Source organism: Achromobacter sp. 18P8.1.1, assembly GCF_057799415.1.
Genome location: NZ_JBYOKH010000037.1, coordinates 1 through 57,671, shown reverse-complemented (window position 1 = coordinate 57,671; position 57,671 = coordinate 1). Strand labels below are relative to the sequence as shown.

The window sequence follows — 57,671 nt, the reverse complement described above, 5'->3', positions numbered from 1 at the left end:
AGGCCCGCCACCAACAACAAACCTGCGACGATCTTGCTCAAACTGCTCATGGTGTCCCTTGCGATATCTGAACAACGGCTTGCGAACGCAATCGGGTAGGGATCCAGTTCGGACCCATGCCCGGCAAAGTAGTGATCAGGCGCTGCAGCGTGGCCAGCAATGGCCAGGACTGCGTGTCATAGGTCAGGGCGACGGTGGCGCAGTTGGCCGGCTGGCCGCCCGAGCCCACCCACGTGCACGGTCGCGTTGCCGTCGTGCAAACGACCGCCGAGCCGGTGGAAAAGGCGCTCATCGCCGCGGAACACGCTGCCGCGGAAACACTCGATTGACCGTTGAACTGGGCGAACACGGCGGCGCGGGCGCCATCGGTCGCCGCCGACGCCAATTGCTGCTGCATCCAGAAAAGCACGCCAAAGCTGAGCACGCCGAAGATGAACATCAGCAGCATGATCAAAGTCAGGGAGAACTCCAGCGCCGCGATGCCCCGCTGGCGCGATCGGATGGGATGGCAGTTGCGGTTCCGCATAGGGGCTCGCATATCAGCTCTCCCCATTCAGATGCACCGTGGCGCGGGCGCGAAGCACGCCGGAGGCCGGCATCAGCACGGTATTCAACAGCGGCAACGACGGAATGAGCGGATGGGCGCCATAGGCATAGGACACGGTGACCTCGACCTGCCCCTGCACGAGCGGCATGCCGCTGCACGTACCGCCCGCCGAACTACTGAGCGCGCCAGAATTTCCGCAGACCGCAACCTGGACGCCTGCGGCGGACATGGAACTGATCCATTGGGCCTGGTACAGCGCGGCGTCGCGTCCGGCATTGGCCCGCACCGTCAAGGATGGCGTGCCGCTTTGCCACTGCAATACCTTGCGCGCGCCATCCTGCGCGGCAAGGGTCACGGATTGCTGTGCAGCGGCCGCCAGTGAATACGTCAGAATTGCGTAGAACACCAGGAAGAACACCACGAATACCAGGCCGAATTCAAGGGCATACACGCCACGCTGAGCGCGGCGACTCCCATATACGCGGCGTACGGAATTTGGCGAAGGCGGTCGGTCACTGGCCAATAGCGCGACGCGATCAAATACAGCAGGCCATGCAGGCCGGCCAACAGGCTCGCCAGCACCAGTATCAGGATCAGCGGGGCGATCCCCAGCAGCAAGCCGAGTATCGCGATGGCCTTGACGTCGCCCGCGCCCATCAGGCGCCTGCCCCATAAGAGCAGGAACGGTATCGCCGTCAGAAAGCCGGCGACTGCCATGAACCAGCCTGACCATCGCGGCGGATATACCCAGCCAGGTACTGCCCAAGCCGCGGCCAGCCAAAGCAGCTGCGCCACGAACCCCACAACGATCAACGCGTTGGGAACACGGCGATAGCGCAGATCGTTGTAGATCAGCACCAGATTCCAGCAGGCGAATAGCAGCCACCACAACACTTCCCCTGGATACAAGGCGGGACCTTCCGATAATTCAGCAAACCAGACTTCAGAAGTGTTCAAACGGAATCGCAGAATGCTGCTGAAGCCATGAAAATGTCGTACAGCCCGCCTGTCGGATGGCCCAAAGGGCCATCACGACATGGACTAGGCTTGCTGGGCGTTAAATTGCCCCGCCCTGGGAGGTAAGCTTGGCGCCCAAGTCTGTGAACAGACTGGTCAGGCCTCCAGTAAAGAAGCCGATTGCGGCGATGATCGCTACCGCCATCAGCCCGGCTATCAGCCCATATTCCAGGGCGGTGATGCCTTCTTCGTCATTCCAGAACTGCGCAAGTTTCGCTTTCATGTCGAGCTCCTAAGACTCGATTGATAATTGAGCTGCGCCGTCGAGCGACACCAGCCCCCTATGCCCGGAACTGCTTGCTTTGCGGGAGCATTCCTCGCCCGCGTGCAATCCGGGGCCCTGCTAACCCGGCCCTAGCGTCGACCCCGGCAGCTTGCCAGGCTCCGACACCGGCGCCGATTCAATAAACGAGTCGATACGTTGCGCCATGCGCGCACGGAACCGCGTCGATGCCCGCTGCAACTGCCAACGCATGATCAGCAGCGTGACGACGGACAATACGAATGCGATATACGGCAGCATGAGCCCGCCGATTTGCAGGCTGGAATAGTCGCGAGGGGTCGTGCAGATAACCGTGCCGGCGGCCGCGCCGGTGTAATGCATGCCGCACACGGCGACTGCCATCAAAATGGCGGCTCCGCCGCGCTGAAACTCATTCTGCGTGTTGAAAGCCAGCCACAGCGCGGCTGACGCCGCAATTACGGCGATGAGCACCGATAAAACAACCATCGGCAGATTCCAAAGCAATACGGCCGGCATGCGCATGGCGCCCATACCCAGATAATGCATGGCAGCAACGCCAAGGCCTGCGGCTAGTCCGCCCACCAGGCAACGCCCGAAGGTGAAACGGTCGCGGCCCACATACCAGAACGCCCACCCGGAAAAACCCGCGGCAACCACGAAGCTGAGTATGGTGAGGCCAAGCTGATAACCCACGTCGAAGGGCAGGTTCTGCGCCTGCATGCCAATGAAATGCATGCTCCAGATACCGACTCCTCCCATGGCCACGGCGCCTATGAGGATGTAACCGATACGTATTTCACCGTCCTGAGTTTCAGTGCGGATACCCGCCGCGGCAAGCAGCGCCACATACGAGCCAAGCACCGCCGTCAGGAACGAGAGCGCGACCAACCCGCCATGAAACGAAAGGGGAACGATGTCGCCCGGGTTCATGAACGGCCCCAATGAAATGGCCTGCAATCGCCGCGTTCCGCGGTCAGGCATTTCCGAGAAGTACTGCAGTCACACGCGCCCATCTTGTGGACCCCCGATTGCCCGAAAACCGATGTGATTTGATACGTTTATATAGTCTTATCTATTAACATTTAATACACATCAGGGTTTACACCAATATTCGCGATACTTAGGCATAGACATGTAACGGATATCCCGAAATTTATATCAATCCTATTAAAAACCCCTAGTTAACCCTGACTTTTCGTATATGCATCAGTTCCTGAGCATTTCGCAATGTTGTTATCTTGTCGTTTCCGAGCGGTCACAATGAAATAAATTGTCATTATCCTGAGCCGCTGGCACCATAACCGCCTGTGGCGTTAGCAAACACTTCTTACCAATGTTGTGTCCCTATATATATTCAATATTTAATGAATATCGAATACATAGCCGGACAGCGCCTGAAGAAATGAGAGATACAAAAGGCATGAGACGTCCGTACCCGGCAAGTCCGCTTACCCTCGCCCTTATCTGCGCCCTTGCCTTCAGTGCGAATGCGCGCGCGGATGGCCCGCTGCGGGGCAACCCCGTTGACTCGCTGCCGCAGTTGGAAAGGCCGCCTGGCGCCCAGCAGCCCCCTCCTGTCGTGGAAACGGCTACGCCCGAACAATTGGCGTTGCAAGCCAGGTTGGCGCAACGCATCGTGCCACTCAACTTCGACGTCAGCGGCGTCCACGCCATTCCCTTCGACGAGGTATCGGCCATTCTTGCGCCGCTGTCCGGCAAGGAAATCAGCCTGGGCGAATTGGTGCAGCAGGTAGACAAGATCACCCAGCTATACCGCGACAAGGGGTATCCCCTATCGTTCGCGCTGGTGCAGAACCAGACGTTCGCCAACGGGCTGGTCGTGGTCACCGTGGTCGAGGGCTATATCGGAAACGTGCGGATCGAGGGCGATATCGGCAATGCGCTGGACCGCCTGGAAACTCTGGCGGGCCCGTTGAAAGAAGACCGTCCCTTGCAGCAGGCCACGCTGGAACGCCAGTTAAATCTGATGCGCACGGTGCCGGGCGTGAAATTCACGCCTAACCTGGATCTGCCGCGCCGTGCGGATGGCGCGACGGAACTGGTGCTGACGGCCTCCCGCCAGCCGGTCAGCGTGACGGGCGGCGTTGCCGATCTGGGCACCGGCATGCAGCCGATAGTGAACCTGGGCACCAACAGCCTGACGCCGCTGGGCGAGCAGGTGAAACTGACCGCGTCCGTCCCGTTCAATAGCGACGACGTCAAATACGTCATGGGCGAAGTGCGCGTGCCGATCGGTCCAGACGGATTGGCGATCAAGGTCGACGGCTATCACTATGACGCCAGGCCCCAGGACGATGCCATCGAATACCTGGGATTTGAGCGGCGGGTGAAAAACGACCGCATCGGCATCGGCGTCAGTTATCCCTTTCTGCTGAACAACACCCGCTCCCTCACAGGGACGCTGGGTGTTTACGCCGCAAACTCCAAAGACCGGTACGACTCGCGCACCTCGGACCTCTGGCTGCAGCAGGACGCAAGAGTGCGCGCCGCCAACGCTGAGCTTCGATATATTCAGGTCTCCGAAAGCAAGACAACCGACGTTACTGCAAGCGTCTCGAAAGGGTTTGACGCGGCGGGTGCGAAAAAGGACATCGCGACCAACTACGGATATTCAGCCACGCCGATTCTTGATCTGGATTTCACGCGCTACAACCTGAACGCGAAACAAACGTTTGCGTTGCCAGCACAGTTCGGACTGACATTCTCAGGGGCCGCGCAGTATTCCAGCAATATCCTGCCTTCGTCCGAGCAAGTCTCTTTCGGGAGCTGGCGGTATGCCATGGGGTATGCGCAAGGCGAGCAAAGCGGCGACAAGGGCGTAGGCGTATCGGCCGAAGTCAACCGCCGTTTCGGCACCGGCTGGGAATACCTGTCGAGTGTGCAGCCGTATGCCTTGGTGGACTATGCGCGCACTTGGTACAACAACAAGGGCTTGCAGGCGATTAACCAACGGCACCTGTCATCGGTCGCCCTGGGCTTGCGGTTCACGGACGACAAATACTATCTGTTCGATTTCAACGTCGCCAAGCCGATCGGGTCGGCCTCGGTCAACAATGACCGGGACGTGCGCTTCAATGCCAACTACTCCCTGTTCTACGACGCATTCTGACCCAGGGAAAATTCCTGCCCGGCCGACCAGCGCCTGTGTTCACAGGCGCTTTTTTTCGCGCATCCCACACACCACGTTACGTAACGTCGCCCGTAACGTAACGGGAAATAACCTGCCATTCGTAACATTCGCAGGGTTTTCGCCGTCGCAAAAATGAGGGTTTCTCAAGCTTGGTGCAAACCCTCAAAACGGCCCACAAGGCAATGATTTATAAGGAATTTATTTAGTAGCCAATATCAACTACAAACAAAAACGCGGGCGCGGGAAAAATGTTGGCACGGTTTATGCATGGAGAGACGTATCGGGCAGTTTCATCGCCTGACCTATCCAACCCGAGGAGCTCGCCATGTATACCAAAGTAGACGCAAAGCGCATTCAACGTATTTTGACCTCCACCGTCATGGCCGCTGCTCTGATGAGCGCGCTGGCTGCTTGCGGCGGCGGCGGCGGAAGCGGCAAGAAGTCGGCCGGCCTGCCTGGTACCGATATTCCGACGAATCCGGGCGGCAATAACCCCGGCGGCAACAATCCTGGCGGTACCGATCCTACCAATCCCGGCGGCACCGATCCGAATACGCCCGTCAATCCCGTGACGGCCGGGCTGCTGCAAACCACGTTGGGCAATACCGGCAAAGCCGTGGACAACACCCTGCCGCTGAATCTGGGTACGACGTTGGGCGGTGTAGGCAAGGCGCTGGATCCCACCTTGGCGCCTGTCGTCAATACGGTGGTCGGGCTGACCCAGGAAGTGGGCGCCACAACCGGTCTGGGCCAACCCGTGGACGGCGTCACCAAGCAAGTGGGTGGCCTGGTCAGCGATCTGGGCACCACGGTCAAGGGCACCGGCTTGCCCGGTGGACTGAGTTCCGGCTTGGGCGGCCTGGTCGATGGCCTGGGCAAGACGGTGGCTAGCACCGGCGGCCTGCTGAACGCGGACCCCGCCAACCCGCAACCCTTGACGACCATCCTGGGCAACGCGACGAACGCCGTGGGCGCTTTGACCGCCGGCCTCTCCGGCCAAGGCGGCCTGTTGAACCCGGTCACGCAAGCCGTTGGCGGCATCACCGGTGGCGTGCTGGGTGGCCCCTCCAAGCCGATTCTGGAACCGGCGTTGGGCAACGTCGGCAAGACCGTGGACAACGTGCTGCCGCTGGGCCTGCAGCCCACGCTGGCCGGCCTGGGCGCCGCGCTTGACCCCACCGCCAGCCCACTGGCCGGCACGGTCACTGGCCTGACGCAACAGCTGGGCGCGACCACCAAGCTGGGCGCCCCGGTCGCCGGGCTGCTGACGAACCTGGGCGGCACCCTGGCCTCGGCCGGTAGCTCCTTGCCTGGCAATACGGCAGGCCTGAATGGCGTGCTGCAAGGCCTGGGCGGCGCAGTCGCCAGCGCGGGCGGCTTGCTCAACGCCACCCCGGGCAACCCGAATCCGCTTGGCGCGACGTTGGCCAACGCCACGGGCGCAGTCGCTTCGCTGACCTCCGGCCTGGGCCTGGGCGGCGTGACGGGTGGACTGACCGGCGGCGCTGGCGGCACCGGTGGCTTGCTGAGCCCGATCACCGGCCTCCTCGGCGGCGTGGGGGGTGTGGGCGGTACGCCGGCGGCAGGCGGCGTGGGCGGCCTGCTGGCGCCGGTGACGGGCTTGTTGGGCGGTGTGACCGGCGCAGTGGGTGGCGCGACGGGCGGCACGGCCAACGGCGGTTTGCTGGGTGGCTTGCTGGGCGGAGTCACTGGCGGAACGACCGGCGGCACCTCGGGCGGCACGTCCGGTGGCACGGCCAACGGGGGCTTGCTTGGCGGCCTGCTGGGCGGCGTGGTCGGTGGTGTCTCGGTCAGCGCGACGACGGGTACGGGTGCCAGTGCTGGTGCCAGCGCCGGCGGCGCAGCCGGTGCCGGTACGACCAACGGCGGGTTGCTGGGCGGCTTGCTGGGTGGCGTCACCGGTGGCGTGACGGGTTCGTCGACGACGGGCGGCGCGGCCAACGGCGGCCTGTTGGGTGGCCTGCTGGGCGGCCTGTCGGCCAAGAAGTAAACCACCACATCCGCAAGGGAGCGACATCATGCTGCAACAAGAAACCATCGTTCACCATGAGCATGTGACCGTGATGCCTGAATCTCGCACGAGTGACCTGCGCCCGGGAATGCTTGACGATATCGCCCTGATGCTGGGTCGGCAGTTTTCGGTGTACAACGCCGCATGCCAGTCGGCCCTGGCGGAAAAGCTGGGGATCCCCCTGGCGGATCTGAAGGCGCTGGAACTGGTGATGGAGTTCGATGCCTTGCCCACCGGGCAGCTCGCCCAGTTGATGGGCATCAGCTCCGGCGGCGCGACCGCCTTGATCAACCGGCTGGAGGCGGCAGGCTACGTGCAGCGCGGCCGCCACCCGCTGGATCGCCGGATGATCGTGATCCGGCCGGTCGAGGAACAATGCCAGCACCTGTCGCAGGAGCGCCAGTGGATTGCCGAAGCGGTCATGCTGATGGCGCGCCGCTACGACACCACTGAACTGGAAACGGTGCATGCCTTCTTGGCGCAATGCGTCCGCACCTTGAGGCACGACACGCTGGTTTGGCTGGAAACGCGCAGCGCGCATCACGACGATCACTGACCCCGATCCGCGCGCACGACGCCGAGTGCCCCGCACGCCCTGATCCGACAGGATCAGGGCGTGTTTTTCATGGCGTCACATGGGCGGCGTACCGAACTGCAGCCGGGGAACAGCGGCCAGCAACCGGCGCGTCAGTTCCTGCTGCGGCGCGTGCAGCACGGCATCGGCCTGCCCCAGTTCGATGATGCGTCCGCCGTCCATGACGGCGATGCGGTCCGCCAGATACTCGACCACGCCGAAGTTATGCGTGATGAACAGGTAGGCGATACCCAGTTCGTCCTGAAGCTCGCGCAACAGGTCCAGGATCTGCGCCTGGACGGAAACATCAAGCGCTGACGTGGGTTCGTCGCAGATCAGGACCTTGGGTTCGACCGCCAGCGCCCGCGCAATCGCGATGCGCTGGCGCTGCCCGCCCGAGAATTCATGCGGATAGCGCGTCAGCGTGTTGACCGGCAGCCCCACCCGCTCGATCAATTGCGCCGCATGCGCGGCACGCGCCTCCTTGCTCATGCCACGGCGCAGGGATGCCAGGCCTTCGTCCAGAATGTCGCCCACGCGCATGCGCGGATCGAGCGAGGCGTAGGGATCCTGGAACACGATCTGGATGTCCTGGCGCAGGTCGCGCAGCGTGCGCCGGTCGGCCGACAGCGCATCCTTGCCTTGCAGCATTGCCCGGCCGGAAATCCGCGCCCCCTCGATCAGACGCAGCAGCGCCTTGCCCGTGGTGGTCTTGCCGCAACCGGATTCGCCCAACAAGGCCAGCGTTTCCCCGGCCCGCAACGAGAACGTCACGCCGTCGACCGCTTTTACCCACGATACGATGCGGCGCAGCGGACCTTTGCGCACGGGGTAATGCACCTTGAGGTCTTGCACGTCCAGCACTACGTCGCCGGGTTTGCGCGCCGCGCGCTGACCTGCCGCGCGGCCGTCTTCGCGCGCCATGGCCTGGCGGCGCTGTTCCGTCAGCGGAGCGCCACGCTTTTCAAAGGTCGGAATGGCCTCGAACAACTGCCGCGCATAGGGGTGCTTGGGCGCCCGGAAGAATTCCTCGGCACTGGCGCTTTCGACGATTTCTCCGCCACGCATGAGCGCCACGTGATGCGCTACGTTCTTCACCACCGCCAGATCGTGGGTGATGAGCAGCACGGCCATGCCCATTTCCCGCTGGATGTCGGCCAGCAGGTCCAGCACCTGCGCCTGCACCGTGACGTCCAGCGCGGTCGTCGGCTCGTCGGCGATCAGCAACAGGGGTTCCGCCGCCAGCGCGATCGCGATCATGACGCGCTGCTTCTGCCCGCCCGAGAACTGGAACGGGTAGTCGTCCACGCGCCGCTCGGGCTCGGGAATGCCCACCCGCCGCAGCCAGTCCACCGCACGGGCACGAGCGGCCGCGCCGCGCAGGGGCGTGTGCGCCGTCAGCGTTTCGATGATCTGGTCGCCCACGCGCATGACCGGGTTCAGGCTGGTGGACGGCTCCTGGAAAATGATGCCGATCCGCCCCCCGCGCACCCCGCGCATGGCGCTTTCAGGCAGGCGGTTCAGGTCTTCGCCGTCCAGGTCGATCTGCCCGCCGACGATGCGGCCGGCGTCCGGCAGCAGACGCAGCAACGCCAACGCCGTGATGCTCTTGCCGCATCCGGATTCACCCACCAGCGCAAAGGTCTGCCGTTGGGAGATGGCCAGTTGCAAGCGCTTGACCGCGTGCGTCATGCCGCTTTCGCCAGCGATGTCTACATCAAGGCCCTGCACATCGAGCAAAGGCGCGTCGTAGCTCATGGCGCTTCTCCCGACTTGGATGGACGTGGTTCTGCGGCCAGCGCCGGCGCCGGACGGCGCCCGAACAGGCCGCCCAGACGAGCCATGCGGCTGGGCTTGTAGCGGCGCGTGCGCGGATCGAACGCATCGCGCACGGCATCAGCAAACAGGTTGGCCGCCAGCACCAGCGCCAGCATGAAAATGAAAGCGGTCATCAGGCTCCACCAGATCATGGGATCGCGCGACATTTCCAGCCGGGCGCCATTGATCATGGAGCCGAAGGAATTCATGCTGGGATCCACGCCGATGCCTAGATACGACAGTACGGCCTCGTAGAGCACCAGGCCCGAGAATTCCAGCACCACGGTGATCAGCACCAGATGCGCCACGTTGGGCAGCAGATGGCGCGTCATGATGCGCCAGTGCGATACGCCGAACGCGCGTGCGGCCTGAACGTATTCCAGTTCCCGCAGCTTGAGCGTTTCCGCGCGCAGCAGGCGGCATAGCCCGGCCCAACCGGTCAGGCCAAGAATCATGCAGAGCAGGAACAGCCGCAGGTCCGCGCGCGCGACCGAGGTGTCGAACAGGTCGGCGTGGTTGTCGATGTAGACCTGCATCATCAGTGCGCAAGCCGCCACCAGCAGCACGCCGGGAATCGAGGTAATGGTGGTGTACAGGTACTGGATAGCGTCGTCGACCTTGCCCTTGAAGTAACCCGCCGCAATGCCGAAGATGATGGCTGGCGGCAGCATGGCGATGGTGGTCAGGCTTCCGATGACCAGCGCCGTGCGGATGCTTTTCAGCGCCTGCCACAGCACGTCGTTGCCAATGCGGTCGGTGCCCAACGCGTGATAGCCGCTGGACAGGCCGGCCAGCGCGCCGGCCGTCAGGCACAGCAACGTGAACGTCACCGCCATGGCGCGCCACGGGATGTCGGCATGGCCCCCCAGCAGTTGGCTGGCCGCCTCGGAAGCCGACCCGGTGCGCCGCGCCAGGCAGGCGTACAGGATGATCGTGGCCAGCAATGCCACGCCCAACCCGCCGGCCAGGCCGATTCCCAAGCGCTTCAGGACATCGCCCGTATGCTGTTCTTCGGGGTGGGTCAGATGGGTGGCCGCGCCGCGCAAACGCGGATAGTCGCGCACCGGCTTGCCATCGACCACCATGGTTTCCTTCAGGAACAGGTTCGCCGCCAGCGGCTGCGAGTAGTTCTTTTCGGGGCTGGTCAGCACGGTGCCCGACAGCAGGCCATCCAGCGCCGACTTGACGACAGGCGCATAGACCGGCGGGGCATCGGCGGCCGCGCCCGCAACGGGAGGCAACTGCGGACGGTAATGCACGGAGTCCAGCAGGCCCACCAGGGTGAACGCGACCAGGATCACCGCGGAGCACATGGCGGGCGTGTCGCGCGCCACACGCCCCCAGGTCGCGCGCAGGTTCGGACTGCGGCGGACATGCCAGACGTAGGCCAACGCGCAAAGCGCCATCAGCCACAGCGCAACATCGGTCCATAGAAAGACGATCTTCGGCATGGCGGCTACTCGAAACGGACGCGGGGGTCAGCCAGCGTGTAGGAAATATCGGCCAGGATCAGCCCCACGATGTAAAGCGCCGCGCCCAGGAACACCATGGCGCGCACGACGGAAAAATCCTGTGCGTTGATGGCGTCGATGGTATAGCTGCCCAAGCCGGGGATACCGAAGAAAGACTCCGCGATCAGACTGCCCATGAACAGCAGCGGCAAGGCGGCGACCGTGCTGGTCAGGATGGGCAGCATGGCGTTGCGCAGCACGTGCCGGAACAGCACGACGCGTTCGGCCAGCCCCTTGGCGCGCGCGGTGCGCACGTAGTCCTTGCCGATTTCTTCCAGGAACAGGGTGCGGTAGAAGCGCGCCTCGGGCCCCAGCCGCGACACGATCGCCACCAGCACCGGCAACGCCAGGAACTTGACGACGTCCAGCCCGCCCGCGAAGCCCGAGAATGGCACCAGGCGCATGAGTTTGGCGAAGACCCATTGCCCGGCGATGATGTAGAACAGGCTGGAGATCGACAACAGCAGCACGCACACCACCACGCCCCAGAAATCCAGTCGCGTCGCCCTGAAATACACCAGCGTCAGTGAAAAAACGATGCTGACGAAGAGTCCCAGGATGAACGTGGGCACCGCCAGCGCGAGGCTGGGGCCCATCCGGGTCTTGATCTCGCGGCCGATATCGCGGCCGCTGTCAGACGCACCAAACTCCATCACCAGCAGGGGCACCGACCGCTGATAGAACACGGTATCGGTCAGCTGGGCCGCCCCGTCGGCTTTGGCGTTGAAGAAGAGCGGCTTGTCGTAGCCGCGCTCGACCTTCCATTTTTCCACCGCGTCCTGGCTGGCGCGCTGTCCGCCGATGGCCAGGCGCGCCATGTCGTCCGGCGTGTTGACCGCGAAGAACAGGATGAAGGTGAAGAGGTTCACGCCGATCAGAATCAGCACGCCATACAGCAGCCGGCGGATCACATAGCCGATCATGATTGATGCTCCTTACGAACGGCCGGTCCAAAGGCCGTCTGGCGTTCGCGGCGCTTGAGCGCGACGTACGACGGCCAGATCGCCAAGGCCAGCAGCAGCACGAACAGGCCGATCGGCCACCACCTTGGGAAATTCCATTCGTCGATCTTCTGCTGCCGCAGCGCGGGGTTTAGCTTCAGGTATTGGAGGGTGTTGCGCACCATCTGCGTCGGCTTGGCGTTGCCGACCCATTGCTGGTAGGCGCCGCCCGACATCGGGAAGAAGCCGAACATCCACGGCGCGTCGCGCTGCACGATCTCCACCATCCTGGCAATCAGCTTTTCCTTTTCCGGGCCGTCATCCAGGAACTTCATCTGCTCGAACAGCTTGTTGAATTCGGGGCTGTCGTAGTTGGCCGCGTTCTCGCCGCCGCCTTTTGCCTTGGCGTTGGGGCCGTACAGCAGGAACAGGAAATTCTCGGCGTCGGGATAATCGGCGTTCCAACCCCACAGGAAGATCTGCGCCGCGCCGCGCGTCATCTTGTCCTGGAAGCGGTTGTAATCGGTGGACCGCAAGTCCAGCTGCACGCCAATCTTGTTCATCTGACGGCGCATCCAGTCGAACTGCGGATTCGACCCGCCCCCCTGCATGGCGTCGTAGTACAGCACCAGCGGCGCCCCCGTCTTGGCATTGCGGCCATCGGGATAGCCCGCTTCGGCCAGCAGGCGGCGGGCCACGTCGACGGACTTGCGCTCGGGCTTGCCGTCCACCAGGTCGTACACGACGGGGTTCAAGCCTTCAGGCAGTTCGCGATAACCCAGCACACCCGGCGGCACCGGCCCCTGCGCCACGGAGGCCTGGCTGTTCTCGAACACGGCCACATATTCTTCCCAATCGAACACGATGCTGATGGCCTGGCGCAGCTTGCGGTTCTTTTCTGCCTGCTCGGGCGTGTCCCCCTTGCCCACGACAGGGTCCAGCCAGTTGAACCCCATGTACCAGTTGGCGGTCTCGACCGTGGTGGGCAGGCGGATGCCACGCTCGCGGTACTGGCGTGCCTTGTCCTGGCTGTCGCCGGCGGCGACCAGCATGGCGACGCCGTACTCGCCGCGTTCGATCTGCGGCGCGTCGTAATAGCCCTGCATGAATTTGCCGATCAGAGGGATCGCTTCCTTTTCCAGGCTGAACACCGCGCGGTCGATGAAAGGCGTGGGCTTGCCGCAATCCGCCAGCAGGCCGGCCGCCTTGTCGCCAGGTTCGCCGTCGCAAGGGTACGGTTCACCGTGGAAATTGGGGTTGCGCACCAGCACGTGGCGGCGGTTCGGCAACGATTCGGCCAGCATGTAGGGGCCAGTCCCCACCGGCCAGGTGTTCAGCGACAGGTCGTGCGAGGCCATCCCGGGCTGGTTGTAGAAACGGTCGGCCTCCCAGGGGATGGGCGCCGTGAACGTCATGGCGAGCCAGTACTTGAATTGGGGATATTTGCCGGTGACCCGGATGCGCAACGTATGCGGGTCCAGCGCCTGGACGCCGGTAAAACCGTCGGCTTCGCGCAGGTCCAGCCAAGGCGGCGTGCTGCCGCCGGGCAAGTCGCGCCGCATGTCGCGATCGCGTTGGCGCAGGCGGTCGCCGTATTCCTTCATGCCTTGAACATGGTCGGCCATCACTGAATAGATGGGCGACACCACGCGCGGGCTGGCCAGGCGCCGGAACGCGTAGACATAATCGTCCGCGGTGAGTTCGCGCGTGCCGGTGCGCGGAAAGTCAGGAATATAGAACTTGTCGTCCAGTTCGCCCGCGGCCAGCGGGAAGTAGTCGTAGCTGCCGTCGGTCTTGCGGGCAAAGGCCGGATGCGGCTGGAAGCGCACGCCAGGGCGGATCTTGATGTCGTAGACGCTTTCGGCGATCTGTTCGCCGGGTGCGTCGGCAGGCAACGGTTTGCCCTGCGCATCCAGATAGAGCGGCGGAGCAATGGCCTCTGCCGAGCGCGGCACCAGCTCGTAGGGCCGCTTCAGGTAGTGATAGCCGTACAACGTCTCATAGATGTTGTAGGTATAAGGCGTTTCGTCCACGGAATAAGAGCTGGCCGGGTCCAGGTACTTCGGCGAACGCTGCGTGAACGCGGAGTAGAACGTGTTCTGGCTTTCCGCCCCGGACGGATACGGGCTGTTGATCGGGCTTTCTTGCGAGCAGCCCGCCACTGCCAGCAACAGCAGCGTGGCCGTCGCCCAGAGCCGCTTGAATGCACGCATGGAAACCTTCCCTTCAAATCGTTGCGACAGAGAATAGCAAACGCGGGACGGAGCCAGTACCCAGGCATCCCCCTAGCGGCCATGCCAGGCAGTCCGACGCCGTCACGCTCAGCCGCACTGGCGTTGACGCCAGCAGTCGTAGCGCCATTTCCAGGGCTGCATGGCGCCCTGCTGCACCCACAGGCCACGACCGGCATCCTTGGCCTGGCGTTGCAGGTCGGGCATGGCCTTGTCGCGCAGGTAGTCGCCCTTTCTGGCGGTATAGGCCCAGGCGTAGCCGGCCTCTACCTGCAGACGGTTGGCCGAGCGGCCGTCTTCAAGGATCAGCGCGCACACGTCGCGGCCGTACTGGTCTTTCTCGTAGCACTGGGCGGTCAGGGTCTTGCCTGCCACCAGGCTGGCCAGGTTCTTGCGCGAGGCCTCGGCATACGGTTGCCCGGGCTGGTCGGCGCCGTGGCCTTCCTCCGGCGCATCGATGCTGTCCATGCGGATGCGCCGCTGGCCGTCCGGTGCGCGCAGCGTCACGGTATCGCCGTCGGCCACGTTGACGATGGTGCCGGTCAGCGTGTAACTGCCCTGGGGCACGCCGCCCGCCGGCGCAGGGCCGGAGCGGGATTGGGTCTGGGTCTGGGTCTGACCAGGTGCCGTCGATGTGCCCGTGGCCGGCGGACGGGGCGCATCACGCCCCGAGGGCTGCAGCCAATTGACGATGGCGCCTGCAGCCGCAAGGATCACGGCGACGATCAGGGCGGTCAGCTTGCTGCCGCCGCGAAAGGAAGGTTTGCCACGCACCGGCCGGGCTCCAGGTTAGAAACGCTGGAAGTTTGCCACACGCCGCGTGCCGCCAACCGCCCGGCGTGCAGAAAAGGACTGCGTCCGGTCCTACAGCCAGCCCGATTTGCGGAAACGCCAATACAGGATGGAACAGACCGACACGATGACGCCCAGCGTGATGGGATAGCCCCAGGGCGACTTCAGTTCGGGCATGAATTCGAAGTTCATGCCGTAGATGCCGGCGATCGCCGTGGGCACGGCAAGAATAGCGGCCCAGGACGCGAGCTTGCGGGTGGTGTCGTTCTGCGCGGCCTGGCCGATCATCAAGCTGGCTTCAAACGCGAAGGCCAGCGACTCCCGCAAGGCGTTGAACAATTCGTCCACGCGCAGCACGCGGTCGGCGACTTCGCCGAAATAGGGGCGCGCGTGTTCGTCCACCGCCGACATCTCGACCCGCGCCAGGCGGCGGCAGATCTCGGTCATCGGCGACACCACGGTGTGGATGCGCAGCAAATCGCGGCGCTGGCGGTACAGTCTGCGAATATCGGAATCCTTGGCGCCGCGGATCAGCAGTTTCTGCTCGGCGCCTTCCACCACGCTCTCGATCTTGCCGGCGGCGGCCACATAGCGGTCGACCAGCCAGTCCAGCACCTCGGACGCCACGTAGTCGCTGCCGCGCTTGAGCAGGTCGGGCGACGCCTCCAACCGTTCGCGCAAGGGACTATGGGCGGCCGTTGCGCCGCGGCGCACGGTCACCAGGAAGCCGTCGCCGATAAGCAGTTGGGTCTCGCCGAAGATCGGGCGTTCAGCCTCGACCTCGACGGTGATGGTCACGATGAGGACCATATTGCCGTAGTCGATGATCTTCGGGCGCCGGTGCGGTTCCAGCATTTCTTCCTGGTTCTTGCCGCAGGCGCCGAGTTCTCCGGTGACCCGGGCCAGCAATTCCGGCGTGGGATTGCGCAAACCGATCCACAACATGCCGGGCGGCTGCCCCTGCGGCTGGCCGTTGTACTGGCTAATGTGCTGCCCCACCTCGTCGATGGGCACTTCCCGGTCGCGGCGCCCGTTCACATAGGCTATCGACGCGACGACCTCGCCCTTGTGGGCGTCGGCGAAATTCTCTTCAGCGGACATGGACTACCTCAGGCAATGCGATCCCTACCGGACAACTTATGGTTATCGGCCGATGATAGCCCAGGCTCGGGCTGTCAACGTTCGAAGGCGCCGCGCACAGGCCCTAGGAAAACAGGCTGCGGACCCGTTTGGTCACGTCGATGCTGGGCGCCTGCGGTTCCTTGGGCTGGCCGCCAGGCAGATCAGGCAGCGCGGGCGGCTTGGGCAGATGGTCGAACAGCGGCAGCATGGCATTGGTGATGTAGCGCGTGCGCGAACCATAGACGTGGCGGTCGCCCATGCCCGTCTGCTGGTGCACGTAGAAGCGTTGCGGCACGATCAGCTGCAAGCGCTCTTTGGCCCGGGTCATGGCCACGTACAGCAGGCGGCGCTCTTCCTCGATCTCTTCGGCGGTGCCCGTGCTCATGTCGGACGGGATGCAGCCGTCGACCACGTTCAGCACATAGACGGCCTTCCATTCCTGGCCCTTGGCGGAGTGGATGGTGGACAGGATCATGTAGTCTTCGTCGCGCGACGGGGCGCCGGATTCGTCGCTGGTGGCGTCGGGCGGATCCAGCGTCAGTTCGGTCAGGAACCGTTCCCGCGACGGGTAGCCTGCCGCCAGCCGCACCAACTGGTCCAGGTCGGTCTTTCGCACGCGCGCATCGTCATACAGGCGTTCCAGCTGGCCGGCATACCAGCGCAGGGCCAGGTCCACATCAGCCGGCCAACGCAGGCCGGGATCGCACAGCGCCGCATAGGTGTCGGCAAACGCCCCCCACTCTTCCTGCGCCGCTGCCCCCGGCTTGAATTCGCGCAGCGCGCGCAACGGTTCGGCGGACGCGGACATGGCGTCCATCAACTTGCCCGCCGTGGCCGGACCAATGCCCGGCATCAGTTGCGCCACCCGGAAGCCCGCCATGCGGCCACGCGGATTTTCGGCCCAACGCAAGAGCGACAACAGGTCTTTCACATGCGCGGCTTCCAGGAAGCGCAGGCCGCCGAACTTCACGAAGGGGATATTGCGGCGGGTCAGTTCCAGTTCCAGCGCGGCGCTGTGGCTGGCCGTGCGGAACAGCGCCGCCTGCGACTTCAGCGTGGCGCCGCCCTCGCGCTGGGCCAGCACCTGGTCGGCCACCCACCGCGCCTGTCCGGCTTCGTCGCTGACCGTCACCAGCTCGGGCAATTGCGACGAGGCGCGGTCGGTCCAGAGGTCTTTGGCGAAACGTTCCGTCGCCAGCCCGATCACGGCGTTGGACGCGTTCAGGATGGGCTGGGTTGAACGGTAATTACGGTCCAGCGTGATGACGCGCGCCGGCTCGGGAAACTGATTGGGAAAGTCCAGGATGTTGCGCACCGTGGCGGCGCGGAAGGAATAGATGGACTGGGCGTCGTCGCCCACCACCGTCAGGCCGCGGCCGTCCGGCTTCATCGCCAGCAGGATGGCCGACTGCAGCCGATTGGTGTCCTGGTATTCGTCCACCAGCACATGGTCGAAGCGCGCGCCGACATCAGCGGCGATACCGGGGTCGGACATCATCTCGGCCCAATACAGCAGCAGGTCGTCGTAATCCAGCACCTGCTGATCCTGTTTGGCGGCGACATAGCCACGGAACAGGTTCTTCAGTTCGTCTTCCCACTGGGCGCACCAGGGAAAGGACGTCTTCAGCACGTCAGCCACCGGCGTCTGGCTGTTGACCACGCGCGAGTAGATGGCCAGGCAGGTGCCCTTCAACGGAAAGCGCGACTTGGTGGACGACAGGCCTTGCTCGTGCCGGACCATGCCCATCAGGTCTTCGGCATCGCCGCGGTCATGGATGGTGAAGGCTTCAGACAAACCGATGCGCAGCGCGCAGTCGCGCAAGAGCCGCGCGCCGATAGCGTGGAAGGTGCCCGCCCAAGGCAAGGACGGCGCCTGCTGCGAGCCGCGCAGGTTCATGACCCGCTGCAGCACGGATCCCACGCGGCGGTCCATTTCCTGGGCGGCGCGGCGCGAAAAAGTCAGCAGCAGCATGCGCTGCGGGTCCGCGCCATTCAGGATCAGGTGCGCCACCCGGTGGGCCAGCGTATTGGTCTTGCCCGAACCCGCCCCGGCGATGACCAGCAGGGGGCCTCCATCGCCCGACGCGCCATGCGCGCCATTGACGCCGAATTCGGCGGCTTCGCGCTGGGCGGGGTTCAGGTCGGCCAGGGGGTCGGGGCGGCTGTTTGAAGGGGCGGGATTCTGTTCGGGCATGACGCGTAGGGGGCCGCTTGGCGCGCCGCGGCGCCGCGCGCACGATGCGCGGCCACGGGCCAAATGACTGGCTATATATCCAGCTATCATAGCAGCGTGGCCACCCCCTCACGCCCCCCGCCCTTTCCCATGCGCATCCTGACCGGCACCGCCTCCTGGACCGATCCCACCTTACTGGCCTGCGGTCGCTTCTACCCGCCCGGCGTCCGCAGCGCCGAGGCCCGGCTGCGGTTCTACGCGTCGCGCTTTGCCATGGCAGAGGTCGATTCCAGCTATTACGCCCTGCCCTCCGCGGAAAATGCCTATCTATGGGCGCAACGCACGCCGGATGATTTCGTCTTCAACATCAAGGCGTTCCGGCTGTTCACCGGCCACCAGACGCCGCTTGCCGCATTGCCCGCAGACATTGGCCGCGAGTTGGCCGACTGGCCGGACCCCGTCATCTATCACGGCCAGATGCCCGAAGACCTGCGCGACGAACTCTGGCGCCGTTACCAGATGGCGCTGGAGCCGCTGCGGATGCCGGGCAAGCTGGGCGCGGTGCATTTCCAGTTTCCGCCCTGGATCCGGCGCGATGCGCGCGGCCGGGCGCACGTGGCCGATTGCGCACGGCGTATGGAAGAACACCTGATCTCGGTGGAATTCCGGCACCGTAGCTGGTTCGAAACGCCGGCGGCCACGGCGGACACGCTCGCGTTCGAACGCGACCTGGGCGTGGTGCATACCGTGGTCGACGCCCCCCAGGGCTTTGACAACACGGTGCCCGCCGTTTGGGAAAGCAGCCATCCCGAACTGACGCTGCTGCGCCTGCACGGCCGCAATGCCGCGGCCTGGAACGTATCCGGCACGGCCTCGTCGGGACGCTTCCAATATGAATACACGGAACAGGAACTGGCCGAATTGGCAGAGCGCTTTTCGCGGCTGGCGACGCAAAGCGCCCAGGCGCATGCCGTGTTCAACACCAATTTCGAAGACCAGGGCATGCGCAACGCCGCCGCGTTCGCGTCGGCGCTGCTGCCGTTCTAAGGCCGCGGTATCGACCCCGCCGGTCAGGCCGCCGCCGGCTTGCGGGCGACTTCCGCCAGGCTTTCCAACAGCACTTCGAACTTGCGCGCGATGTCGTGCTCGGGCACACAGGCGTAGCCCAGCAGCAGGCCCGGCCGCCGCCCTTCCGCATTCACGTAGTACCGCGACAGCGCGCGCGTCAGCACGCCTTTGCTGCGCGCCACGTCAACCACGCGCAAATCATCCATATCCGGCGGCAGGGTCAGCACCAGGTGCAGGCCCGCCATGCTGGCGTCGCGGTGCAGCCAGTCCGGACCCAGCCGGCGTTCGATCAGGTTGACCAGCATCGCGCGGCGCCGACCATACAGCATGCGCATCCGGCGGATATGGGCCGCGTAATGGCCTTCGGCGATGAACGTCGCCAGCGCTGCGTGCGTCATCAGATGCCCCTCGCGGTAAAGCTCTGCATGCGCCGCCTGAAACGCCGCGGTCAGCGGCTTGGGCAATACCAGATACCCGACGCGAAGGCCCGGGTACAGAGTCTTGCTGAAGGTGCCCATATAGATGACGGGCGCATCCGGCTCCAGGCCCAGCAACGATGCGATGGGCCGGCCTGAGAAGCGGAATTCGCTGTCGTAATCGTCTTCGATGATCCAGCTGCCACATTGCCGCGCCACGGCAAGCAATTGGCGGCGCCGGGTCAGCGACATGACCGGACCCAGCGGATACTGGTGCGAGGGCGTGACGAAGATGAAGCGCGGCGGCGTGCCCACGGCGTCCGGCAGGCGCATGCCTTCTTCATCGACCGGCAGGTGCACGGTATGCAGGCCATTGGCCTGCAGGATGGTGCGGGCACCCCAATAGCCCGGGTCTTCGACCCAGGCGGTCTCGCCGGCTTCGCCCAGGATGCGAGTCGTCAGGTCGATGGCCTGGTGCGACCCTTCGGTGATGATGATCTGTTCGGGGTCGCAATCGATGGAGCGCGTCAGCGCCAGATGCTGGGCCAGCGCCTCGCGCAGTGCCGGCAGGCCGCCGCCGTAGGCATAGGTCAGCAGATCGGGCGACGGGTTGCGCCATAGCGAACTGAAGATGCGGCCGAATTTCTTGTGCGGGAACTCGGTCAGGTCGGGCACCCCGGGCATGAAGGCGCCCCATTGGTAGGGCGAGGCCGACACGCCATCCACGATGGCCGCGCCGCGCGGCGACAAGGCCGGGCCCGGCTGCGACTTCGGCGGCTGGCGCAGCCGGCGGCCGCTGGCCAGGTAGGAATCCGGCACCGAGGCGTTGACGAAGGTGCCGTTGCCCTGGCGGCTGCGCGTATAGCCTTCGGCCAGCAGCTGGCTGTAGACGTGGACCACGGTATTGCGGGCGATGCCGAGTTCGGCAGCCAGGTCGCGCGAAGCCGGCAGGCGCGAGTCCGCGGCGATGGCGCCGTCCAGGATCGCTTCGCGGATGCCGCGGTACAGCCGCTTGTTCATCGGCTCGTTCGCCCCATCGGCCAAACGCAGCAGCAGCAAGTCACCTACAATGGACCGCAATTGGTTCTACCTGTTTTATTAAAGTGGTTCCCACAAATGGGGCCATCGTAGCATTAAATAAGGTTTTTCCCGCCCACCACGTTCCCCGAGGCAGAGATGAAGAATCAGGACCTGAATACCCGCCGTTCCTTGGCCACCCCGCGTGGCGTCGGCGTCATGTGCGACTTCTACGCGGTGCGCGCCGAAAACGCCACGCTGTGGGACGCCAACGGCAAGGAATACATTGATTTCGCGGGCGGCATCGCCGTGCTGAACACCGGCCACCTGCACCCCAAGGTCAAGGCCGCCGTGTCCGCCCAGCTGGACAACTTCACGCACACGGCCTATCAGATCGTGCCGTACGAAGGCTACATCTCGCTGGCCGAGCGCATCAACCGCCTGGCCCCCATCGACGGCCTGAAGAAGACCGCGTTCTTCACGACCGGCGTCGAAGCCGTTGAAAACGCCATCAAGATCGCACGCTCGGCCACCGGCCGTTCGGGCGTCATCGCCTTTTCGGGTTCGTTCCACGGCCGCACCATGCTGGGCATGGCGCTGACCGGCAAGGTCGCCCCCTACAAGCTGTCGTTCGGCCCGATGCCGGGTGACATCTACCACGTGCCGTTCCCCAACGGCACCCAGTCCATCACCGTGGCGGATTCGCTCAAGGCGCTGGACCTGCTGTTCAAGTGCGACATCGATCCCAAGCGCGTGGCTGCGATCATCATCGAACCGGTGCAAGGCGAAGGCGGCTTCAACATCACCCCGCCTGAACTGATGACCGCCCTGCGCAAGCTTTGCGACGAGCACGGCATCCTGCTGATCGCCGACGAAGTGCAAACGGGCTTCGGCCGCACCGGCAAGCTGTTCGCGATGGAACACCACTCGGTGCAGGCAGACATCATCACGATGGCCAAGAGCCTGGGCGGCGGCTTCCCGATCTCGGGCGTGGTTGGCCGCGCCGACGTCATGGACGGCCCGGCCGCGGGCGGCCTGGGCGGCACGTACGCCGGCAACCCCCTGGCAGTCGCCGCCGCACATGCCGTGCTGGACGTGATCGCCGAAGAAAAGCTGTGCGAACGCGCAACCGTGCTGGGCGACAAGCTGCGCGCCCATCTGGAAGGCCTGCGTGGCAAGGTGGCGGGTATCGCCGACGTGCGCGGTCTGGGCTCGATGGTGGCGCTGGAACTGAACGACGCCAACGGCAAGCCGGACGCCGAAGCCGTCAAGCGCGTGCAAGCCCGCGCGCTGGAGCAAGGCCTGATCCTGCTGAGCTGCGGCGTGTACGGCAACGTGCTGCGCTTCCTGTACCCGCTGACCATCCCCGACGCGCAATTCGACCGCGCGCTGGTTATCCTGTCCGAGGCGCTGGCCGCCTGATGCCCAGGGCCTGAACACCCGATCTTCGGTTGGGCAGGCATGGCAATTGCGGGCGTGTTGCGGTTTACCGCCACGCCCGCAGCCGTTTCCTGGCCCTGCTGCATTTCATTCAAGGAGACTCCGATAATGACCGCTTTGACCCATCCCCTGTCGCGCCCTGAACTGCTGCGCGACGCCTGCTACATCGACGGCAAGTGGGTAGGCGCCGGCAACGGCGCATCGATCCCGGTGGACAATCCCTCCACCGGCAAGACCATCGTGTCCGTGCCCAAGCTGGGCCGCAAGGAAACCGAACAGGCCATCGCCAGCGCCCAAGCCGCGCTGCCGGCCTGGAGCGCCAAGACGGGCAAGGAACGCGCCGCGATCCTGCTGAAGTGGGCGCAGTTGATGATGCAGAACCAGCAAGACCTGGCCGCCATCATGACGTCCGAACAGGGCAAGCCCGTGACCGAAGCCGCCGGCGAAATCGCCTACGCCGCTTCGTTCCTGGAATGGTTCGCCGAAGAAGCCAAGCGCATCGACGGCGACGTGCTGCAAAGCCCGAAGGCCGGCCAGCGCTTGCTGGCATTGAAGCAGCCCATCGGCGTCACCGCCGCCATCACGCCGTGGAACTTCCCGGCCGCCATGATCACCCGCAAGGTCGGCCCGGCGCTTGCCGCTGGCTGCACCATGGTCGTCAAGCCCGCCCAGCAGACCCCGCTGACCGCGCTGGCGCTGGCCGTGCTGGCCGAAGAAGCCGGCGTGCCGGCCGGCGTGTTCCACGTCATCACCGGCAGCTCGCGCGATATCGGCGCGGCCCTGTGCGAGAGCGAGGTGGTGCGCAAGCTGAGCTTCACCGGATCGACGGAAGTCGGCCGCACGCTGATGGAGCAATGCGCGCCGACCATCAAGAAGCTGTCGCTGGAACTGGGCGGCAACGCGCCCTTCATCGTGTTCGACGACGCCGACCTGGACCGCGCCGTGGACGGCATCCTGGCCTCGAAGTACCGCAACGCCGGCCAGACCTGCGTGTGCGCCAACCGCATTTACGTGCAGGCCGGCGTGTATGAAGAGATCGCCAAGCGCCTGGTGGCCAAGGTCAATGCCATGAAGGTGGGCGACGGCTTCGCCGACGGCGTGACGCAAGGTCCGCTGATCGATGCCAGCGCCGTGGAAAAGGTGCAGGAACACCTCGCCGACGCAACCTCGCACGGCGCCAAGGTCATCGCTGGCGGCAAGCCGCATGCGCTGGGCGGCACGTTCTTCGAGCCGACCGTGGTGCGCGACGTGACCCAGTCGATGCGTTTCGCGACCGAAGAAACCTTCGGCCCGGTGGCCCCGCTGTTCCGCTTCGAAACGGAAGAAGAAGTCATCGGCATGGCGAATGACACCATCTTCGGCCTGGCCGCCTACTTCTTCACCCGCGACTACGCCCGCATCTGGCGCGTGTCGGAATCGCTGGAGTACGGCATCGTCGGCATCAACACCGGCTTGATCTCCAACGAAGTCGGCCCGTTCGGCGGTGTGAAGCAATCCGGCCTGGGCCGCGAAGGCTCCAAGTACGGTATCGAGGAATACCTCGAGATCAAGTACTTGTGCGTCGACCTGGGCTAAGAGAAAAGGCCCCCACGCCGCGCACGCTACGCGTGCTTGCTGCCCCCCGAGGGGGTGGCACCGCCTTGGGGCGGCCCGGCGGCGGTGCGGCCCCCACGCCGCGCACGCTACGCGTGTTTGCTGCCCAAAGAATAAGCGGGTTTCGGCCCGCTTATCCCCACCAACTGTGGACAACCCGGCAGATAACTCCTGCATAGCCGGAAAAAGTCCTTTCATTCCAGTGACTTGCAAAACACGATCAAATGCCGCTCAGGCGTGATAGATTTGCGCGTTCCCTGGATGAGTCAGTATGAGCAGAACTTTTACCCGCGAGGACACCCGCAAGCTTGCCGTCGTGCTGGCCGAAACCGCCCTGGCGGAGGTCATGCCGCGCTATCGCAACCTGCCGGAAGGCTCGGTGCGGGGCAAGAGTTCGCCGCGGGACCTAGTGACCGACGCGGACGAGGCGGCTGAACGCCTGATCGCCGCCCGCCTGGCCAAGCTGCACCCCGGCGCCGTGCTGATCGGCGAAGAGGCCTCCGCGCGCAATCCCGCCCTGCTGAACATGCTGGTCGACGCCGACCTGGCCTTTTTGATCGACCCCATCGACGGCACCCGCAACTATGTGGCTGGCTTGCCCCTGTTCGGCATGATGATCGCGGCCTGCCATCGCGGCGACGTCATCGCGGGCGTCATCTACGACCCCGTCAACCGCGACAGCGCGCTGGCCGTGCGCGGCGAAGGCGCCTGGATGGAATACGAGAACGGCCGGCAGGCCCCGCTGGCAGTCGCCAGCCCGGCGCCGCCCGAAGACATGGATGGCCTGATCGCCACGGGTGCGCTGCCCGAACCGTTGCGCACCACCGTCAATAGCAACCTGTCGCGCCTGGGCAGCACCGCATCGCTGCGCTGCGCCGCCCATGAATACCGGATGCTGGCCGCCGGCCATTGCCATGTCGCGCTGTACAACCAGCTGACGGCCTGGGACCATGCGGCAGGCTGGCTGCTGCACCGGGAAGCCGGCGGGTATGCCGCGCGCTTTGATGGGTCGCCCTACAAGCCCACGCACCGCACGGGCGGGCTGCTGTATGCGCCGGATGCCGGCAGTTGGCACGCCGCCCGCAAGGCGTTGCTGGGCGACGGACTCGAGCCCCTCGAGACGTAAAAAAATGGGGGTTATCCCTAGGAATTATCCACAGTTCCTGTGGACAACCCTATGGAAAGGTCTGTAACAGAGCGAAAAATCCCTTACGGGGCAAGCACTTGCTTAGACCGGTCAAAAACCGGCCGGCAAAAAGCGTGCCTATAAGGCATCCAACGCCACCGCACAGGGCTGTTCCACCTTCAGGGTCAGCAGCGGATCGGCCCGCGTGCGGCCCAGGTTGATGGCGGCGATCGGCATGCCGTTGCGGGACGCCGCGGTCACGAAACGATAGCCTGAATACACCATCAGCGACGAGCCGACGACCAGCACCGCATCGGCGCTCATCAGGCCGGCATTGGCCCGGTCCACGCGATCGCGGGGCACGGTTTCACCGAAGAAGACCACGTCCGGCTTGACGATGCCGCCACAGCGCGGACAAGGCGGCACGCTGAAGCGCGAGAAATCCTCGCCCTCGAGGTCGGCGTCACCGTCGGGCGCATCCGTGGCGTCCAGTGACGTCCATTCGGGGTTGCCCTGCAGAAGTGCCTCTTGCCAGGGCTGGCGGCCGCCGCGCCAGTCGCAATTCATGCAACGCACCTCGTCCAGCCGGCCATGCAGGTCCACGACTTCGCGGCTGCCCGCCGCTTCGTGCAGGCCATCGACGTTTTGCGTGACCAGCACCGTGACGTGGCCGCGCGACTCCAGCCGCGCTAGCGCGCGGTGCGAATCATTGGGCTTGACGCTGCCGAAGCGGCGCCAGCCGACCATGCTGCGGGCCCAATAGCGGGCGCGCGCCAGGTCGTCGCCCATAAAGGTCTGCAGCGTCATGGGCGGCTTGCGCTTCCATTCGCCTTCGGTATCGCGGTAGTCGGGGATGCCGGAGTCGGTGCTGACGCCCGCCCCCGTCAGTACAAACAGCCGCGGGTGGCGGTCGACGAAGCCGCGCAGCGCGGCCAGATCCGAGACTCGTGTATCCATCCTGACTCCTCTGTCCTGGCCGCCCGCGCACGCGGCGCTGCGCGCATCGATAAAGGCGGTTCAGCCGCCCAGGCCGCAATCCGGCATGTCGCTGACCAGGCTGGCCTGCGTGACGTTGCTGCCCGGGGCCACACTGCGCGTCAGCCAGACGTTGCCGCCAATGGTCGAGCCCTTGCCGATCGTGACGCGGCCCAGAATCGTGGCGCCAGCGTAGATCACGACATCGTCTTCGATCAACGGGTGACGCGGCAGGCCTTTCTTCAGCTCGCCGTTTTCACCGGGCGGGAAGCGCTTGGCGCCCAGCGTCACCATCTGGTAGAGCCGCACGCGGTCGCCGATGATGGCGGTTTCGCCGATGACCACGCCCGTGCCGTGATCGATGAAGAAACTGCGGCCGATGGTGGCGCCGGGGTGGATGTCGATGCCGGTGTCAGCATGGGCGATCTCGGCCACGATGCGGGCCAGCATCGGCACGTTCAGGCGGTACAGGACGTTGGCCAGGCGGTGATGGATCATCGCCGCCACGCCGGGATAGCACAGCAGCACTTCGTCAACGCTGTGCGCCGCCGGGTCGCCCTGGTAGGCCGCGGTCACGTCCAGGTCGAGCGCAGCGCGCACCCGCGGCAGCTCGGCGCCGAACTGGCGCACGATCTCGATGGCACGCCGCTGGGTTTCAGCGGGGTCCACGTGTTCATGGCGGCCGACGTATTGCAGTTCAAGACAGACTTGGTGCAGCAGCGCGTCCAGCGCCGCGCCGATGGTGTGCCCGACGTAGAAGTCTTCGACTTCCTCGCGCAGGTCGATCGGACCCAGACGCATCGGGAACAAGGCGCCACAGAGGTCCTTGACGATCTGGCGCAGGCTTTCCTGCGACGGGAACTCGCGCAAGCCCGAGTCTTCGCGCAAGCGGCCGCGCGGGCCGCGCCAGGCGACGCGCGCGTCGCGCAGGCCGGACACGATGCTGTCCAGGTTCCAGTGGGCCGGCGGCAGGTAGGAGGGGCCGCTCATTGCCACTGCTCCGGCAAGGCGCCGTTCTGCCCGGCATACGGATGGAATTCAAACATGGAAGTGCCTCACTGACGGTGCATGGCCCGGGCGGCCAAGCCGCCGGGCCATGTTGCTACGCAATAATCCCGTCAACTGTAACCGCTACCGCCCTTTTTCCGTAACCCCTCCGACACGCCATTGGGGTTATGCGGCGGCCTGGGTAGCGGCGGGCTCCCCGTGCCCCGGCGGCAACTCGCCGGGCGCGTCGTAGCCTTGCGGATTGCCTTGCTGCCAGCGCCACCCGTCGGCGCACATGGCGGCCACATCGTGCGTGCTGCGCCAGCCCAACAAAGCGGCCGCCAGGGCGGGGTCCGCCCACATCCGCTCGATGTCCCCAGGACGCCGCCCCTGCGTGCGCACCGGAATGCGGCAGCCATTGACCCGTTCAAAGGCATGCACCAGCTCCAGCACACTGGTGCCCTGCCCAGTGCCCAGGTTCACCGCCACGAAACCGGGGTGATCCTCGGAATACGACAAGGCCTGCACATGGCCTTGCGCCAGGTCCATGACGTGCAGATAGTCGCGCACGCCCGTGCCGTCGGCGGTGTCGTAATCGTCTCCGAACACGCGCAGGAACGGCTGCCGGCCCACCGCCACCTGGGTGATGAAGGGAAACAGGTTATTGGGCAGATCACGCGGGCTTTCACCGATCAGCCCGCTGGGGTGTGCGCCAATGGGGTTGAAGTAGCGCAGCGTGACCGCACTGAAAGCAGGAGACGCCGTGCAGACATCGCGCAGCATTTCCTCGACCATCAGCTTGGTGCGGCCGTACGGGTTGGTCGGTGCCAGCGGGTGCGCTTCGGTGAACGGCAGGTATTGCGGTTCGCCATAGACCGTGGCCGACGAACTGAACACCAGCCGCGCCACGCCCATCTCGCGCATCGCTTGCAGCAAAGCCAGCGACCCCGCGACGTTGTTGTCGTAATACTTGAGTGGATCGGCCACCGATTCCCCGACGGCCTTGCAGCCGGCCAGGTGCAGCACCGCCTGCACGGGCTCGCCCCGGCCCGCGGCGTCGGCCAGCACCGATTCCACGAGACCGGGGGTACGGATGTCGCCCTCGATCAGCGGAATTGGGGCGCCACACAGGCGCTCGACCCGGCGCACGGCCTCGCGGCTGCCGTTGCTGAAGTTGTCCAGCACCAGCGGCCGCTGGCCCGCCGCCAGCATCGCGACCAGCGTGTGCGTGCCGATGTAGCCCGCCCCGCCCGTCACCAGCACATGCAGGTCCGCCATGCCGGCCCCCGTCAAAGGTGCGCCGCCACGCCCGGCACCCACGCGTGCCGCGACCGCGGTGCCTGGGCATGGCCGCGATAGCGGTCGATCCAATACGACGTGGAGGCGTCATGGCCCCAGTCCACCACCCCGGCCGAGACCGGCACTGCCAGTTCGCGTTCGATGCCGGTGGCCAGGCGTTTGCCCAGTTCCACGCCCCATTGGTCAAAGGGATTGATGCCCCAGACCACGCTCTGCACGAACACTTTGTGCTCGTACAAGGCCAGCAGCGCGCCCAGGCCCCGCGGGTCCAGTTGGCGCAGGACGATCAGGGTCGACGGCCGTCCGCCCGGATGCACCATGTGCTGCGCCAGGCTGAGCGCGCGTTCCTGGTCGTCGATATGGGCCACGTCCAGCAGCGCCTGTTCCAGGCACTTGCCGCGCAGCAGCGCCTGCCGCTGGGCCAGGCAATTGGCCAGCAGCATGCGGTGTGCGTCGGGGCTGTCGGTATGGCCTTGCAGGCTGGCGATGAAGTCGACGGGTGCGCCGTCTTCGCTCTGATGCAGCCACTGGAAGAACGTGTGCTGCCCATCGGTACCCGGCATGCCCCAGATGATCGGCGCCGTCGGCACGCCAACGGCCGTGCCGTCGCCGGCGACCCGCTTGCCCAGCGACTCCATTTCCAACTGCTGCAGGTACGTCACCAGGTGCAGCAAGCGCGCGCTATAGGCGGCGATGTTCAGGGAGTTGTGACCCAGCACGCTGCAGTTCACCAGGCCGGCCAGCGCCAGCTGGATCGGCGCGTTCGAGGCGAACGGCGCCTGCTGGAAGTGCTCGTCCATCGCTTCGGCGCCCGCCCGCATGCCGATCAGTACGTCGGCGCCCACCGTCAATGCGATTGACAGGCCGGCGACCGACCATACGGAATAGCGTCCGCCCACCCAGTCGCACATCTTGAAAACCTGGTTGGCCGGCACGCCCAGGGCGCGCGCGGCAGGCGCGTTCGCCGTGACCGCCGCCAGATGCTCGGACACGTCGGTGACGCCGCCCTGCTTGAGCCAGGCGATGGCGGCCCGCGCGTTGTGCAGGGTCTCGGACGTGGTGAAGGATTTGGACGACACCACCACCAGGCAGCGGCGCGGGTCCAGGCCGGCCACGGCGTCATGGAAAGCATGGCCGTCGATATTGGACACAAAGCGGATCTGGCGACGCTGCCCCGGGCCGCCGAAGGCCTGGATGGCCAAGCGGGGGCCCCAGTCGCTGCCGCCGATGCCGATATGCAGCACGGAGGAAAAATCAGCCGTCTGGTCTACCTTGCGGACGAAATCGGTCATGCGCGAATACTCGCAGACGGAATCCGCATCCAGGCCGTCAGGCTGCTCGCGGGTACGCCCGGCGCGCAACGCGGTATGCCAGGCCGGCTTGCCTTCGGTCCAGTTGACGGGGTCGCCTGCGAACAACGCGTGGCGCGCATCCGCCAGCCCACGCGCCTGCAGCAGGTTCAGCGCCGCCGCCTCCAGGGCGGGAGACTGCCGCTGCATGGTCAAGTCCACGCACAATCCCGCCGCTTCAATTACTTTCAACGTACCGGCATCCAATCCGGCGCTCTGCGCGGCCTGCGCAAAGGCCTGCCACTCGGGGCTTTGCGCCAGGCCGGAATTGGCCCTTAACGCCTCAATCGCATAGTTGGCCTTACCCATCGCGTGATGCTCCTTAGAACGGTAAACGAACGTGAGGCGCAATGCGCCGGAACGCGTTGCGGAAGTCCTCCTCGATACGGGCCAATGCGGCCACGGTGTCTCCTTCAAAACGCAAAACCACCGTCGGCGTGGTGTTGGACGGACGCGCCAGGCCGAAGCCGTCGGCATAGTCCACCCGGACGCCATCCAGATCGTTGACGGAGATGGCGCCGGGGAACTCCCCCTGCGCGCGCAATGCCTCCACCAGTTCGAACTGTTCGCCTTCGGCGGTGTCCAGCTTGATTTCAGGGGTCGCGCAGGATTGCGGCAGGCTTTCCAGCAAGCCTGACGGGTCCGGCGCCGCCGAGAGGATCTCCAGCAGCCGGGCAGCGGCGTAAATGCCATCGTCAAAGCCGTACCAGCGCTCTTTGAAAAACATGTGGCCGCTCATCTCTCCAGCAAGTAGCGCTCCCGTCTCGCGCATCTTGGCCTTGATCAGCGAATGGCCGGTCTTCCACATGGTGGCGCGCCCCCCCGCCTCGACGATGGCGCGCGCCACGTGGCGGCTGCATTTGACGTCGTAGATGATCTCTGCACCCGGGTTGCGCTCGAGCACGTCGCGCGCGAAGAGGATCAGTTGCCGGTCAGGCCAGATGATCTGTCCCGATTTCGTCACCACCCCCAGCCGATCGCCGTCACCATCAAAGGCCAGGCCCACTTCGCAGTCGGAATAGCGCAGGCAATAGATCAGGTCTTGCAAGTTCTGCGGATCTGCCGGGTCGGGGTGATGGCCAGGAAACGAGCCGTCCACTTCGCAGAACAGTTCGGTCACTTCGCAACCCAGCGCGCGAAACAGGGCCGGCGCCACCGCGCCCGCCACGCCGCTGCCGCAATCGATGGCGATCTTCATCGGGCGCGCCATGCGGATGTCGCCCAGCAGGCGGGCCGCGTAGCAGGGCTGGATCTGCATCTGGGTACGTCCGCCTGCCACGGCGGCCGATTCGATGGGCAGGCGCATGGCGTCGCGCAAGGCCGTGATGCCTTCGCCGTACAGCGACGCGCCTTCCAGCACGATCTTGAAGCCGTTGTGCGCTGGCGGATTGTGGCTGCCCGTGACGGCGATGCCGGCGCCGGTGTCCATCAGGCGCGTAGCGAAATACACCATCGGCGTGGTGGCCATGCCGATATCGATGACGTGCATGCCCGCCGAACGCAGCCCTGCCTGCAGCGCGGCCGCCAGCTCCACGCTGCTGATCCGGCCGTCGCGGCCCACCACGATCGAGCGCGCCCCCTGCTCCCTTGCCTGGGTGCCTGCCGCCATACCCAGGCTGTGGGCAAAGCGCGCATCGATCTCGTCCGGCACGGTGCCGCGTATGTCATAAGCCTTGAAAACCGCATCCAGAATTTGCGGGGTATCCCAGCCAAAAGTTCCGTGCATGCCAGTTTCTCCGGGTGGCGTTATTTGGGGCCGTTCTGTTTGAAATCGCCGTAATACGCCGCACGGGAATACCGATAACTCCCATACTTGGACCGGAAGCCGAAGCGCTCCGGCATGAGCTTGAGCCCGTTGAACAACACGCCGTCCACGGGCGCGCCGGCCTGGATCAGCCGCTTGGCCGTTTCGCGGATCTCGCCCACGGTGTTCATGCCGGAGCGCACCACCACCATGACCGCGGCCGCATGCGTGCCCACCACCGCCGCGTCGGGCGATGACAGCACCGGGGCCGTATCCAGAATCACCATGTCGTACTGCGACGCCAGTTCACGCAAAGTGGCACCGAACACCGGCGAGGCCAGCAGTTCTGACGGATCGAAGGTCACCGCGCCTGTGGCGATGAAGTCCACGCCTTCGGACACACTGTGCTTCCTGACGCGCGTCAGCGGGATCGTGCCCGACAACACTTCGAACAGGCCGTCTTCTTTCGGCACGCCGAAATAGCGGTTCAGCTGGCCCTTGCGGAAGTCGGCATCGATCAGCAGCACGCGCTTGCCCACGCCGCCCTGGATGAAGGCGAAGTTGGCCGACAGGAACGACTTGCCCACGCCCGCCACCGGGCCGGTGAACATGACCATGTTGTTGGCGGACTGGCGCAGCGACGCCTGCAGCACATTGCGGAACGAACGCAGGCTTTCAATGGGCGGCGCATTGCCCTGGCTTTGCGCAAGCAGCGCGGGCACGGTCGCGTTCTTGCGGCGGCTACGGCGCCACAACTTGTCCTGCATGTCGCTGTACGGGATGGCGGCCAACACCGGCAGGCCCGTGTAGCGTTCGACGTCTTCGGGTTCCGACAGGCCGCCGAACAGCGCGTTGCGCACGAAGGCGCACAGCATGCCGAAGATCAGGCCGATGGCCGTCGCCACGCCGATGATGATCGCGGCCTTGGGGCGCACGGGGCGGTCGGGTTGCACGGCCGCATCCAGGATGCGCACGTTGCCCACCTTGCCGGCGCGGATCAGTCGCAACTGCTGCGCGTTGTTCAAGAGGCCCGTGTAGAGCTCGGTATTGACGCGCACGTCGCGCACCAGGCGCACTACGTCCTGCTCCAGGTCCGGCAGCTGCTTGATGTTGTTGCCGATGCGGCTGACATCGCCAGAGAGCGACGTGATCTGCCGGTCGATGGCCACGATGCTGGGATGGGTCGGCGCAAAGCGCGTGATCAGTTCCTGCCGCTTGGAACGCAGCTCCATCACCTTGGTCTGCGCGTCCACCGATTGCGCCAGGATGAGCTTGGCTTCTTCGCTCAAGTCGATCGTGCCGCGCTTGTTGCGCAGCGCGTTGTACTTGGTTTCGGCGGCGTCCAGTTCGCCCTTCAGGATAGGCAGCTGCTGCTCCAGGAACGTCAACGACTTCTCGGCCTGGGCCGACTTGCGGTTGACGTTCTGCTGCACGTATTCCTGGCCGATCTGGTTCAGCACCGCCGTGGTCAACGCCGGATCATTGCCTTCCAGCGTGACGCCGATCACGCCCGAAGCGCGGCCGCGCTCGAAGATGCCCAGGTGCGATTGCACGTCTTCGATCGCTGCCAGACGCGAACTGCGCGACACCGTGAACTCGGTGCCAGGGCGGCCGGCCAGCGCATCGATGTGCACGTCCATCGCGCCGCCGCCGGGCAAGAGGAAGTGTTCCGGCTTGCCGACGGTGCCGTTGAACGTGGCGCCGGTGAACTTGTCGGTCAGCGTGTAGCGGCCTTCGCCCAGCGTGGTCACGCGAAAGGGCTTGCCCAGCCATTCATTGGGCACGTCCAGTTGCGAGATTGCGATGGACTCCCCGCCCCATGCATACCCGCCGCGCGGCAGGCTGGACGGATACGGCAGCGCTTCATAGCGCTGCGCCAGCCATTCGCCCACCACGGGGAAATAGCGCGGCTTCGCGTGGATGTAGAGCAGGAACTTGTCGACAGCCGGCCCCACCACCATGCGCGAACGCAGCACTTCCATTTCGCCGGACGTCTCGGCCTTGGTGTCGAACATGGCGGAGACGTCGCCGAGCAGGCTGCGCGCCTGGCCATTGGGCATTTCCTCTTCAACCTGCACGATGATGTCGGCCGAATAGACCGATGGCGTGACCATCACGTATGCCAAGGCGCCGAGAAAGGCGAGCAAGGTGATGGCAATGATCATCCACCGGTTCGAGACGATCGCATCCACGTGGGACGACAACGGGGTTTCCTGCTGGCGAGCCGGGACGTTCGGCTCGAATGATTCGATGGGCAACGACATGCAGCTCTCCAGACGTGGGCGCCGCCGCGGTCGCGGCGCCCCCAAAGGCGTGGTTTAGGGTCTGGCGACCCCGAAAGGCGGACTAGTTGATCGATTTCACGGTCTGTACCGTTTGTGCGCTCGGGAACAGGTTGCTGATGAAGCGGTTCCACCGCACCAGCGCTGCCGTATCCACGAACACGACGTCTTTGGGTTCCAACTCGAACTTCGCTCCTACCGCCAGAGCCTGCGGCGACTTGGAGTTCAGATGGAACACCAGCGGCGTCGCTTGCTCAGTACTGCGCACTACGAAAATCTGCGACGCGTCAGCCGAGAGCTGGTTCGGTCCTCCCGCCATGCCCAGCGCCTCGGTCAACGACATGCGTCCGTCGCGCATCACCACCGTGGTGGGCAGGAACACTTCGCCCATCACGAACACCTTGCTGTCGTCACGCGGCGTCACACGCACGATGTCGCCTGACTTCAGCATGACCTGATTCAAGTCCTGGCCACGTTCGATCAGCGCGGGCAAGTTCACGCGGGTACGGCGGCCATCACGAATCACATAGACGGCGCTGCGGTCGGCGGTGGGCAACAAACCTCCCGCGCGGTTGACCGCTTCGAGCAGAGTCATCGGGATGTCATTGATGGCAACCGTGCCCGGCAACTTGACCTCGCCTTCGACGTAGACGCGCTTGCTGCGATAGCCAAGCACGCGTACCGTGATCTGCGGATCCTGGATGTACTTGCCGGAACTATTGACTATGAGATTGCGCGCCTGAAGTTCCGTCAACCCCGCCACTTTCAGCAATCCCGTATAGGGAAATTGGATGTATCCAGTGGATGACACCGTATAGCCCGGAATGCCCGAGGCGGTATCTCCCATGACTAGTTCGGTCACCCCTGTCCCGATGGCGTAGGTTTGCGTCGGAAGGACGAGCTCGGGGTGATCCCAGACCACGATGGAGAGGATGTCTCCGGGGCCGATGCGGTAGGGCTCGACACTGCCGACCAGGCGGTTCACGCCATCGTTGTCGATCAGTGCCTGGCGGGCGCGCAAGTCGTCCACGACCAGCGACGGCGTGATTTCCTTGATCGGGGCCACGGAGTTCGGATCCAGCGGATCTACGAGGTGGGCGGCATTAAAGGTCATACCGGGAGACAGGGCGCAAGCGCCTAGCGAGGACACGAGCGCGATAGCGGCGATGGCTCGGCTCAACGTTCCGAAAAATGTCGTCATGGCAAATCCACTGTGAATGACTTCGTTGCTTGGAATGGAGCCCGATGCGTAACGGGTTGCGACATTCCACTCTCTTTTCGAAGCCCCGCACATTCGACGGATGCCCTAAGCCTTCTCCTACATCGTTTGGAGGTTTCGGGTACGCCTAGCACTCAATAAGATTTCGTCGGTAGCCACATGTTTTGCGGCAGTGCATCGTTTTTTTCGCCGCAAGAGACTCCCCACGAACAGGAGTGCGCGATGGACCCGTCCAACTCGGACACGTCGGCAAGATTCAGCGGAGCCAGTTATCTGTACCGCTTGCTCGATGCCGCGATCGTGATCACCTGCGGCCTGACTGCCACCGGTTTGAAATTCTCAGACGATGCTCTAGCGGACCCGCCGCAGATCCATCTGTTCCTCGTCTACTTGTGCGGCCTGGGCGTCATCGCCATCTTTCCCGCGTTCCGCCTGTACGTATCGTGGCGAGGACGCCTGCTGACGGATCTGGTGGTGCGCAGCCTGATGGCCTGGGCCACCGTGTTCGCGCTGGGCATTCTTGTCAGTTTTCTCATGCACCAGACCGCCGCGATATCCCGCATGTGGGCGGCTACCTGGTTCGGCATGTCGGCCTTGACGCTGGCAGGCGTGCGTATCGCCGTCTATGCGGCGCTGGGCGCGGCGCGTGACCGCGGCCTGAACAAGAAGAACGTCTTGCTGGTGGGCTTCGGCGCGCTGGGCCACGACCTGTGGCGCCGCGTCGAACGGTACCGGGGCGCAGGCTACACCGTGGCCGGCATCTATGCCGAACCGCATGAAAGCCTGCCGCCGCAAGTGCGCCGCCTGCAGGACCTGGATAACCTGCACGCCTTCGTCCATGAAAACAACGTGCGAGAGATCTGGATCGTCCTTCCGATGGAGGCGGGCCAGGAATTGCGTGAAGTGCTTTACCACCTGCGCAACGACCTGGTGGATATCCGGTGGATCCCCGATGTGATGTCGATCCAGCTGCTGGGCCACCGCATCGGCGAATTCCTGGGCTTGCCCGCCATCCAGCTCAACAGCCTGCCTGCCGCCGGCGTGCGAGGCTGGGCCAAAGAGGTCTTCGACCGCAGCTTCGCCTTTTGCGCGCTGATCGGCCTGTCGCCCCTGATGATCTCAATCGCCCTGATGGTGAAGCTGACGTCCCGTGGCCCCGTTTTCTTTACCCAGCCGCGGCTGGGCGTGGACGGCAAGGTGTTCCACGTCTACAAGTTCCGCACCATGACCGTGCATCAGGAGCATGGCACGGTCACGCAGGCGACCCGCAACGATTCCCGCATTACCCGCATCGGCGGCTTCCTGCGGCGCACCAGCCTGGATGAGCTGCCGCAGTTCCTGAACGTGCTGATGGGCGACATGTCCGTCGTCGGGCCCCGCCCACACGCGCTGGAGCACAACGAAATGTACAAGGACCTGGTGCAGCGCTACATGATGCGCCACCGGGTCAAGCCGGGCATTACGGGCTGGGCCCAGGTCAACGGGTTCCGGGGGCAGACGGACACGCTGCGCAAGATGAGCGACCGCGTCGAGCACGACATCTACTACATCCAGCACTGGACGTTCCGGATGGACCTGCTGATCATCGCCCGCACGGCCGTGTCGGGATGGACGGGCCGCAATGTCTACTAAGCCTTTGGGATGGCCGGGCCACAGCGCCCGTGCGGACATCAGTCGTGGCGGCATGCTGGCCCAGGCCGACTTCCGCCAGGCGGTCGAGATGCTGCCGCTGGTGTCCATCGACCTGCTGCTGCGCGACGTCAATGGCCGCTATCTGACGGGCCTGCGGACCAATCCGCCGGCCCGCGGAGCCTGGTTCGTGCCCGGCGGCCGGATCCGCAAGAACGAATCCCTGCGCAACGCGCTGCGCCGCATCGCCAATGACGAGCTGGGCCTGGCCATCGCAGCCGAGGCCTGGACGCCTCGCGGCGTGTACGAACACTTCTATGGCACCAATTTCGCGGGTGAAGCCGGACGCTCCACCCATTACGTCGTCCTCGCCTACGAGGCCGAGTTGTCGTTGGACACCGCTTGTCTTCCGCAGGCGCAGCACCAGAGCTACCGCTGGCTGCCTGCGGAAGAGATCGCCGCCGACCCCGGCGTGCATCCGTACACCCAGGCCTACTTCAAGGAGTGAGCGCCATGACGAATCCCCCTCCCCCCTACCGGGCTGTCATCCTTTGCGGCGGTTCCGGTTCGCGCCTGTGGCCGTTGTCGCGCGAACTGCTGCCCAAGCAGTTCATCCGTTTGACCGATGCCCGCAGCCTGTTGCAGAACACGCTGCTGCGCCTGGGCTCTGCCGGCGCCCAGGCCAAACCGATGCTGGTGTGCAACGATGCCCACCAGTACATCGCCGCCGAACAGACCCTGGAACTGGGCATCAAGGACGCCGAGGTAATCCTGGAGCCCTTCGCGCGCAACACCGCCCCGGCGATCGCCGCGGCCACGTTGCGGGCCATGCGGGACGGTGAAGACCCCATCATGCTGATCATGCCGTCGGACCACGTGCTGGAGGACGGCGAGGTGCTCAGCGCGGCCTTCGCCGCCGCCTACGAGGCCGCGCGCCAGGGTGCGCTGGTGACCTTCGGCATCACCCCGACCGCGCCGCTCAGCGGCTACGGCTATATCCAGGCGGAAGAACCCGGCGTCATGGCGCCGGCTCGCCGCGTTCGCCGTTTCGTTGAAAAGCCGTCGCCCGAGGTGGCGCAGCGCTTCATCGACGACGGCGGCTACTACTGGAACAGCGGCATGTTCGCTTTCCAGGCGTCGGTCTTCCTGTCTGAAATGGCCCGCTTGGCGCCGAAGATGCTCGAACAGGTGCAGGCCGCTGTGGCTACCGGCCATGGGGAAAGCGGGCTGTTCCATCTGGACGGGCCGTCGTTCGAGGCTTGCCCCAGCGATTCGATGGACTACGCCATCATGGAACGCACGGACAGCGCCGTCGTCATCCCGCTGGCGGCCTCATGGAGCGACGTAGGTGCCTGGGACGCGGTCTGGGGCATCGCCCAGAAGACGGTGGAGGGCAACTCCACCACGGGCGACGTCATGGTCGAGGATTCCCGCAACTGCCTGATCCACTCCACCAGCCGGTTGGTCGCTTCGGTGGGCCTGGACGACATCGTGGTGATCGAAACGGCCGACGCCGTGCTGGTGGCCCATAAATCCCGGTCGCAGGACGTCAAGCGCCTGGTGGAGATCTTCAAGACCCAGCACCGGTCGGAACTGAACCACCACCGCGAGGTGCAGCGCCCCTGGGGGTCCTACGACTCGGTGGGCCACGGGCCGCGCTACCAGGTCAAGCGCATCACGGTGAAGCCGGGCGCCCGCCTGTCGTCCCAGATGCACCATCACCGGGCCGAACACTGGATCGTGGTGTCGGGCACGGCGCGCATCTACAACGGCGACAAGCAGTACCTGCTGACCGAGAACCAGTCGACCTACATCCCGCTGGGCGAGACCCACAGCCTGGAAAACCCCGGGAAGATCCCGCTGGAGATCATCGAGGTGCAGTCGGGTGCCTATCTGGGCGAGGACGACATCGTGCGCTTCCAGGACCTCTACGGCCGTGTCTGAAAACCCGGTGAAAGAACCCTTCTGGCGGCCGGGGTTGGCTCGGATCTGCCTGCCGTTGGCCGGCCTGTTCTTCGCCGTGCTGGTGACGGTGGGCAACCTGCCCGGGTTGGCGGCGGACATGTCGGATGCCTTCGGCGACAAGCGTCTGCACCTTGTGGCTTACGCCTTCCTGACCGGGTTGATCTACCTGTCGGTCAACCGGCGCCCGGCCCTGGTGGCCATGCTGGCGATCACCGCTTTAGGTGCGCTGGACGAATCAATCCAGTCCTTTTTTCCCTACCGACAGGCTGAACTCTTAGACCTTTTGGCCGATATCTTGGCGGCTGGTGCAACAGTAATCTCATTGCACATCGGTTCCGCAGCCTTCGGCTCCTTTCGTGCAGTCACTAAGTCTTAAGGATACAACCATGCCAAAACGGGCACTGATTACCGGCGTTACCGGCCAAGACGGGGCCTACCTGGCGGAGTTCCTGCTGGCCAAGGGCTATGAGGTCCACGGCATCAAGCGGCGCGCTTCGCTGTTCAACACCGCGCGCATCGACCACCTGTACCAGGATCCCCACGACCAGCCGCGCAATTTCGTGCTGCATCACGGCGACATGACCGATTCGTGCAGCCTGATCCGCATCGTGCAATCCGTTCAGCCGGACGAGATCTACAACCTGGCGGCACAAAGCCACGTGGGGGTGTCGTTCGAAGAGCCTGAATACACCGCCAACGCCGACGGCCTGGGCACCTTGCGCCTGCTGGAAGCCATCCGCATCCTGAAGCTGGAGGAAAAGGCGCGCTTCTACCAGGCCTCCACCTCTGAGCTGTATGGCCTGGTGCAGGAAACGCCGCAGAAGGAAACCACCCCCTTCTATCCGCGCAGCCCCTACGCCGCCGCCAAGCTGTACGCCTATTGGATCAGCGTGAACTACCGCGAAGCCTATGGGATGTACGCCTGCAACGGCATCCTGTTCAACCACGAATCGCCCAAGCGCGGCGAGACGTTCGTCACCCGCAAGATCACTCGCGGCCTGGCGCGCATCGTCCTGGGCCTGCAGGAATGCCTGTACCTGGGCAACTTGTCGGCCCTGCGCGACTGGGGCCATGCGCGGGACTACGTCGAAATGCAGTGGCTGATGCTGCAGCAAGAGACGCCCGAGGACTACGTCATCGCCACCGGCATGCAATACAGCGTGCGCGAATTCATCAATACGGCGGCGCGCGAGCTGGGCATCCTGCTGGCGTGGGAGGGCGAAGGGCTGGAGGAGACGGCCACCGTGCTGTTCTCGCCCGTCCATGACATCAAGCCCGGGCAGGTGATCGTGCGCGTCGATCCGCGCTACTTCCGTCCGACCGAAGTGGAGACGCTGCTGGGCGACCCCACCAAGGCGCGGGAAAAGCTCGGCTGGTCGCCGCGCACCACGTTCGCACAGCTGGTCAAGGAAATGGTGGAGAGCGACCTGAAGGATGCGCGCCGCGACGCGCTGGTCGAGCAGAACGGCTACGAAATCTACGCCTACAAGGAGTAGTTCGCCATGACGAACCTGGACCAACGCGTGTTTGTCGCCGGCCATCGCGGCATGGTTGGCGCCGCGATCACCCGCGAACTACAGCGGCGCGGCTACCCCCATGTGCTGACCCGCACCCGCGCCGAACTGGACCTGGAAAACCAAAACCAGGTGCACCGCTTCTTTTCGACGACCCCCGTCGACGTGGTGTACCTGGCGGCGGCCAAGGTGGGCGGCATCCTGGCCAACCAGAATCATCCGGTCGATTTTCTGTACAAGAACCTGATGATCCAGTGCAACGTGATCCGCGCCGCCTACGCGGCCGGCGTGCGCAAGTTGCTGTTTCTGGGTTCGTCATGCATCTACCCCCGCGAGGCTCCGCAGCCGCTGCGCGAGGACGCTTTGCTGACCGGCCCGTTGGAATCCACCAACGAGCCGTACGCCATCGCCAAGATCGCAGGCTTGAAGTTATGCGAGGCCTACCAGCGCGAATACGGCGCGCGCTTCATCTGCGCCATGCCGACCAACCTGTACGGCCCGCATGACAACTATGACCTGCACAGCAGCCATGTGCTGCCGGCGCTGATCCGCAAATTTCATGAAGGGCGCGAATCGAACCAGGAAAGCGTGACGATCTGGGGCACGGGCACGCCGCTGCGCGAATTCCTGTACGTGGACGACCTGGCCCAGGCCTGCGTCACGCTGATGGAGCACCCCCACGCCGAAGGCATCTACAACATCGGCGCGGGCAAGGACATATCCATCGCAGACCTGGCGGCGCTGGTGGCGCGGGTGGTGGGTTACCACGGCCGCATCGTCTACGACACCACCAAGCCCGACGGCACGCCGCGCAAGCTCATGGACTCGTCGCGCGTGCAGGCGCTGGGCTGGCGGCCCGACGTATCGCTCGTGGACGGCATCACGCTGGCATACGGCCACTTCCTGCGTGAACGCGCCGAACAACCCCAACAGGCGCTGCCCGTGGCCTGACGGCCGCGCCAGCATGAACCACAGGCTATCCGATGCTTGGATTCGTCAGGAAACACATCGCCGGCAACGCCTCTTTCTGGGGGCTGGTGGAATACGGCATCGGCCCCGTCGCGGCGCTGGTGGCCCTGCCCATCCTGTTCCGTCAACTGGGCACGGTGGGCTTCGGCCAGTATTCGATGATCATCGCGCTGGCCGGCTTCGGTAACGCCGCCAACCTGGGTGCGGCCGTGACCGCGACCAAGCTGGTGTCCGAACGGCTGCACGAACCGGGCGGCGCCTACCGCGCGGCGGGCGTCAGCATGTCGCTGATCGGTTGCGCGCTGGGGGTGGTCACGCTGGCCGCGGTGCTGCTGTGGGCGGTCGTGGGCCTGGGGTGGCCCGCCGCAACGTTCGGCGGCGTGGCGGTGACGCTGCTGGCCATGCCGGCGCTGGCCATCTACCTGACTCAGCAATATGACCAGCTGTTTTCGGGTTGCCTGAAAGGGCGCGAGGATTTCCGCGCTACTGCGCTGTGCGAAGTCTTCAGCCGTTCGGGCACGATGGCGCTGGCTTGCGCCACGGCCTGGCTGACCGCGTCGCCCACCTGGACGGGCGTGGCGCAGGCCTTCGGGCTACTGATCGCCGGCACCGTGAAGATGCGCGTGTTCTCGCGCGCCTACGGACGGGTGCTGGTGCGTCCGGTACGCGACCGCGCCGCGATGATGGACGCATTCAAGTTTTCGCGCTGGTCCTGGCTGAACAGCCTGAGCGCGCTGGCGTTCGGGTCCGTGGACCGCGTGCTGGTGGGCAGCCTGATGGGCCCGGCCGCGCTGGCGATCTATACGGTCGGCGTGCAAGTCGGCCAGATCATCCATACCGCAGCGGTGGCGATCTTCCAGAAGGCCATGCCGCGCGTCAGCCGCCTGTCGGTATCTCCGCCGTACGCCGGCGCCGCCGAACACGAGATCCGCCGCATGATGCTGTGGAACCTGGTGCTGTCGACCAGCGCCACCCTTGCCGTGCTGGCGGTCAGCCATCCGCTGTTGAACCTGCTGCTGGGTGACAACGTGGCCACCGGCCACCTTGCCACCTTCCGGCTGCTGATCGTGGCATCGGGGCTGCTGTCCCTGAATGCCGCGGCGCACTTCTCGCTGCTCGGCCTGGGGAATTCCCGCGCGGTCGCCATCCTGAACGGGTTGGGCGGATTGGCGATGTTGTGCGTCATGGCGGGATTGGTACACGCGGCGGGCGAGCACGCCGCGGCTTGGGGCCGCATGGCCTACGCGGCAATCACGCTGGCTGGCGTCGCTCTCGCCATCCGTCAATCCCGCCCCGACTTCCCGGGCGCATTGCCAGCGGCCACCCGATAACCCCAACATGTTGAGGTCTTACATGCGCAAGCGTCATAACGAGTACTCACGTCAGCTCATCGACTTCGTCCGCGAGCTTCGTCCGCCCGCGCCGATCGCCGGGGGCCTGTTGCCCAAGGTGACCATCGTGACTCCCTCGTTCAACCAGGCCAAGTTCCTGGAACGCACCATTCTTTCCGTGCTGAACCAGGGCTATCCGCGACTGGAGTACATCATCATCGATGGCGGGTCGACCGACGGCAGCGTGGACATCATCCGCAAGTACGAACGCTACCTGACCTACTGGGAAAGCACCCCGGACCGCGGCCAGTCGCACGCCATCAACAAGGGGTTCGAGCGCGCCACCGGCGACTACGTCGGCTGGCAGAACTCCGATGACCTGTACTTCCCCGGTGCGCTTCGCAAGCTGGGCGCGGCTGCCGCGCGGGGCCGGGCGCCCATCGTCAGCGGCAACCTGTTCGTGGCCGACGCCAATAACCAGATTTTCCGCAAGATTCACTACACGCCCGTCAACCGCGGCACGCTGACCGTGGTGAAGGCGTCCATTCCCAACCAGTCGGCCATCTTCCGCCGCGACCTGCTGCGCAAGTACGGGCTGCTGCAGGAGAGCATGCGCTACTGCATGGACCTGGAGCTGTGGAGCCGACTGTTACGCGAAGGCAAGAACCTGATCGTGCCGGACGCGCTGGGGGTCTACACCGCGCATGACGAAACCAAGACCGCGCTGATGCAGGACGTGCTGCTGGAAGAGCGCGAACAGATCGTGACCCGCATCCGGCGCACCGAGCCGGGGCTGGGCCGGCTGTTCGAACTGTCCTGCCGCGCCTCGAAGGTCGCAGCGCATGCGCGCCAAGGGGACCTGTCCTACCTGTTCGAAAAGCTGACGACCAAGATCTTCGGACGCGACGACTGGGCCGCCCACTAGAGCACCCACCAGGACACCCCCATGAGCCCGCACCGCCGCCTATCCACCCTGCACTTGCTGGGGCTGTTCGCGTTCACCGCCCTGGCCCTGAACGACGACCGTTTCATCCTGGGCGTGGGCAGCTTCAAGCTGTCGCCGTTCGACGTGCTGTTCGTCGCCATGCTGGCCGTCAAGGCGCTGCGGCTGGCCGAGCCCAGCGCCTACGCCTTGCCGCGCGGCCTGCTTGGCGCGCTGCTTGGCCTGCAGGCGATGTCGGTGATCTATCTGCTGCTGGTGTCGATGCACCATCCCGGCATCGAGACGGGCGACGTAGCGCGCGACTTGCGCATCGTGTTCTATTTCCTGTGCACGCCGTTCCTTTGCTACAAGGACATCGACAGCCCCGCCGCCTACGCCGTGCTGCAGAAGTACATCGTGGCGGCCTGCCTGGCTGTCGCCACGCTGATGCTGCTGGAGCAACTCCAGGGCTTCAGCGTGGCCAACCCACTACGTAACGTGCGGCTGGGCGTTTGGGCCATTCCCTTCGGCGTCGTCTCGCTGCTGTACTTCCGCCGCACGCTGAACGTGTCCGGGCCAAAGGCCTATGCCTTGACGGTGTACATGCTGCTGGCGCTGGTGTTCTCTTTGAACCGCAGCCAATACTTGCAGTTGGCGGTATCGGTGCTGATCGCCGTGCTGCTGGGATCGGGCCCCGAGATCCGCCGGCGCGCCGTGCTGATCTTCGCGCCTGCCGCCGTCGCGGGCGTGCTGGTATTCGCCAGCATTGGCTATCTGGACGTGCTGACCAACCGCATCTTCAGCGTGGAAAAGCTGGACGAGGACTCCAGCTACGGCGCCCGCATTCAGGAAATGCAGGGGCAGATGGACTTTTTCGCCGAAAGCCCCGTGTTCGGTAAGGGCGCGGGCTTTCGCAGCTGGGTGATGGGCGAGAACGGCTTCGAGCTCAGCACCTTCGCGCACAACTCCTGGGCGTTCTACCTGATGAAGTTCGGCGTGGTGGGCACCATCATGATCATGCTGCCGCCACTGCTGATCCTGCTGCTGACGCTACTCAAGCGGTACAACCATCCCGGGCTGGAGATGCACCGGCGGTACCTGCTGGCCACCGCCCCCATCTACATCTTCATCGACTCGCTGTCGGGCGGCCTGGCCTACGCGCCCAAGACCGCGTTCACCGGCTTCCTGCTGTGCTATTGCCTGTCGCTGATGCGCAATGCGCAGATCATGCCCGTGCCGCAGGCGGACACGCCTGGCACGACGCTCACCCCCAGCCACCGCCCGGACGCCGCGCGCCGGGCGCTACCGCGAGTGATTCCCCATGCCTGATGTCCTGTTTGTCGCGCCCGACTTGCACGGCGGCGTCGGAAGATGCGTCGCCTTCATCGTGGACGCCTTGCCGGAACAGGGCGTCGATTCCGCGCTGTTCCTGCTGCGTTCCCGCAACCGCGAATACCCGGTAGGCAATCCGCAGGTCACCCGGGCGCTTCCGGTCATCGAGTCGCCCACCAAGCTCAGGCTGATGCTGCCGCTGGCCTTCATGCGCCTGGTGGCCCAGATCCGGCGGGACAAGCCGGCGATCGTGTGCTCGCACGGCCTGCTGTGCAACATGCTGGTGGTGCTGGCCAGAAAGCTCCTGGGCAACACCTTCCGCACCGTCGCGTTCGAACACAGCAGCCCGGCCATCCATTACGGCGCGTCGCGGATGCGGCGCCTGAAGTGTTGGCTGGTCAGCCAGACCTACCGCCGCCATGACGCCGTGGTGGGCGTGTCGCGCGGCGTGAAGGAAGACCTGGTCAGCATGTTTCCGCCATTGCGCGGCAAGGTTCACACCATCTACAACGGCGTGCCGCTGGACAATGTGCGCAAGCAAGGCGCTCAGCGTCCGGAAGGCGGCAGCGATACCCCGTATCAGGTGGTGGCCGTGGGCCGGCTGGAAGCGGTGAAGGATTACGCCACGCTGGTCGACGCCGCCGCCCTGCTGGACGATCCCGGCATCGCATTCACCATCCTGGGCGAGGGTTCCGAACACGACGCATTGCAAAAGCGCATCGACGAACGCCCTTCCCGCACGTCCGTCACGCTGGCGGGCCACATCGACAACCCTTTCCCCGTGATTGCGGGCGCGGGCGCTTTCGCGCTGACCTCCATCCGTGAGAGCTTCGGCAACGTGCTGGTTGAAGCGCTGTGCCTGGGCGTGCCGGTGATCTCGACCGACTGCCCCCATGGTCCCGCGGAAATCCTGGATGCGGGCCGCTACGGCCTGCTGGTGCCGGTCGGCGACGCTGCGGCGCTGGCCGACGCCGTGCGCCGCCTGGCCTATGACGGCAGCATCCGCGAACAACTGGCCGCCCAAGGCCCCGAGCGCGCCGACGCCTTTTCCCTAGAGCGGCACTGCCGCAACGTCATCGCGCTATTCCAGCCGCTGATGCAACGCGGCACGCCTTGAACAGGACAGCATCATGCAGAAAATACCGGTTTCCGTAGTGGTCATGACGAAGAACGAGGAACGCAATATCGCCAAGTGCCTGAAAGCGCTGGTGGAATTCGACGAGGTGTTCGTCGTGGACTCCGACAGCACCGACGCCACTTGCGCGATGGCCGCGGCGCTTGGCGCCCGCGTCTCGAACTTCCAGTGGAACGGCAAGTACCCCAAGAAAAAGCAGTGGTGCCTGGAACAGCTGCCGTTCTCGCACCCGGTTGTGCTGTATGTGGACGCCGACGAGGAAATGACCCCCGAGCTGGCCGCCGAGATCCGCGAGGTATTGCCGCGCTTTGCAGCCGGCGCGGGCGGCGCCTTCGTGCCGTTCGATTACGTGTTCTGCGGCAAGAAGCTGGAACACGGCCACCGCGTCTACAAGCTGGCGCTGCTGGCGCGCGACCAGTCTCGGTTCCTGGACTACGACGATCTGGACGTGGCTCACATGTGGGAAGTCGAAGGCCACTACCAACCCCAGGTCAAGGGCGAGACCTTTGCGCTACGCCAGCGCATGGTGCACAACGACCACGATTCGCTTTTCCATTATTTCGACAAGCACAACCGCTATTCGGACTGGGAAGCCAATCTGCGCACCAAGGGGCTGATGAACGACCCGCGCGAAGCCAACGTGGGCGCGCGTGCGCTGCTCAAGCGCATTTTCCAGGCCATGCCGTTCAAGGCGCCGATCTCTTTCCTGCATTCCTACGTCTTCCGCCTGGGCTTCCTGGACGGCAAGGCGGGCTACGACTATGCGGTGGCGCGCGCCATGTATTACTGGCAGATCCGCATCAAGACCGAAGAACTGCAGAAGGCGCGCCTGGCGCGTGCCGGCGACACGCAGGCCGACACCGTGGCGGGAGCCGCCAAATGAGCACGCTTCAGCAACTGGATCGCTTTGCGCTGGCCCCCGGCCAACGCGGCCGCTCCGCGTTGACGGTGCAGCTGTGGTGGATGGTGCAAGGCACGGTGTTCCGATGGTCGCCGCAGGTGGCGTACGGTTTTCGCCGCTGGTTGTTGCGCTGCTTCGGCGCGCAGGTCGGCCGCAAGGTGCTGATCCGGCCGACCGCCACGGTGACCTATCCATGGAAGGTCCAGATCGGCGATTACGCCTGGATCGGCGATGACGCCGTGATCTACAGCCTGGGCCCCATCCATATCGGCGCGCATGCCGTGGTGTCGCAACGCAGCTACCTGTGCGCGGCCGACCATGATGCGGGCCAGCCCGATTTCCCCCTGCGCGAACGCGCGGTGCGCGTCGAAGACGGGGCCTGGGTGGCGACTGACGTGTTCGTCGGCCCGGGCGTGACGATCGGCCGCGAAGCCGTGGTGGGCGCGCGCAGTTCGGTGTTCCGCAACATGCCGCCCGCGATGGTGTGCCATGGCAACCCGTGCCGGCCTGTCCGCCCCCGCATGCCGACGCCGCCATGAAGATACTGATCTACGGTATCAACTACGCGCCGGAACTGACCGGCATCGGCAAGTACAGCGCTGAACTCGCTGAATGGATGGCTGCGCACGGGCATGAGGTCAGTGTCGTGACGGCCCCGCCCTACTACCCCCAATGGCAGGTCCACGACGGCTACCGCGCCGGCCGCTACCGCAAGGAAGAGCGTGCCGGGGTCACGGTGCGCCGCGCGCCCCTGTGGGTGCCGGCCCGCCCCGGTGGCCTCAAGCGCCTGATCCACCTGGCCAGCTTCGCGGTGTCCAGCCTGCCGTCACTGCTGCGCGCGGCCGCCAGCCGGCCGGACCTCATCCTTGTGGTGGAACCCGCCTTGTTCTGCGCGCCCGCCGCCTGGCTGACCGCCCGCCTGTGCGGCGCCCGCGCGTGGCTGCACATCCAGGATTACGAAGTCGACGCGGCGTTCGAGCTGGGCCTGCTCAAGGGCGCCGGCTTGCGCGCCCTGGTCAAACGCGCCGAACGCTGGTTGATGCGCCGCTTCGACCGCGTATCGACGATCTCGCACCGCATGCTGGACCTGGCGCTGGCCAAGGGCGTGGCGCCTGAGCGTGCGGTGCTGCTGCCCAACTGGATCGACGTCAACGCCATCACGCCTCGCGCGGATGGCGGCGACTACCGCGCCGAGCTCGGCATTCCCGCAGACGCAATCGTTGCCCTGTATTCCGGCAACATGGGCGGAAAGCAGGGGCTGCAGACGCTGGCCGACGTGGCCCGGCAGCTTGCCGACGACACGCGGGTCTGGTTCGTGTTCTGCGGCCAGGGCCCGGAGCGCGCGCCGTTGCAAGCGCGCTGTGTAGGCTTGCCGCGCGTCCGGTTCCTGGATCTGCAACCGGCGGCCCGGCTGGGCGCGCTGCTGAACACGGCAGACATCCACCTGTTACCGCAACGCGCCGGCGCGGCCGATCTCGTCATGCCGTCCAAGCTGACCGGCATGCTGGCCAGCGGCCGCCCCGTCGTCTGCGGGGCCGCGGCCGGCACGGAACTGGCCAACGTCGTCGCGCATTGCGGATTGCTCACCCCACCCGAAGATGCCGACGCCATGGCCCAGGCCATACGTACACTAAGCGGCGATGCGCACGCTCGCCAAACCCTGGGCGCGTCGGCGCGCCAGTACGCGCTGACCCATCTGCACGTGGATGCGGTGCTGGCCGCGGCCGAGCGCGAGTTCGCCTCCGTAGTCGGCGCCAAGGCCAAGCCGGCCTCCCTGAAAAGCCGCACACGCGAGAGTGATACCTAGGATGGGTGGAGCGCGAGAGTTGTAGGATGGGTGGAGCGCGAGAGTTCTTAGACAAGAAAATTTCTGCCCAGCGCGCGTAACCCATCAAGCAGCGGTGATTTCTTGGCAACTCCAGCCACAGCGCAGCCGCTGCTTGATGGGTTGCGCGCGCTGAACGCAAGCGCCCTTGCCTAAGAACTCTCGCGCTCCACCCATCCTACGGTATCCCATCAGGTGATCGCGGCGGGAACAATCGCCCCCGCCCCTCTCCCTATCCATTGCTGTCCGCCTTCCCCTGCGCCAGCGCGCCGCCGCTTCTGACCAATCCCATCTGCACCGCGATATAGGCCGCCTCGGCCTGGTTGCGCGCGTTCAGCTTCCAGTACAGGGTGCGTGCGTGGCTCTTCACGGTGGCCACCGATATGCCGACCTGCTGGCCGATCTCCCGCATCGTCTTGCCCTGCACCAGCAGCTGCAGTATTTCTTCCTGCCGCTGCGTCAGTTCGCGTAGCTCCTGCACTGGCGCGTGGGAGACGGCCTGGGGCCGGCCAGCCGGTTGGGGATAGCACTCGCCACCCGCCATCACCAGGCTGACGGCCGCGGCCAGCGCGTCGGGGCTGGAGGCCTTGGGCAGGTATCCCGCCACGCCGGTACGCGCACACACGCCCATGACCGAAGGGTCCAGCACGGAGTAAAGCACCAGGACCAGCCGGGGCATGAAGAAGGCCATCGCCTGGGAGATGAGCCCGATGTCCTGCTCGGCCATACCGCTGCAACCGACGACCAGCAATTCCACTGGACGGTTGATCGAACTGGACATGTTGAGCAGATGGGCTGGCGAAATGGCCAGGATGTCGTCGGCGTTCCGGACACGTTCCAGTACATGCTGGATTGCGACGCGAAGCAGAGCGTAGTCTTCGATCAGTACGGTTGTCATCCCGGGAGGAACCTTGTGACGCATGGCCCATACACGGTTCCCGTCACATCGGCGCATCAGGCTGCCAAGGCAGGTTTTGGCGGTGCGCCGGCATGACGGGAATCTCGTCCGCGCTATTGGATCGCGATCGCGAGGCGTTGTGATTCGCGCTCTCAACCCATGCTTGCGGACACAACCCATGCTATCAGCGGCTACGTCCGCTGAATCTCGGTCAGGTGGATGATTGGTGGAGGAAAGGCGTGCCGAGCGGCACGCCGGGCCCTGCTATCTATGCCTTAGCCAGGATGGCTATGAGGACCCGGCAGCAACGGAACCTGTGCGTTCCAGGCTGCCGGGCAGGCAGCGCAACCGGCTACTACCCCAGCTTGCGCCCATAGATCTGCCCGGCGTCCGTATCCCTGCCATTGGGATCATGCCATTCCAAGGTCGCGCCACGCTGCAACGCCGCGTACACGGCCTCTCCCTTGTTCTTGACATGCAGACGCTGGTAAAGCGTGCACGCATGCGTCTTGGCAGTGGCGACCGAAATATTGAGCATGCGGCTAACCGTCTTGATCGGATAGCCCCTGGCCAGCAACACCAGGACTTCGTACTGACGTGGAGTGATCTGAAGCAACTGCGCCCCGGCGCTGACCGGCATCGTGCCCTTTCCGGATGCGTCGTCGGCATCGCGGGAAGGCAAGGCGCAAACCGTAGCCGCAGGCGCCTGCAATGCTTGCTCGCTGGGGAAGCACTGCCCGCCTGCCATCACCAGGCGTATGGCGGCTTCCAGGATTTCGACCGAAGCGGTCTTCATCAGGCAACCGTACACGCTTGCGCCAGGCAGGCCTTGAACCGGCATCGGCAAGGGCATCACGTCCGTCAGAAGCAGAATCCGCTTCGGGGTGAGCACACGCTGGATCTCGTGCAATGCGCTCCATGCCTCGTCGGTATCTACCGGCAACCCGTAGATCAGAAGATCGGCGCCAGCGTGCGCGCCGTCGGCCTTGGACAAATCTGCCAGGCCCATCCCCTCGATTTCCCACACATCATCCAACTTGCTAAGTATCTGCCACAACCCCAACCGCAATAGCGGATGAGCTTCAATCAGGACCATCTTGGCCATGGTGTCCTCCCGGTTTTTCGACGGGCCTAGAAGGGATCTTCGCTGTGCTGAAGACTATTTTTTTTCCAACCCTGCGGTGGGTGGTCCGCACCATCCCGGAATATCTAATGAAGCTGGACCGGGGCGTTTGGGCTGGGCAACTTTGGTAGCCAACATAACGGATGGCATGAACCCATCTTATGGTTCGAAACTGCCAAAATCAAGACGTTTCAGGGCGATATAATCCGATAAAAACAGAAATCATTCGTTAGCCTTAATCACTATCGTAAATAGGGATGAGATGACCGTCTCCCCCTTATTACCGCTAGGGTTTCTACCAAGAATCCATGTTGTTCCCAGGAGATCCCCCTCCTTCCTCACCGTGCGCAGGCGCAATGGGGACGGGGATGAGGGGGAGGAAGCGCCCGAAAAAAAGCCGCAGCGGGGCACACCCCCGCCGCGGCAAGAAAGTCCGGTTTTGGATGAAAAGCCTATCTATATGTTTCCACGGACACACCCCGCCCGTGCAGGCATCTTGCAATCGAAATATAGGTAACATTTTTATTTTTGTGCCGGAGGCGTCATTTACTCCATATAGGCGAAGTCAAATACCGTATGACCCCCTTGATGATGCCAATGGTGCATTGAAGCATGACGCTTCCTCAAAAAGCTCGCGTAGTGGATTTCGCCGTCCGTTTCGACGTAGGTGGTCGGCGAGAGCTCCTCGATCCGGTTCAGCGAGACGCCCTTGCCGTAGTGGCAGAAGCCCTGGTACTGAGCGCATCGGATCACGTCTCCGCTAGGCGAGACAACGATTCCGGCGTTACGGGCCCGCATCGGGTTGCGCACGATAGGGTTGCACGCGTGCGGCGTCCAGACGGTGGATCGCGGCGAATCCGAAAAAAATGCGAAAAGCTCGTCACAGTGGCTTTGCCCGTCTGTTCGATCAATATTCGTTAATAACCACCAGTATTCTCCGTGTTTAAAAATAATAGTATCCACGGCGGATATATTGGTCATCAGCGTGACATCAAGCTCCCATTTAAGCGGAAACTCCGTGCACTTCCATAATTCAATACTGCGGTTTCCGCACGTTTCCGGCACCATGTACGTCACGCCTTCGTGTTCGAATATATATGGAAACGACAGGTGATAAGGCAGGTTCAGGGCGGTGCCAAGCAGCCGGAAAGCCCCGTCGGAGTAGGTCGCGACCGAAATTGTCCCCTTGCGGGAAGTGAAGTCGTAATCCTCGAAAAAAATATATGGTTTCTTATCGTGGGTATATACAAAGGGGTCCGCGAAAAAACGCCCCTTAGGCGGTTGCAACACCTTCGCCTCGGATATCACCGCCTGTTGCCGCGATGACGGAAACATGCCGATCCGCCATCGGACATTACGTTTCATGATGCGGCGCACAATCAAATCCGATATTAACCAGGCCTGACGCGCGATATATGCCGCACTGTCCCACTCCGCCGGATCAGGCCGGCGCGGCCCGCTCATGATCTGCATTTCAGGCGCCGCCAAGGCCTGCCTGGCGCGGGCCAGCGCCTGCAGGGCGTCGTAGACCATGAAATTTCCCAGGCTGAAAGCACGAGCCTGATTTTTCAACCAGAACACTTCCGTGTTGAAACTGCGCTGGTCCAGCAGCTCATCCTGATCCGCTTGCGGACCGACGCGCCAGAGTTTCACCGTGGTGTGATCCTCGCGTTGATAAACCTCCCAGAAACCGGCATATCGGCTGGTCGACACCGCGATATCCGAATAGCTCAGCTGCCAGACGCCCAGGCGCGCCCACCCCATCATCTGGGCCCGCGTGGCCAGCGACGCGCCCAGCGTGATCACCAGGTCCAGGCCCAGCGCGGCCACGACGTCCTCGCCCGGCGCCCCGTCGTCCAGCTCCCGCGGCTCTCGCGGCATCAGCGGCAATACCGGCACGCCAGCCGGCATGCTCTGCCGCATGTCGCGACAATTGGCCAGCATCTGGCGCTGCTTGACCGGCAGCAGCCGGGCTTCGAAGCGCGACAGCGTGCCGAACAGCGCCTTCATGCCCAATCGCGGCGCCTTGCCCATGCCTTCGGGGGATATCACCAACAAGGCGGACATGTCGAAGTCCTGACTGTGGATCAACCACTCCGCCATCTCATGCATCCAGCCGGGTTGCTCATACCCGTCAACCAGCAGTCCCACTCGGTAGGTCTTCATTTGTCCTGCTCCTGTGTCAGGGCGCACGGGTAGCCGCAGCGGTCTGGCAAACGGGCCCGCGTCACGTATCGCCGGTGCAATGCGTTCAAGTCCTCGCGCTGATACTGCGGCGTTTTCGACGCGCCTTCCAGACCACATTCATCCTAGGTCGGCCGTCCGAGGGCAAACGGCTCAGCCCCCCGCCTACGGTCGATGTTCGGGTCGTCCGACTGCGCGAGCCGCCTCATCCATCTGGTCTACCTGGCCCGGTGCTTCAATACCTGAAGGGTTCATGGCGACCAGTGCTTCGGTACCTGAAAGGTTCAGATCAACCGGCGCAGAAGCGCCATTACGGGTAAACCCTATTGGGGATAGCCGAGGCTCGCTTCTCGGACTTCGCTACCGCATAATGTTTTTAAACGAACGTTTGAATTCAACCTTATGCAAGAAATCAGAACCCCAAACACCCGCGAATCCATCCTGGACACAGCCGAAGCGCTGTTTGCGCAACAAGGCCATGACGGAACATCGATGCGACAGATCACCGGCGCGGCCGGCGTCAATCTGGCATCGGTGAACTATCACTTCGGCTCCAAGGAGTCACTCGTGCAGGCGGTGCTCAAACGGCGCCTGGAGGTCCTCAATCGCGAGCGTCTGCGCCTGTTGGATGAACTGGAGTCGCAATCCGGCGGCAAGCCCTTGAAGCCGTCGCTCATCGTGGACGCCTTCTTCGGCACGCTGCTGAGGCTGGCCGCCGATCCCGCGCAGGCGGGCAGCACCTTCCTGCCGCTGCTTGAACGCACCATGACCGACCCGTCCGACTTCATTCGCGCGCTGTTCGCCGAGGAATACGCCGACGTGCTGGAGCGCTACCGCAATGCCCTGTTCGCCGCGCTGCCCGACGTGCCCAAGGCCGAAATCGTGTGGCGCTTCCAATTCATGCTTGGCGCCACGTCGTACGCCATCATCGGCACGGACCTGCTGCGGTCCGTCACGGGATGGACGCTGGACGAAGCCGAACAACCCGACAACCCCGACCTGCTGCTGCCCCGGCTGATGAGCTTCCTGCTGGGCGGGCTACGCGCGCCGCTGCCACCGTTGGCCGGCACATAGCCCGCCACGCGGACCGGCAGCCAGAACAGATCCCATACGGAGACAAAGAAATGAACGCAGTCCTCATCGCGCTGGTCGTTATCGCGCTCCTTGCTGCCGTCGTGCTGGGCGTGCGCCCCATCCGTCGGGCGCTGCTGTCCGCGCCGATCTTCAACCTGTACCGGAAGGTGCTGCCGCAGATGTCGGACACCGAGCGCGACGCGCTGGAGGCCGGCAGCGTGTGGTGGGAAGGCGAACTGTTCCGCGGCCGGCCCGACTGGAGCCGCCTGCTGGCCTACCCGCGTCCGCGCCTGACCGACGAAGAGCAGCACTTCCTGGACAACCAGGCAGAGCAAGCCTGCCGCATGGTCAATGACTGGAGCGTTACGCAAGAACGCTACGACCTGCCCGCCGATGTCTGGACCTACCTGAAGTCGCAGGGTTTCCTGGGCATGATCATCCCCAAGGAATATGGCGGCCTGGCCTTCTCTGCTTACGCCCATTCCGAGATCGTCACCAAACTGTCCACGCGCTCGTCCGCGCTGGCCGTATCGGTCATGGTGCCCAATTCCCTCGGCCCCGCCGAACTGCTGCTGCACTACGGCACCGACGAACAGAAGAACCACTACCTGCCCCGCCTGGCGCGCGGCGAAGACGTGCCCGCCTTCGCGCTGACCAGTCCCTGGGCCGGTTCCGACGCCGCAGCCATCCCCGACAGCGGCATCGTCTGCAAGGGCGAATGGCAGGGCAGTGAAGTGATCGGCATGCGCGTCACCTGGGACAAGCGCTACATCACCCTGGCGCCCGTCTGCACCTTGCTGGGCCTGGCGTTCCGCCTGTATGACCCCGAGGGCCTGCTGGGCGGCAAGAAGGACTTGGGAATCACCTGCGCGCTGGTGCCGCATGACCACCCCGGCGTAGACACCGGCCGGCGCCACTTCCCGCTCAATGCGATGTTCATGAACGGGCCCACTCGCGGCACCGATGTCTTCATGCCGCTGGACTTCATCATCGGCGGCCCGGCCATGGCGGGCCAGGGCTGGCGCATGCTGATGGAATGCCTGGCCGCGGGCCGTTCGATTTCACTGCCCTCCTCCAACACCGGCATGTCCAAGCTGACGGCTCGCGCCGTGGGCGGCTATGCGCGCGTGCGCAGCCAGTTCCGCATGCCCGTGGGCAAGTTCGAAGGCGTCGAAGAAGCGCTGGCGCGCATCGGCGGCCATACGTACATGATGGACGCGGCGCGCAGCATGACTGCAGGCGCCGTGGACCTGGGCGAAAAACCTTCGGTCGTCTCGGCGATCGTGAAATACCACGTGACCGAACGCGCGCGCCAGGTCGTCAACGACGGCATGGACGTGATCGGCGGCAAGGGCATCTGCCTGGGCCCCAACAACTTCCTGGGGCGGGCGTATCAGCAGATCCCCATCGGCATCACCGTCGAAGGCGCCAACATCCTGACGCGCAGCCTGATCATCTTCGGCCAGGGCGCGATCCGCTGCCACCCCTATGTGCTGGCCGAAATGCAGGCTGCCCAATCGCCGGACCGGAAGCAAGGCCTGACCGATTTCGACCGCGCCTTCTGGGGCCATGTCGGCTTTGTCGCCCGCAACAAGCTGCGCGCGCTGGGCACGGCGCTGACCGGAGCCCGCTACGTCGGCGTGAACGCCGATGTCGCGCCGGACATGTTGCGGTACTACAAGCTGCTTAGCCGCTACTCCGCCGCCTTCGCCTTGCTGGCCGATACCTCGATGCTGGTGCTGGGCGGCAGCCTGAAGCGTCGCGAGCGCCTGTCGGCGCGGCTGGGCGACGTGCTGTCCCAGATGTACCTGATCAGCGCCACGCTCAAGCGCTACGAAGACGAAGGCCGCCAGGCCGCCGACGCGCCGCTTGCGCACTGGTCGGTCCAGGACGCGCTGTTCAAGCTGCAGGAAGCGTTCGACGGCGTGCTCGCCAACTACCCCAACCGCTTCGTGGCATGGAGCCTGGCCCGCATCATCTTCCCGTGGGGCCGCACGCAGTCGCCGCCCTCCGACCAGCTTGGCCAGGACGTGGCGCGCCTGCTGATCAACCCCAGCGCCACGCGCGACCGACTGACGGCGGGCTGCCACCTGCCCGCCACGGCTGATGAGCCCGTGGGCGCCATCGAACAGGCGCTGGCCGCCACGCTGGAGGCCGAGCCCATCGAAGCCAAGATCCGCGAACTGGAAAAGCGCGGCGCGCTGGAAGGCAACCCGCAGGCCAACGTGCGCGACATCGCGGATGCCGCCTTTGCGGCCGGCGGCATCACCGCCGAAGAATATGCGGTGGTGAAACGCCGCAACAGCTTGCGCGATACCGTCGTGAAAGTGGATGATTTCCCCTTCGACCTTGGCGCGTCGGGTGCAACCAAGCCCGCCGCCGAGCTCAAGGTCGCCTAAGGGAGGGAACGGATGGCATTCAAACCGGTTTACGTCGTCGACGGCGCCCGCACGCCCTTCCTGAAAGCGCGCACCGGGCCCGGCCCCTTCTCCGCCGGCGACCTGGCCGTGCAGGCGGGCCGCAGCCTTCTGCTGCGCCAGCCCTTCGCGCCCACGGACTTCGACGAGGTCATCGTGGGCTGCGCCGCCCCTTCGCCCGATGAAGTGAATATCGGCCGCGTCATCGCGCTGCGCCTGGGCTGCGGCAACAAGGTGCCCGGCTGGACGGTGATGCGCAATTGCGCCTCGGGCATGCAGGCATTGGATTCCGGCATCGCCAACATCCAGTCCGGCCGCTCGGAACTGGTGCTGGCGGGAGGCACGGATGCTCTCTCCCGCGCGCCGCTGTTGTTCTCGGACGACATGGTGCGCTGGTTGGCCGGTTGGTACGCGGCCCGCGGCGTCGGCGCCAAACTGGCCGCCTTGCGTCGCTTCCGGTTGAAGAATCTGGCCCCGGTCATCGGCCTGTTGAAGGGCCTGACGGACCCCGTCGTGGGCCTGTCGATGGGCCAGACCGCCGAAAACGTCGCCACCCGCTTCGGCATCGATCGCGCCGCCATGGACGCCTATTCGGCCGGCAGCCATCAGCGCGCGCTGGCCGCCCGCGCGGCCGGCGTCATGACCGAGATCACGCCGCTCATCGATACCCAAGGCAAGCTGTATCCCGATGACGACGGCGTGCGCGAAGACTCCACGCCGGAAAAGCTCGCCAAACTCAAGCCCGTATTCGACAAGCCCTGGGGCAACATCACCGCCGGCAACAGCTCGCAAGTGACCGACGGCGCTGCCATGCTGGTGCTGGCTTCCGAGGCGGCCGTCGCCAAATGGAACCTGCGCCCGCTGGGCCGCATCGTCGACAGCCAGTGGGCTGGGCTGGATCCGGCGCAGATGGGCCTGGGGCCCGTGCACGCGGCCACCCCCATCCTGCAACGCCACGGCCTGGGCTTGAATGACCTGGATTTGTGGGAGATCAACGAGGCTTTCGCCGCCCAGGTGCTAGGCTGCCTGGCGGCATGGCGCGACGACGCCTATTGCCAAGCGCACTTCGGTACGCCAGCATGGGGGTCGCTTGACCCCGCCAAGCTCAACGTGGACGGCGGCGCCATCGCGATCGGGCATCCCGTGGGCGCGTCCGGCGCCCGCATCGTCCTGCATCTGCTTGACGCCCTGAAGCGCCGCGGCGCCAAACGCGGCATGGCGGCCATCTGCATCGGCGGCGGCCAAGGCGGAGCAATGCTGGTTGAAACCCTGGACGAGGACCGCCCATGACGACGTTGGACTCGCTTTCCCACTGGCGCCTGGAGCGCGACGCCGACGGCGTGGCGTGGCTGACGTTCGACCGGGCGGGCAGCGCCGTCAATGCCCTGTCGGCCGACACCATGGCCGAACTTGCCTTTGTGCTGGACGCGCTGGACGCCGCTCCGCCCAAGGGCTTGATCATCCAATCCGGCAAGGCCACGGGCTTCATCGTGGGCGCGGATGTCAATGAATTCGCCAGCCTGGACACGCCCGAACAGGGCCGCGCGCTGGTGGCCCGCGGCTGGAACCTGTTCAAGCGCCTGGCCGCCGTGCGCTATCCCACGCTGGCGCTGATCCAGGGTCACTGCCTCGGTGGCGGACTGGAACTGGCGCTGGCCTGCCGGTATCGGCTGGTGGCCGACCAGCCGGGTACGTCGCTGGCGCTGCCCGAAGTCATGCTGGGCATCTTCCCCGGCTGGGGTGGCATGTTGCGCCTGCCGCAAGTCATCGGCGCGCCCGCCGCG

General features: G+C 64.8%; 48 protein-coding genes (1 of these 48 running past the window's edge). 24 read left to right on the top strand and 24 right to left on the bottom strand.

The genetic code is table 11. From position 1 onward, the window contains the following. The 6 genes from cpaB to AC27VE_RS21520 all read right to left on the bottom strand — a co-directional run. A protein-coding gene (cpaB, locus tag AC27VE_RS21545) for a Flp pilus assembly protein CpaB (RefSeq protein WP_488704916.1) crosses the window boundary here: on the bottom strand, positions 1-50 show its 5' end (the start). 907 nt of this gene lie to the left of the window's left edge; the window shows 50 of its 957 coding nt (coding positions 1-50); it begins with the start codon at positions 48-50; its stop codon lies beyond the left edge, outside the window. After that, complete coding sequence (locus tag AC27VE_RS21540; protein ID WP_488704915.1) at positions 47-538, bottom strand: TadE/TadG family type IV pilus assembly protein; 492 nt, start codon at positions 536-538, stop codon at positions 47-49. Before AC27VE_RS21540 ends, cpaB begins: the two co-directional genes overlap by 4 nt. A 1-nt stretch (position 539) precedes the next feature. After that, a complete protein-coding gene (locus AC27VE_RS21535; RefSeq protein ID WP_488704914.1) occupies positions 540-998 on the bottom strand; it encodes a TadE/TadG family type IV pilus assembly protein in 459 nt (152 codons plus the stop codon). After that, positions 935-1,441 (bottom strand): prepilin peptidase, encoded by a 507-nt coding sequence (locus tag AC27VE_RS21530; RefSeq protein WP_488704923.1) that lies wholly within the window; start codon positions 1,439-1,441, stop codon positions 935-937. The genes AC27VE_RS21535 and AC27VE_RS21530 overlap by 64 nt, the downstream gene beginning before the upstream one ends. Positions 1,442-1,604: 163 nt before the next feature. Next, positions 1,605-1,787 carry a Flp family type IVb pilin gene (locus tag AC27VE_RS21525; protein WP_175174048.1) on the bottom strand — a complete coding sequence of 61 codons (183 nt, stop codon included), beginning with the start codon at positions 1,785-1,787 and terminating at the stop codon, positions 1,605-1,607. A 120-nt stretch (positions 1,788-1,907) separates the two neighbouring features. Beyond that, entirely contained in the window at positions 1,908-2,738 is an 831-nt protein-coding gene (locus tag AC27VE_RS21520; RefSeq protein WP_427958724.1) for an MHYT domain-containing protein, read from the bottom strand. A 490-nt stretch (positions 2,739-3,228) separates the two neighbouring features. Here AC27VE_RS21520 and AC27VE_RS21515 point away from each other — a divergent pair, with 490 nt between their 5' ends. The 3 genes from AC27VE_RS21515 (at position 3,229) to AC27VE_RS21505 (ending at position 7,547) form a co-directional block, all read left to right on the top strand. Further along, complete coding sequence (locus tag AC27VE_RS21515) at positions 3,229-4,938, top strand: ShlB/FhaC/HecB family hemolysin secretion/activation protein (protein WP_488704913.1); 1,710 nt, start codon at positions 3,229-3,231, stop codon at positions 4,936-4,938. A 346-nt stretch (positions 4,939-5,284) separates the two neighbouring features. After that, positions 5,285-6,970, top strand: coding sequence for a collagen-like triple helix repeat-containing protein (locus AC27VE_RS21510; RefSeq protein ID WP_488704912.1), 1,686 nt, complete (start codon positions 5,285-5,287; stop codon positions 6,968-6,970). Positions 6,971-6,998: 28 nt separating this feature from the next. Further along, the gene (locus AC27VE_RS21505) at positions 6,999-7,547 is read left to right on the top strand and encodes a MarR family winged helix-turn-helix transcriptional regulator (protein WP_088589045.1); all 549 of its coding nucleotides are present in this window, start codon (positions 6,999-7,001) and stop codon (positions 7,545-7,547) included. Between the two features lie 75 nt (positions 7,548-7,622). Here the strand turns inward: AC27VE_RS21505 and AC27VE_RS21500 are convergent, their stop codons facing one another. From AC27VE_RS21500 to AC27VE_RS21470, 7 genes are all read right to left on the bottom strand, one after another. Further along, positions 7,623-9,323, bottom strand: coding sequence for an ABC transporter ATP-binding protein (locus AC27VE_RS21500; RefSeq protein WP_488704911.1), 1,701 nt, complete (start codon positions 9,321-9,323; stop codon positions 7,623-7,625). Continuing rightward, positions 9,320-10,834: an ABC transporter permease gene (locus AC27VE_RS21495; RefSeq protein ID WP_488704910.1), complete on the bottom strand. Its 1,515-nt coding sequence runs from the start codon at positions 10,832-10,834 to the stop codon at positions 9,320-9,322. Before AC27VE_RS21495 ends, AC27VE_RS21500 begins: the two co-directional genes overlap by 4 nt. Positions 10,835-10,839: 5 nt before the next feature. Beyond that, positions 10,840-11,817, bottom strand: a complete 978-nt coding sequence (locus AC27VE_RS21490; protein ID WP_169274430.1) for an ABC transporter permease — start codon at positions 11,815-11,817, stop codon at positions 10,840-10,842. After that, complete coding sequence (locus AC27VE_RS21485) at positions 11,814-14,048, bottom strand: ABC transporter substrate-binding protein (protein ID WP_488704909.1); 2,235 nt, start codon at positions 14,046-14,048, stop codon at positions 11,814-11,816. Before AC27VE_RS21485 ends, AC27VE_RS21490 begins: the two co-directional genes overlap by 4 nt. Before the next feature lie 108 nt (positions 14,049-14,156). Further along, on the bottom strand, positions 14,157-14,840 hold the full coding sequence (locus AC27VE_RS21480) for a thermonuclease family protein (RefSeq protein ID WP_488704908.1): 684 nt from the start codon (positions 14,838-14,840) through the stop codon (positions 14,157-14,159). 90 nt (positions 14,841-14,930) lie between these two features. Further along, positions 14,931-15,959 carry a magnesium and cobalt transport protein CorA gene (locus AC27VE_RS21475; RefSeq protein WP_427955615.1) on the bottom strand — a complete coding sequence of 343 codons (1,029 nt, stop codon included), beginning with the start codon at positions 15,957-15,959 and terminating at the stop codon, positions 14,931-14,933. A 103-nt stretch (positions 15,960-16,062) separates the two neighbouring features. After that, positions 16,063-18,174 carry an ATP-dependent helicase gene (locus tag AC27VE_RS21470; RefSeq protein ID WP_427955612.1) on the bottom strand — a complete coding sequence of 704 codons (2,112 nt, stop codon included), beginning with the start codon at positions 18,172-18,174 and terminating at the stop codon, positions 16,063-16,065. A gap of 129 nt (positions 18,175-18,303) precedes the next feature. On the opposite strand from AC27VE_RS21470, the gene AC27VE_RS21465 reads away from it, so the two are divergent. Beyond that, positions 18,304-19,200 carry a DUF72 domain-containing protein gene (locus tag AC27VE_RS21465; protein ID WP_488704907.1) on the top strand — a complete coding sequence of 299 codons (897 nt, stop codon included), beginning with the start codon at positions 18,304-18,306 and terminating at the stop codon, positions 19,198-19,200. Positions 19,201-19,223: 23 nt separating this feature from the next. On the opposite strand, the gene pdxR is transcribed toward AC27VE_RS21465, so the two are convergent. Beyond that, positions 19,224-20,717 carry a MocR-like pyridoxine biosynthesis transcription factor PdxR gene (gene pdxR / locus AC27VE_RS21460; RefSeq protein ID WP_377785534.1) on the bottom strand — a complete coding sequence of 498 codons (1,494 nt, stop codon included), beginning with the start codon at positions 20,715-20,717 and terminating at the stop codon, positions 19,224-19,226. 96 nt (positions 20,718-20,813) lie between these two features. Between pdxR and gabT the strand changes: the two genes are divergently transcribed. The 3 genes from gabT (at position 20,814) to AC27VE_RS21445 (ending at position 24,813) form a co-directional block, all read left to right on the top strand. Continuing rightward, positions 20,814-22,076 carry a 4-aminobutyrate--2-oxoglutarate transaminase gene (gabT, locus tag AC27VE_RS21455; protein ID WP_006225580.1) on the top strand — a complete coding sequence of 421 codons (1,263 nt, stop codon included), beginning with the start codon at positions 20,814-20,816 and terminating at the stop codon, positions 22,074-22,076. A gap of 126 nt (positions 22,077-22,202) precedes the next feature. Continuing rightward, positions 22,203-23,669, top strand: a complete 1,467-nt coding sequence (locus AC27VE_RS21450) for an NAD-dependent succinate-semialdehyde dehydrogenase (protein WP_488704906.1) — start codon at positions 22,203-22,205, stop codon at positions 23,667-23,669. A 289-nt stretch (positions 23,670-23,958) separates the two neighbouring features. Further along, on the top strand, positions 23,959-24,813 hold the full coding sequence (locus tag AC27VE_RS21445) for an inositol monophosphatase family protein (protein ID WP_006225578.1): 855 nt from the start codon (positions 23,959-23,961) through the stop codon (positions 24,811-24,813). Between the two features lie 138 nt (positions 24,814-24,951). Here AC27VE_RS21445 and AC27VE_RS21440 read toward each other — a convergent pair whose 3' ends face one another. From AC27VE_RS21440 to AC27VE_RS21410, 7 genes are all read right to left on the bottom strand, one after another. Next, positions 24,952-25,770 (bottom strand): NAD-dependent protein deacetylase, encoded by an 819-nt coding sequence (locus AC27VE_RS21440; RefSeq protein ID WP_488704905.1) that lies wholly within the window; start codon positions 25,768-25,770, stop codon positions 24,952-24,954. A gap of 60 nt (positions 25,771-25,830) precedes the next feature. After that, positions 25,831-26,778 (bottom strand): serine O-acetyltransferase EpsC, encoded by a 948-nt coding sequence (epsC, locus tag AC27VE_RS21435; RefSeq protein ID WP_006225576.1) that lies wholly within the window; start codon positions 26,776-26,778, stop codon positions 25,831-25,833. A 183-nt stretch (positions 26,779-26,961) separates the two neighbouring features. Continuing rightward, entirely contained in the window at positions 26,962-28,053 is a 1,092-nt protein-coding gene (gene galE / locus AC27VE_RS21430) for a UDP-glucose 4-epimerase GalE (protein ID WP_488704904.1), read from the bottom strand. Positions 28,054-28,064: 11 nt separating this feature from the next. Then, entirely contained in the window at positions 28,065-29,732 is a 1,668-nt protein-coding gene (pgi, locus tag AC27VE_RS21425) for a glucose-6-phosphate isomerase (RefSeq protein WP_280026790.1), read from the bottom strand. A gap of 13 nt (positions 29,733-29,745) precedes the next feature. After that, entirely contained in the window at positions 29,746-31,149 is a 1,404-nt protein-coding gene (locus AC27VE_RS21420; RefSeq protein WP_088589058.1) for a phosphomannomutase/phosphoglucomutase, read from the bottom strand. A gap of 20 nt (positions 31,150-31,169) precedes the next feature. Continuing rightward, entirely contained in the window at positions 31,170-33,431 is a 2,262-nt protein-coding gene (locus AC27VE_RS21415; RefSeq protein WP_006225572.1) for a GNVR domain-containing protein, read from the bottom strand. Positions 33,432-33,513: 82 nt separating this feature from the next. Then, entirely contained in the window at positions 33,514-34,650 is a 1,137-nt protein-coding gene (locus AC27VE_RS21410; protein ID WP_427955590.1) for a polysaccharide biosynthesis/export family protein, read from the bottom strand. A 240-nt stretch (positions 34,651-34,890) separates the two neighbouring features. On the opposite strand from AC27VE_RS21410, the gene AC27VE_RS21405 reads away from it, so the two are divergent. Genes AC27VE_RS21405 through AC27VE_RS21345 form a run of 13 tightly spaced genes read left to right on the top strand, consistent with a single transcriptional unit; the run spans position 34,891 to position 48,173 of the window. Continuing rightward, on the top strand, positions 34,891-36,300 hold the full coding sequence (locus tag AC27VE_RS21405) for an undecaprenyl-phosphate glucose phosphotransferase (protein WP_488704903.1): 1,410 nt from the start codon (positions 34,891-34,893) through the stop codon (positions 36,298-36,300). A gap of 52 nt (positions 36,301-36,352) precedes the next feature. Then, the gene (locus AC27VE_RS21400) at positions 36,353-36,805 is read left to right on the top strand and encodes a GDP-mannose mannosyl hydrolase (protein ID WP_488704922.1); all 453 of its coding nucleotides are present in this window, start codon (positions 36,353-36,355) and stop codon (positions 36,803-36,805) included. A 5-nt stretch (positions 36,806-36,810) separates the two neighbouring features. Further along, entirely contained in the window at positions 36,811-38,241 is a 1,431-nt protein-coding gene (locus AC27VE_RS21395) for a mannose-1-phosphate guanylyltransferase/mannose-6-phosphate isomerase (RefSeq protein ID WP_088589059.1), read from the top strand. 34 nt (positions 38,242-38,275) lie between these two features. After that, positions 38,276-38,638, top strand: a complete 363-nt coding sequence (locus AC27VE_RS21390) for a VanZ family protein (protein WP_488704921.1) — start codon at positions 38,276-38,278, stop codon at positions 38,636-38,638. A 10-nt stretch (positions 38,639-38,648) separates the two neighbouring features. Next, positions 38,649-39,758 (top strand): GDP-mannose 4,6-dehydratase, encoded by a 1,110-nt coding sequence (gmd, locus tag AC27VE_RS21385; protein ID WP_006225566.1) that lies wholly within the window; start codon positions 38,649-38,651, stop codon positions 39,756-39,758. 6 nt (positions 39,759-39,764) lie between these two features. Continuing rightward, on the top strand, positions 39,765-40,727 hold the full coding sequence (locus AC27VE_RS21380) for a GDP-L-fucose synthase family protein (protein ID WP_488704902.1): 963 nt from the start codon (positions 39,765-39,767) through the stop codon (positions 40,725-40,727). 32 nt (positions 40,728-40,759) lie between these two features. Beyond that, entirely contained in the window at positions 40,760-42,076 is a 1,317-nt protein-coding gene (locus tag AC27VE_RS21375) for an oligosaccharide flippase family protein (RefSeq protein ID WP_088589062.1), read from the top strand. A 22-nt stretch (positions 42,077-42,098) separates the two neighbouring features. Beyond that, a complete protein-coding gene (locus tag AC27VE_RS21370) occupies positions 42,099-43,001 on the top strand; it encodes a glycosyltransferase family 2 protein (RefSeq protein ID WP_006225563.1) in 903 nt (300 codons plus the stop codon). A gap of 21 nt (positions 43,002-43,022) precedes the next feature. Further along, the gene (locus tag AC27VE_RS21365) at positions 43,023-44,327 is read left to right on the top strand and encodes an O-antigen ligase family protein (RefSeq protein ID WP_088589063.1); all 1,305 of its coding nucleotides are present in this window, start codon (positions 43,023-43,025) and stop codon (positions 44,325-44,327) included. Further along, the gene (locus tag AC27VE_RS21360; protein WP_427958048.1) at positions 44,320-45,447 is read left to right on the top strand and encodes a glycosyltransferase; all 1,128 of its coding nucleotides are present in this window, start codon (positions 44,320-44,322) and stop codon (positions 45,445-45,447) included. The genes AC27VE_RS21365 and AC27VE_RS21360 overlap by 8 nt, the downstream gene beginning before the upstream one ends. Positions 45,448-45,460: 13 nt before the next feature. Further along, a complete protein-coding gene (locus AC27VE_RS21355; protein ID WP_088589065.1) occupies positions 45,461-46,348 on the top strand; it encodes a glycosyltransferase family 2 protein in 888 nt (295 codons plus the stop codon). Next, positions 46,345-46,905, top strand: coding sequence for a putative colanic acid biosynthesis acetyltransferase (locus AC27VE_RS21350; protein WP_006225559.1), 561 nt, complete (start codon positions 46,345-46,347; stop codon positions 46,903-46,905). Before AC27VE_RS21355 ends, AC27VE_RS21350 begins: the two co-directional genes overlap by 4 nt. Then, positions 46,902-48,173: a glycosyltransferase WbuB gene (locus AC27VE_RS21345; protein WP_488704901.1), complete on the top strand. Its 1,272-nt coding sequence runs from the start codon at positions 46,902-46,904 to the stop codon at positions 48,171-48,173. The genes AC27VE_RS21350 and AC27VE_RS21345 overlap by 4 nt, the downstream gene beginning before the upstream one ends. 250 nt (positions 48,174-48,423) lie before the next feature. Here the strand turns inward: AC27VE_RS21345 and AC27VE_RS21340 are convergent, their stop codons facing one another. From AC27VE_RS21340 to AC27VE_RS21330, 3 genes are all read right to left on the bottom strand, one after another. Then, positions 48,424-49,089 (bottom strand): LuxR C-terminal-related transcriptional regulator, encoded by a 666-nt coding sequence (locus AC27VE_RS21340; RefSeq protein ID WP_427958652.1) that lies wholly within the window; start codon positions 49,087-49,089, stop codon positions 48,424-48,426. 355 nt (positions 49,090-49,444) lie between these two features. Beyond that, positions 49,445-50,194 carry a response regulator transcription factor gene (locus AC27VE_RS21335; RefSeq protein ID WP_006225555.1) on the bottom strand — a complete coding sequence of 250 codons (750 nt, stop codon included), beginning with the start codon at positions 50,192-50,194 and terminating at the stop codon, positions 49,445-49,447. Between the two features lie 564 nt (positions 50,195-50,758). Then, on the bottom strand, positions 50,759-52,378 hold the full coding sequence (locus AC27VE_RS21330) for a glucosamine inositolphosphorylceramide transferase family protein (RefSeq protein ID WP_427955122.1): 1,620 nt from the start codon (positions 52,376-52,378) through the stop codon (positions 50,759-50,761). Positions 52,379-52,798: 420 nt separating this feature from the next. On the opposite strand from AC27VE_RS21330, the gene AC27VE_RS21325 reads away from it, so the two are divergent. The 4 genes from AC27VE_RS21325 to AC27VE_RS21310 all read left to right on the top strand — a co-directional run. Beyond that, positions 52,799-53,470 (top strand): TetR/AcrR family transcriptional regulator, encoded by a 672-nt coding sequence (locus AC27VE_RS21325; RefSeq protein WP_255469041.1) that lies wholly within the window; start codon positions 52,799-52,801, stop codon positions 53,468-53,470. A gap of 50 nt (positions 53,471-53,520) precedes the next feature. Continuing rightward, the gene (locus AC27VE_RS21320; protein ID WP_488704900.1) at positions 53,521-55,869 is read left to right on the top strand and encodes an acyl-CoA dehydrogenase; all 2,349 of its coding nucleotides are present in this window, start codon (positions 53,521-53,523) and stop codon (positions 55,867-55,869) included. A gap of 12 nt (positions 55,870-55,881) precedes the next feature. After that, complete coding sequence (locus tag AC27VE_RS21315; RefSeq protein WP_488704899.1) at positions 55,882-57,177, top strand: acetyl-CoA C-acetyltransferase; 1,296 nt, start codon at positions 55,882-55,884, stop codon at positions 57,175-57,177. Beyond that, positions 57,174-57,671 (top strand): enoyl-CoA hydratase-related protein (locus AC27VE_RS21310; protein ID WP_488704898.1); only part of this gene is annotated, 498 nt, incomplete at its 3' end. The genes AC27VE_RS21315 and AC27VE_RS21310, both read left to right, overlap by 4 nt.

What these genes read in the sequence shown, in the direction of transcription:
- AC27VE_RS21510 (WP_488704912.1), top strand. Translation starts at nt 5,285, where the DNA reads ATGTATACCAAAGTAGACGCAAAGCGCATTCAACGTATTTTGACCTCC.
- AC27VE_RS21540 (WP_488704915.1), bottom strand. Translation starts at nt 538, where the DNA reads ATGCGAGCCCCTATGCGGAACCGCAACTGCCATCCCATCCGATCGCGC.
- AC27VE_RS21495 (WP_488704910.1), bottom strand. Translation starts at nt 10,834, where the DNA reads ATGCCGAAGATCGTCTTTCTATGGACCGATGTTGCGCTGTGGCTGATG.
- AC27VE_RS21400 (WP_488704922.1), top strand. Translation starts at nt 36,353, where the DNA reads ATGCTGGCCCAGGCCGACTTCCGCCAGGCGGTCGAGATGCTGCCGCTG.
- AC27VE_RS21335 (WP_006225555.1), bottom strand. Translation starts at nt 50,194, where the DNA reads ATGGCCAAGATGGTCCTGATTGAAGCTCATCCGCTATTGCGGTTGGGG.
- epsC (WP_006225576.1), bottom strand. Translation starts at nt 26,778, where the DNA reads ATGAGCGGCCCCTCCTACCTGCCGCCGGCCCACTGGAACCTGGACAGC.
- AC27VE_RS21490 (WP_169274430.1), bottom strand. Translation starts at nt 11,817, where the DNA reads ATGATCGGCTATGTGATCCGCCGGCTGCTGTATGGCGTGCTGATTCTG.
- AC27VE_RS21375 (WP_088589062.1), top strand. Translation starts at nt 40,760, where the DNA reads ATGCTTGGATTCGTCAGGAAACACATCGCCGGCAACGCCTCTTTCTGG.
- galE (WP_488704904.1), bottom strand. Translation starts at nt 28,053, where the DNA reads ATGGCGGACCTGCATGTGCTGGTGACGGGCGGGGCGGGCTACATCGGC.
- AC27VE_RS21320 (WP_488704900.1), top strand. Translation starts at nt 53,521, where the DNA reads ATGAACGCAGTCCTCATCGCGCTGGTCGTTATCGCGCTCCTTGCTGCC.
- AC27VE_RS21365 (WP_088589063.1), top strand. Translation starts at nt 43,023, where the DNA reads ATGAGCCCGCACCGCCGCCTATCCACCCTGCACTTGCTGGGGCTGTTC.
- AC27VE_RS21410 (WP_427955590.1), bottom strand. Translation starts at nt 34,650, where the DNA reads ATGACGACATTTTTCGGAACGTTGAGCCGAGCCATCGCCGCTATCGCG.
- AC27VE_RS21350 (WP_006225559.1), top strand. Translation starts at nt 46,345, where the DNA reads ATGAGCACGCTTCAGCAACTGGATCGCTTTGCGCTGGCCCCCGGCCAA.
- AC27VE_RS21520 (WP_427958724.1), bottom strand. Translation starts at nt 2,738, where the DNA reads ATGAACCCGGGCGACATCGTTCCCCTTTCGTTTCATGGCGGGTTGGTC.
- AC27VE_RS21370 (WP_006225563.1), top strand. Translation starts at nt 42,099, where the DNA reads ATGCGCAAGCGTCATAACGAGTACTCACGTCAGCTCATCGACTTCGTC.
- AC27VE_RS21380 (WP_488704902.1), top strand. Translation starts at nt 39,765, where the DNA reads ATGACGAACCTGGACCAACGCGTGTTTGTCGCCGGCCATCGCGGCATG.
- AC27VE_RS21340 (WP_427958652.1), bottom strand. Translation starts at nt 49,089, where the DNA reads ATGACAACCGTACTGATCGAAGACTACGCTCTGCTTCGCGTCGCAATC.
- AC27VE_RS21420 (WP_088589058.1), bottom strand. Translation starts at nt 31,149, where the DNA reads ATGCACGGAACTTTTGGCTGGGATACCCCGCAAATTCTGGATGCGGTT.
- AC27VE_RS21505 (WP_088589045.1), top strand. Translation starts at nt 6,999, where the DNA reads ATGCTGCAACAAGAAACCATCGTTCACCATGAGCATGTGACCGTGATG.
- AC27VE_RS21415 (WP_006225572.1), bottom strand. Translation starts at nt 33,431, where the DNA reads ATGTCGTTGCCCATCGAATCATTCGAGCCGAACGTCCCGGCTCGCCAG.
- gmd (WP_006225566.1), top strand. Translation starts at nt 38,649, where the DNA reads ATGCCAAAACGGGCACTGATTACCGGCGTTACCGGCCAAGACGGGGCC.
- pgi (WP_280026790.1), bottom strand. Translation starts at nt 29,732, where the DNA reads ATGGGTAAGGCCAACTATGCGATTGAGGCGTTAAGGGCCAATTCCGGC.
- AC27VE_RS21470 (WP_427955612.1), bottom strand. Translation starts at nt 18,174, where the DNA reads ATGCCCGAACAGAATCCCGCCCCTTCAAACAGCCGCCCCGACCCCCTG.
- AC27VE_RS21405 (WP_488704903.1), top strand. Translation starts at nt 34,891, where the DNA reads ATGGACCCGTCCAACTCGGACACGTCGGCAAGATTCAGCGGAGCCAGT.
- AC27VE_RS21395 (WP_088589059.1), top strand. Translation starts at nt 36,811, where the DNA reads ATGACGAATCCCCCTCCCCCCTACCGGGCTGTCATCCTTTGCGGCGGT.
- gabT (WP_006225580.1), top strand. Translation starts at nt 20,814, where the DNA reads ATGAAGAATCAGGACCTGAATACCCGCCGTTCCTTGGCCACCCCGCGT.
- AC27VE_RS21445 (WP_006225578.1), top strand. Translation starts at nt 23,959, where the DNA reads ATGAGCAGAACTTTTACCCGCGAGGACACCCGCAAGCTTGCCGTCGTG.
- AC27VE_RS21325 (WP_255469041.1), top strand. Translation starts at nt 52,799, where the DNA reads ATGCAAGAAATCAGAACCCCAAACACCCGCGAATCCATCCTGGACACA.
- AC27VE_RS21345 (WP_488704901.1), top strand. Translation starts at nt 46,902, where the DNA reads ATGAAGATACTGATCTACGGTATCAACTACGCGCCGGAACTGACCGGC.
- AC27VE_RS21465 (WP_488704907.1), top strand. Translation starts at nt 18,304, where the DNA reads ATGCGCATCCTGACCGGCACCGCCTCCTGGACCGATCCCACCTTACTG.
- AC27VE_RS21475 (WP_427955615.1), bottom strand. Translation starts at nt 15,959, where the DNA reads ATGTCCGCTGAAGAGAATTTCGCCGACGCCCACAAGGGCGAGGTCGTC.
- AC27VE_RS21330 (WP_427955122.1), bottom strand. Translation starts at nt 52,378, where the DNA reads ATGAAGACCTACCGAGTGGGACTGCTGGTTGACGGGTATGAGCAACCC.
- AC27VE_RS21440 (WP_488704905.1), bottom strand. Translation starts at nt 25,770, where the DNA reads ATGGATACACGAGTCTCGGATCTGGCCGCGCTGCGCGGCTTCGTCGAC.
- AC27VE_RS21355 (WP_088589065.1), top strand. Translation starts at nt 45,461, where the DNA reads ATGCAGAAAATACCGGTTTCCGTAGTGGTCATGACGAAGAACGAGGAA.
- AC27VE_RS21500 (WP_488704911.1), bottom strand. Translation starts at nt 9,323, where the DNA reads ATGAGCTACGACGCGCCTTTGCTCGATGTGCAGGGCCTTGATGTAGAC.
- AC27VE_RS21315 (WP_488704899.1), top strand. Translation starts at nt 55,882, where the DNA reads ATGGCATTCAAACCGGTTTACGTCGTCGACGGCGCCCGCACGCCCTTC.
- AC27VE_RS21515 (WP_488704913.1), top strand. Translation starts at nt 3,229, where the DNA reads ATGAGACGTCCGTACCCGGCAAGTCCGCTTACCCTCGCCCTTATCTGC.
- AC27VE_RS21360 (WP_427958048.1), top strand. Translation starts at nt 44,320, where the DNA reads ATGCCTGATGTCCTGTTTGTCGCGCCCGACTTGCACGGCGGCGTCGGA.
- AC27VE_RS21450 (WP_488704906.1), top strand. Translation starts at nt 22,203, where the DNA reads ATGACCGCTTTGACCCATCCCCTGTCGCGCCCTGAACTGCTGCGCGAC.
- AC27VE_RS21525 (WP_175174048.1), bottom strand. Translation starts at nt 1,787, where the DNA reads ATGAAAGCGAAACTTGCGCAGTTCTGGAATGACGAAGAAGGCATCACC.
- AC27VE_RS21485 (WP_488704909.1), bottom strand. Translation starts at nt 14,048, where the DNA reads ATGCGTGCATTCAAGCGGCTCTGGGCGACGGCCACGCTGCTGTTGCTG.